Annotated in this window: 52 protein-coding genes, 1 tRNA gene and 1 other RNA gene; 44 read left to right on the forward strand and 10 right to left on the reverse strand. The window is 54.8% G+C overall.

Going from position 1 to position 56,501, the window contains the following annotated elements; genetic code table 11:
* Nucleotides 1-103: 103 nt before the first annotated feature.
* The 5 genes from AB1500_11140 to AB1500_11160 form a co-directional block, all read right to left on the reverse strand.
* Nucleotides 104-1,249, reverse strand: coding sequence for a hypothetical protein (locus tag AB1500_11140; protein MEW6183705.1), 1,146 nt, complete (start codon nt 1,247-1,249; stop codon nt 104-106).
* Entirely contained in the window at nt 1,216-1,548 is a 333-nt protein-coding gene (locus AB1500_11145; protein MEW6183706.1) for a hypothetical protein, read from the reverse strand. The genes AB1500_11140 and AB1500_11145 overlap by 34 nt, the downstream gene beginning before the upstream one ends.
* Nucleotides 1,549-1,624: 76 nt before the next feature.
* Entirely contained in the window at nt 1,625-1,801 is a 177-nt protein-coding gene (locus tag AB1500_11150; protein MEW6183707.1) for an excisionase family DNA-binding protein, read from the reverse strand.
* A 242-nt stretch (nt 1,802-2,043) separates the two neighbouring features.
* Nucleotides 2,044-2,958, reverse strand: coding sequence for a hypothetical protein (locus AB1500_11155; protein ID MEW6183708.1), 915 nt, complete (start codon nt 2,956-2,958; stop codon nt 2,044-2,046).
* A 141-nt stretch (nt 2,959-3,099) separates the two neighbouring features.
* The gene (locus AB1500_11160; GenBank protein MEW6183709.1) at nt 3,100-3,708 is read right to left on the reverse strand and encodes a DUF1492 domain-containing protein; all 609 of its coding nucleotides are present in this window, start codon (nt 3,706-3,708) and stop codon (nt 3,100-3,102) included.
* Nucleotides 3,709-3,787: 79 nt separating this feature from the next.
* Between AB1500_11160 and AB1500_11165 the strand changes: the two genes are divergently transcribed.
* The 6 genes from AB1500_11165 to AB1500_11190 all read left to right on the forward strand — a co-directional run bounded on the left by AB1500_11165 (nt 3,788) and on the right by AB1500_11190 (nt 7,502).
* Nucleotides 3,788-4,057 carry a hypothetical protein gene (locus tag AB1500_11165; protein ID MEW6183710.1) on the forward strand — a complete coding sequence of 90 codons (270 nt, stop codon included), beginning with the start codon at nt 3,788-3,790 and terminating at the stop codon, nt 4,055-4,057.
* A 118-nt stretch (nt 4,058-4,175) separates the two neighbouring features.
* Nucleotides 4,176-4,291 (forward strand) — tRNA-Cys (locus AB1500_11170).
* A 370-nt stretch (nt 4,292-4,661) separates the two neighbouring features.
* Nucleotides 4,662-5,279: a sigma-70 family RNA polymerase sigma factor gene (locus tag AB1500_11175; GenBank protein ID MEW6183711.1), complete on the forward strand. Its 618-nt coding sequence runs from the start codon at nt 4,662-4,664 to the stop codon at nt 5,277-5,279.
* Entirely contained in the window at nt 5,215-5,721 is a 507-nt protein-coding gene (locus AB1500_11180) for a zf-HC2 domain-containing protein (GenBank protein ID MEW6183712.1), read from the forward strand. Before AB1500_11175 ends, AB1500_11180 begins: the two co-directional genes overlap by 65 nt.
* A gap of 109 nt (nt 5,722-5,830) precedes the next feature.
* Entirely contained in the window at nt 5,831-6,457 is a 627-nt protein-coding gene (locus AB1500_11185; protein ID MEW6183713.1) for a B-box zinc finger protein, read from the forward strand.
* Nucleotides 6,435-7,502: a DUF5668 domain-containing protein gene (locus tag AB1500_11190; protein ID MEW6183714.1), complete on the forward strand. Its 1,068-nt coding sequence runs from the start codon at nt 6,435-6,437 to the stop codon at nt 7,500-7,502. Before AB1500_11185 ends, AB1500_11190 begins: the two co-directional genes overlap by 23 nt.
* Nucleotides 7,503-7,604: 102 nt before the next feature.
* On the opposite strand, the gene AB1500_11195 is transcribed toward AB1500_11190, so the two are convergent.
* Complete coding sequence (locus tag AB1500_11195; protein ID MEW6183715.1) at nt 7,605-9,170, reverse strand: DEAD/DEAH box helicase; 1,566 nt, start codon at nt 9,168-9,170, stop codon at nt 7,605-7,607.
* Between the two features lie 352 nt (nt 9,171-9,522).
* Between AB1500_11195 and AB1500_11200 the strand changes: the two genes are divergently transcribed.
* The 3 genes from AB1500_11200 (at nt 9,523) to AB1500_11210 (ending at nt 11,707) form a co-directional block, all read left to right on the forward strand.
* Nucleotides 9,523-10,299 (forward strand): BtrH N-terminal domain-containing protein, encoded by a 777-nt coding sequence (locus AB1500_11200; GenBank protein MEW6183716.1) that lies wholly within the window; start codon nt 9,523-9,525, stop codon nt 10,297-10,299.
* Nucleotides 10,260-10,643, forward strand: coding sequence for a hypothetical protein (locus AB1500_11205; protein MEW6183717.1), 384 nt, complete (start codon nt 10,260-10,262; stop codon nt 10,641-10,643). The genes AB1500_11200 and AB1500_11205 overlap by 40 nt, the downstream gene beginning before the upstream one ends.
* A gap of 350 nt (nt 10,644-10,993) precedes the next feature.
* On the forward strand, nt 10,994-11,707 hold the full coding sequence (locus tag AB1500_11210) for a LysM peptidoglycan-binding domain-containing protein (GenBank protein ID MEW6183718.1): 714 nt from the start codon (nt 10,994-10,996) through the stop codon (nt 11,705-11,707).
* A 451-nt stretch (nt 11,708-12,158) separates the two neighbouring features.
* Here AB1500_11210 and AB1500_11215 read toward each other — a convergent pair whose 3' ends face one another.
* The gene (locus AB1500_11215) at nt 12,159-12,410 is read right to left on the reverse strand and encodes a DUF3243 domain-containing protein (protein ID MEW6183719.1); all 252 of its coding nucleotides are present in this window, start codon (nt 12,408-12,410) and stop codon (nt 12,159-12,161) included.
* A gap of 460 nt (nt 12,411-12,870) precedes the next feature.
* Here AB1500_11215 and pyrR point away from each other — a divergent pair, with 460 nt between their 5' ends.
* From pyrR to pyrE, 9 genes are all read left to right on the forward strand, one after another.
* Nucleotides 12,871-13,419 (forward strand): bifunctional pyr operon transcriptional regulator/uracil phosphoribosyltransferase PyrR, encoded by a 549-nt coding sequence (gene pyrR / locus AB1500_11220; protein ID MEW6183720.1) that lies wholly within the window; start codon nt 12,871-12,873, stop codon nt 13,417-13,419.
* 280 nt (nt 13,420-13,699) lie between these two features.
* Complete coding sequence (locus AB1500_11225) at nt 13,700-14,641, forward strand: aspartate carbamoyltransferase catalytic subunit (protein ID MEW6183721.1); 942 nt, start codon at nt 13,700-13,702, stop codon at nt 14,639-14,641.
* Nucleotides 14,622-15,986 (forward strand): dihydroorotase, encoded by a 1,365-nt coding sequence (locus AB1500_11230; protein MEW6183722.1) that lies wholly within the window; start codon nt 14,622-14,624, stop codon nt 15,984-15,986. Before AB1500_11225 ends, AB1500_11230 begins: the two co-directional genes overlap by 20 nt.
* A 273-nt stretch (nt 15,987-16,259) precedes the next feature.
* A complete protein-coding gene (gene carA, locus AB1500_11235; GenBank protein ID MEW6183723.1) occupies nt 16,260-17,339 on the forward strand; it encodes a glutamine-hydrolyzing carbamoyl-phosphate synthase small subunit in 1,080 nt (359 codons plus the stop codon).
* A gap of 3 nt (nt 17,340-17,342) precedes the next feature.
* A complete protein-coding gene (gene carB, locus AB1500_11240; protein MEW6183724.1) occupies nt 17,343-20,573 on the forward strand; it encodes a carbamoyl-phosphate synthase large subunit in 3,231 nt (1,076 codons plus the stop codon).
* The gene (locus tag AB1500_11245; protein MEW6183725.1) at nt 20,570-21,349 is read left to right on the forward strand and encodes a dihydroorotate dehydrogenase electron transfer subunit; all 780 of its coding nucleotides are present in this window, start codon (nt 20,570-20,572) and stop codon (nt 21,347-21,349) included. The genes carB and AB1500_11245 overlap by 4 nt, the downstream gene beginning before the upstream one ends.
* Nucleotides 21,346-22,272, forward strand: coding sequence for a dihydroorotate dehydrogenase (locus AB1500_11250; protein ID MEW6183726.1), 927 nt, complete (start codon nt 21,346-21,348; stop codon nt 22,270-22,272). Before AB1500_11245 ends, AB1500_11250 begins: the two co-directional genes overlap by 4 nt.
* Nucleotides 22,273-22,302: 30 nt before the next feature.
* Nucleotides 22,303-23,019 carry an orotidine-5'-phosphate decarboxylase gene (gene pyrF / locus AB1500_11255; GenBank protein MEW6183727.1) on the forward strand — a complete coding sequence of 239 codons (717 nt, stop codon included), beginning with the start codon at nt 22,303-22,305 and terminating at the stop codon, nt 23,017-23,019.
* A gap of 14 nt (nt 23,020-23,033) precedes the next feature.
* Nucleotides 23,034-23,603, forward strand: coding sequence for an orotate phosphoribosyltransferase (pyrE, locus tag AB1500_11260; GenBank protein ID MEW6183728.1), 570 nt, complete (start codon nt 23,034-23,036; stop codon nt 23,601-23,603).
* Nucleotides 23,604-23,627: 24 nt separating this feature from the next.
* On the opposite strand, the gene AB1500_11265 is transcribed toward pyrE, so the two are convergent.
* Nucleotides 23,628-26,336, reverse strand: a complete 2,709-nt coding sequence (locus AB1500_11265) for a PAS domain S-box protein (GenBank protein MEW6183729.1) — start codon at nt 26,334-26,336, stop codon at nt 23,628-23,630.
* A 400-nt stretch (nt 26,337-26,736) separates the two neighbouring features.
* Between AB1500_11265 and AB1500_11270 the strand changes: the two genes are divergently transcribed.
* The 13 genes from AB1500_11270 to AB1500_11330 all read left to right on the forward strand — a co-directional run bounded on the left by AB1500_11270 (nt 26,737) and on the right by AB1500_11330 (nt 41,215).
* Nucleotides 26,737-27,336: a YkgJ family cysteine cluster protein gene (locus tag AB1500_11270; protein MEW6183730.1), complete on the forward strand. Its 600-nt coding sequence runs from the start codon at nt 26,737-26,739 to the stop codon at nt 27,334-27,336.
* A 198-nt stretch (nt 27,337-27,534) separates the two neighbouring features.
* On the forward strand, nt 27,535-27,813 hold the full coding sequence (locus AB1500_11275) for an acylphosphatase (GenBank protein MEW6183731.1): 279 nt from the start codon (nt 27,535-27,537) through the stop codon (nt 27,811-27,813).
* The gene (locus AB1500_11280; protein MEW6183732.1) at nt 27,810-28,283 is read left to right on the forward strand and encodes a putative toxin-antitoxin system toxin component, PIN family; all 474 of its coding nucleotides are present in this window, start codon (nt 27,810-27,812) and stop codon (nt 28,281-28,283) included. Before AB1500_11275 ends, AB1500_11280 begins: the two co-directional genes overlap by 4 nt.
* Nucleotides 28,284-28,496: 213 nt before the next feature.
* Nucleotides 28,497-29,408 carry a TIGR01212 family radical SAM protein gene (locus AB1500_11285; GenBank protein ID MEW6183733.1) on the forward strand — a complete coding sequence of 304 codons (912 nt, stop codon included), beginning with the start codon at nt 28,497-28,499 and terminating at the stop codon, nt 29,406-29,408.
* Nucleotides 29,409-29,439: 31 nt separating this feature from the next.
* Nucleotides 29,440-30,264 (forward strand): MBL fold metallo-hydrolase, encoded by an 825-nt coding sequence (locus AB1500_11290; protein MEW6183734.1) that lies wholly within the window; start codon nt 29,440-29,442, stop codon nt 30,262-30,264.
* Nucleotides 30,265-30,468: 204 nt separating this feature from the next.
* Entirely contained in the window at nt 30,469-32,199 is a 1,731-nt protein-coding gene (polX, locus tag AB1500_11295; protein MEW6183735.1) for a DNA polymerase/3'-5' exonuclease PolX, read from the forward strand.
* A 409-nt stretch (nt 32,200-32,608) separates the two neighbouring features.
* The gene (locus AB1500_11300) at nt 32,609-33,190 is read left to right on the forward strand and encodes a DUF6657 family protein (protein MEW6183736.1); all 582 of its coding nucleotides are present in this window, start codon (nt 32,609-32,611) and stop codon (nt 33,188-33,190) included.
* Nucleotides 33,191-33,203: 13 nt separating this feature from the next.
* Nucleotides 33,204-33,851: a DUF502 domain-containing protein gene (locus tag AB1500_11305; GenBank protein ID MEW6183737.1), complete on the forward strand. Its 648-nt coding sequence runs from the start codon at nt 33,204-33,206 to the stop codon at nt 33,849-33,851.
* Nucleotides 33,852-33,925: 74 nt separating this feature from the next.
* The gene (locus tag AB1500_11310) at nt 33,926-35,062 is read left to right on the forward strand and encodes an MFS transporter (protein ID MEW6183738.1); all 1,137 of its coding nucleotides are present in this window, start codon (nt 33,926-33,928) and stop codon (nt 35,060-35,062) included.
* 325 nt (nt 35,063-35,387) lie between these two features.
* Nucleotides 35,388-36,035, forward strand: a complete 648-nt coding sequence (gene ytaF / locus AB1500_11315) for a sporulation membrane protein YtaF (GenBank protein ID MEW6183739.1) — start codon at nt 35,388-35,390, stop codon at nt 36,033-36,035.
* A 479-nt stretch (nt 36,036-36,514) separates the two neighbouring features.
* Complete coding sequence (gene fdnG, locus AB1500_11320; protein MEW6183740.1) at nt 36,515-39,562, forward strand: formate dehydrogenase-N subunit alpha; 3,048 nt, start codon at nt 36,515-36,517, stop codon at nt 39,560-39,562.
* A gap of 63 nt (nt 39,563-39,625) precedes the next feature.
* Nucleotides 39,626-40,327, forward strand: a complete 702-nt coding sequence (locus AB1500_11325) for a 4Fe-4S dicluster domain-containing protein (GenBank protein ID MEW6183741.1) — start codon at nt 39,626-39,628, stop codon at nt 40,325-40,327.
* Nucleotides 40,328-40,360: 33 nt separating this feature from the next.
* The gene (locus tag AB1500_11330) at nt 40,361-41,215 is read left to right on the forward strand and encodes a formate dehydrogenase accessory protein FdhE (GenBank protein MEW6183742.1); all 855 of its coding nucleotides are present in this window, start codon (nt 40,361-40,363) and stop codon (nt 41,213-41,215) included.
* A gap of 206 nt (nt 41,216-41,421) precedes the next feature.
* Here AB1500_11330 and AB1500_11335 read toward each other — a convergent pair whose 3' ends face one another.
* Nucleotides 41,422-41,583, reverse strand: coding sequence for a hypothetical protein (locus tag AB1500_11335; protein ID MEW6183743.1), 162 nt, complete (start codon nt 41,581-41,583; stop codon nt 41,422-41,424).
* Between the two features lie 231 nt (nt 41,584-41,814).
* Between AB1500_11335 and AB1500_11340 the strand changes: the two genes are divergently transcribed.
* The 9 genes from AB1500_11340 (at nt 41,815) to AB1500_11380 (ending at nt 50,899) form a co-directional block, all read left to right on the forward strand.
* Nucleotides 41,815-42,387 carry a hypothetical protein gene (locus tag AB1500_11340; GenBank protein MEW6183744.1) on the forward strand — a complete coding sequence of 191 codons (573 nt, stop codon included), beginning with the start codon at nt 41,815-41,817 and terminating at the stop codon, nt 42,385-42,387.
* 108 nt (nt 42,388-42,495) lie between these two features.
* Nucleotides 42,496-43,506 (forward strand): spore photoproduct lyase, encoded by a 1,011-nt coding sequence (gene splB, locus AB1500_11345; protein MEW6183745.1) that lies wholly within the window; start codon nt 42,496-42,498, stop codon nt 43,504-43,506.
* A gap of 488 nt (nt 43,507-43,994) precedes the next feature.
* The gene (glp, locus tag AB1500_11350) at nt 43,995-45,221 is read left to right on the forward strand and encodes a gephyrin-like molybdotransferase Glp (GenBank protein MEW6183746.1); all 1,227 of its coding nucleotides are present in this window, start codon (nt 43,995-43,997) and stop codon (nt 45,219-45,221) included.
* 118 nt (nt 45,222-45,339) lie between these two features.
* On the forward strand, nt 45,340-47,277 hold the full coding sequence (locus AB1500_11355) for a molybdopterin biosynthesis protein (GenBank protein MEW6183747.1): 1,938 nt from the start codon (nt 45,340-45,342) through the stop codon (nt 47,275-47,277).
* 409 nt (nt 47,278-47,686) lie between these two features.
* Nucleotides 47,687-48,157: a cyclic pyranopterin monophosphate synthase MoaC gene (gene moaC, locus AB1500_11360; GenBank protein MEW6183748.1), complete on the forward strand. Its 471-nt coding sequence runs from the start codon at nt 47,687-47,689 to the stop codon at nt 48,155-48,157.
* A gap of 236 nt (nt 48,158-48,393) precedes the next feature.
* Nucleotides 48,394-48,882, forward strand: coding sequence for a MogA/MoaB family molybdenum cofactor biosynthesis protein (locus AB1500_11365; GenBank protein MEW6183749.1), 489 nt, complete (start codon nt 48,394-48,396; stop codon nt 48,880-48,882).
* Between the two features lie 134 nt (nt 48,883-49,016).
* Entirely contained in the window at nt 49,017-49,760 is a 744-nt protein-coding gene (lgt, locus tag AB1500_11370) for a prolipoprotein diacylglyceryl transferase (GenBank protein MEW6183750.1), read from the forward strand.
* 121 nt (nt 49,761-49,881) lie between these two features.
* Nucleotides 49,882-50,388 (forward strand): methyltransferase, encoded by a 507-nt coding sequence (locus AB1500_11375; GenBank protein ID MEW6183751.1) that lies wholly within the window; start codon nt 49,882-49,884, stop codon nt 50,386-50,388.
* Nucleotides 50,389-50,503: 115 nt separating this feature from the next.
* Nucleotides 50,504-50,899, forward strand: a complete 396-nt coding sequence (locus AB1500_11380; protein MEW6183752.1) for a DUF1284 domain-containing protein — start codon at nt 50,504-50,506, stop codon at nt 50,897-50,899.
* A 128-nt stretch (nt 50,900-51,027) separates the two neighbouring features.
* On the opposite strand, the gene AB1500_11385 is transcribed toward AB1500_11380, so the two are convergent.
* Nucleotides 51,028-51,714 (reverse strand): hypothetical protein, encoded by a 687-nt coding sequence (locus AB1500_11385; protein MEW6183753.1) that lies wholly within the window; start codon nt 51,712-51,714, stop codon nt 51,028-51,030.
* Between the two features lie 269 nt (nt 51,715-51,983).
* On the opposite strand from AB1500_11385, the gene AB1500_11390 reads away from it, so the two are divergent.
* From AB1500_11390 to AB1500_11405, 4 genes are all read left to right on the forward strand, one after another.
* Entirely contained in the window at nt 51,984-53,756 is a 1,773-nt protein-coding gene (locus AB1500_11390; GenBank protein ID MEW6183754.1) for an adenylyl-sulfate reductase subunit alpha, read from the forward strand.
* 266 nt (nt 53,757-54,022) lie between these two features.
* Nucleotides 54,023-54,367: a 4Fe-4S ferredoxin gene (locus AB1500_11395; protein ID MEW6183755.1), complete on the forward strand. Its 345-nt coding sequence runs from the start codon at nt 54,023-54,025 to the stop codon at nt 54,365-54,367.
* 175 nt (nt 54,368-54,542) lie between these two features.
* A non-coding RNA gene (gene ssrS, locus AB1500_11400) (6S RNA) lies at nt 54,543-54,729 on the forward strand.
* Nucleotides 54,730-55,077: 348 nt separating this feature from the next.
* A complete protein-coding gene (locus AB1500_11405; GenBank protein MEW6183756.1) occupies nt 55,078-56,247 on the forward strand; it encodes a cysteine desulfurase family protein in 1,170 nt (389 codons plus the stop codon).
* Nucleotides 56,248-56,501 lie beyond the last annotated feature (254 nt).

The raw sequence follows: 56,501 nt of genomic DNA on the forward strand, positions 1-56,501 counted from the left end.
TTCTTCTCTCCCATGACTAAGCTCATGAGAAAGAGGTTCAGGTTGACCCAATTCGTTTCCCTCCTTTTTTTGGAGGGGGTCAATTTTCAACCGCCGTATGGGGTCAGTTTATCACCGCCGATGACAAGGGGGAAAGGGTTTTAAAAACGCCCTCAATGAGCGAAAGTTTTGCCCTTACCGCAGTTGCCATGTCGGTTTCAAAACCCAACCGCAAAGCCAGACGGCAAAGCCACCGCGACGAGTACACCGGCCTAAGTTTTTTCACCTCGCCGGTTACGACTGCCCGGTATACTTCCCCTAATGTAAACCACTCGTCGCCGTCCCTTTGGTGGAAATCGTGATACATAATTCGTCCGTCTCCGGTTTTATAAAACGCTGCCGAAGGTTTTGTCTCCTCGTGACCTGGCAGAATGCATTTAAACACACGTCCGATATGATTTACCCTCCGTCCCGCCAGCCATGCAAGTCCTAATGCAATTTCCGGTATAGCGGCGAGGTTGGTGCCGTCAGGGATAAGCATATTCTCAATAGGTGACAGGGGAGGGAATGGTATCAATCCTTTTAATTCGTCCAAGGGTTGTTGCATAACGTCAGGGCTTTCCTGAGGGCTTACGGTGGTTTCCTTTAAGAAAAGTTCTATTGCTTCGCAGGGAGTTCGCCAAACACCACTTTCCAAGCCTTCGAGAACCACATCGGTATCATATCCGGTGGAAAGATCGTCAACGTGAACAAAGGTTTCTTTCACACCAGTTTCCGGATGGACTCTGCCCGGCCATTTTAGGGCCTTGCTTCTTTCACCCGAAGGGAAAACTTCACAATCGATGCGTGCTTTCTGCATTACCGCATTTCCAAAATTGCAGGCCGTTTGAACCCCTAACGGACGGTCTGGGAAAAGCCAGCAATGGTATCCCTTCTTGCCGCTAACTGAAACTAAAGGTATACAGTTTTTAGGTAATGCGTCCAACAGTTTTTTAACATCCTCGCCCGGTCCGTCAATATCCCATCCGATGAAATGACAATCACCTTCAACGCCGATAGGGGAAACCCCAATGCTTAACGTGTTTAAGTGTTTTGTGTTATACTGGTTGTGGTTTAGTGTCTTCCAATTACCGTTCAGGTAGGCTGCTATACGGATTGGTGTCCACCATAGTCCGTAAATAGGGAGGCCCCGGTTGTGGGCCGGGGCCTCAAAGGCTTTTCTTTTTAGCGTATTCATCATACAACCTGTTCCTTCTGACGTTTTTCCCAATAACGCAGCGGTAAATATTTGCGAAAGCCGAAACTGCCGATTTTACGGGAAACAGCTTTTTCCAAAAAGGTTTCGAAATCAACGTAGAACTTCGTTTCAGTGTCACGTTCTCTGAGCAGAATCCCTTTGCAGCCTAATGCTTGTAATTCTCGGACATTGGATTCGTCTAAACCGTAAGCGTCCATCACATATAATTTGTGTCTTAATGCAACGGATTTATGGAATACGCGGTCCGTGTCCATAATTCCGGAAACAACATTTCTACCATTGAACCTGACATAAAGCCGAACGCTTTTCACTTGAGAAACACTCCTTCCAATAAAAAAGGCCGGGTGTGATATCCCGGCCTTTTCGTTTTAAGTTTTTGGTGCTAAATTACAGATTGGTTCCAAGAATACGTTCTACCGCTTCTTTTAACACAAGTTGTTTCCGTAATCCTAGATTACGGTTGATCGTTGGCAGTTTTCCGTCAGCTATTAGTCTTCTTACCGTGCCGAGACTGAGCCCTAAGGTTACAGACGTTTCCCGAACCGATAGCGTTTGCTTCTGCATAATCTCTCCTCCTTTCCACTAAAAGTCCTACAACCGCCAAAACAAAAAAGCCACCCGAAATGGATGGCTCTTCGTTTTTTCAATTCTTGTTATTTTTCAGATCCCGTAAAATAAAAAAACGCCCCTTAACCATTAGGGACAATACACCCAATTTAATTTTAGCAGGGTGTAAACGGATAAGTAAAGGACATTTTTCGGACATTTTCCGAACATCGGCGACCGGATATAGCTGATGGTATTAACTATTCTTTTCTTAAGGTTATAGTCTTATAAAGTGGCATTCCCAATTTCCTTTTAACATCTTGTAATAGGGCTTCGTCTTGTTTTGAGTACCACTCGGGTAGAATTCCGGAGTTTTTACGTCTGATAGACTGTCTTTGGTTATGAATCGACCTAATAAGCGGCAGTAACTTTTGAACGCAGTCTTCAATGTAAGCCATAAGTATCGATAATATTTCCCATTGAGGGCCGAGTTCAGCCCGAAGCTCGATTTCCCGTTCCGCATCACGTTGTTTGTGATTACGAACAATTTTCAAAACCACATTTTCTCCTGGGAGAACCAAACCGGCCGGTGAACCAACTATCACCGGGTGCAGTTTGACCTTAATCCTATTTCGTAGTAATTCCATTAGAGCAACTATTTCGTGAACATTAGTGAGGCTTTCCGGCTCTGATTCTATTCGATCTTTTAATACCTCGCTGGCTTCTTTATAGTCATGGAGGCATACAGGATAATCCTGTCTTTCTAAAGTCAATAAGGCCATTTCAAGTATCGAGGTCTTTCGTAAAAGGCTTCTTCGTTTTTCATATTGAGTTTGGCAGGAGGGACAACGCTGGCGTATGAACGGGTTTTGCGTTGGTATCAATAATCCGCAGTCCCAGCACAGGGATGGACCCAGTTTGGCAAAATGCTTTTTTACACGGGCCGAAGCTGCACGCTTTGTGAAGGTTTCTAAACGAATGCAATGAAGTTCATTAAAAACTGATTGAAGTTTATTATAATTTAACGGAAGTTCGTCAGAATTTAATTCCCAAAAAGAAAGGCAAGGTGTTGCTTCGTTAGCTAGAATCAAAATGCATGCATGTCTTACAGTGACAAAACCTATATCTTGGCATGCAAAATTTTGAACTTTAACAAGTTTCTTAGCTTGTATCATTGACGATACTCCCTGAAAAATATAAACCGTCCGGGGACGGCTATTTTTAAAGAATAAAATACCACTTTACTGAATAATATCACAAACCTTTGCATTTTGCAAGGAATTAGTCTCATCTTCTGTGGATAACTTTTCTACTTCTCAGAGTTGGCTCTTGGCGGCCAAATCCTCAAGTTTATCCGTGAACTTTTTCTTCCAACGAAAGAATGTGGCACGGGATATGTTAAGTTTCTTCATGATCCACTTCGTATCTTTATGGTCCAAATACTTATACTTAATTAGCTGCTGCTCTTCTGGAGAAAATTGCTCAACTACGCTCTTAAAAGTCAGTAACATTTGTCTCACCTTTAAGATAATGCTAATTCTATTTTCAGCACTTTCAAGAATTCCCGCTTCGTCCTCTGATAACTCTCTGCCTGCAGTTTTTAGCCCCCGTAACCTAGCAAGTAACTTATGGCTAATACCTAAAAAAGGAATTCCCCAATGATCTTCCCGGCGATCAAGTGTCCAAAAGGCAAACTCCAAGTCTTGTAGCCAATCACTTATTTGTTTTCTGGTATAGTGTCGGTTCCTAATTAATGGTTTTGAAATAGGGCAATTGCTTATACATAAGTTCGTAAATTCTTCACAGAAAGCACAGCAAATAGTCTTGGTGTTTTTGCTACACATGCGGCTTTCCCTACAGTTATTATCTTTTCTGAAAGGGCAATATTTTGCCACCTGCACTAAAAGAGGTTTAAGGTTAATCATTGTTTATACTTTCATATTTTTTTACTTTATAATACCATTTATCATAAAGGAAACCAAATTACAGTACGGAGGTATAAAAATGCCTGCTTACAACGGGACTATCAAAAAGGATTATCAGAGTCTTATCGAGGATATACATCTTTGGCTTGAAGAAGTTAAAGATTCTAGATCAGGGCTCAGAAATTGGTATGGTTCATTTTCTATACCACATGAAAAGAATATTGAACCCGGAGGTCTTTATAGACTTACACTTGAAGACGGAAGATCGGGAGATATTATCATTAGCAATGTACAAATAGACGAAAACGAGGTTTTTATACGATTTATGGGTACTGGGCCTTTAAAATAGTAATATTAGCTGTTAGGTTTCAAGTAATTGCTATTAACAAATTAAGGCCGAAGTAAAGAAAAAACTATTGCTAATTCTAATTAAGTTGGTTTAAATTAAAACATATAAGACCGTTGTCGGTGACGGGGTAGGCTAACAGGCAAATGCAGTAGCGACGCGGGTTTGCAGGTTCGAAAGTAAGGCGACGGTCTGCAAAACCGTTATTCGGCAGTTCGACTCTGCCTGTCGCCTCCAAAATATGTTGAAGCGGCAAGGGTTTCCGGGACGGAGATTCTTGCCGTTCTTTATTAATAAGTGTATCTTGGGGGACAAACCTGAGATATGCAGCGCCGGATGAGACTTGGGTGAAGGACGTTGACGTCGCGCTTGTTATGAACCTCATAGGTATCTGCCCTCCGGAATAATTTATAAACTTTGAAAGAAATCCGGCTTACCATCGTCTAAACTATTAGATGACTGTAATACCCGGCTTGAAAGAAACGACGTCGTTCTTAGGGTGGGACCGTTTCGGACGGTTACCGGAGGCCGGAGGAAGAATCGGGTAAACTAAAGGTTAAAAGTCCGGATTCAGCGCGGTTTCAAAAAGCGAAAAGGGGCATCTCATTTGGTTTCGGACGAAATTCTGGTGAAAAGGACCTTGAACGGTGATCTGGGGGCTTACGGGGAACTGGTGCAGAGGTACCAGGATAAAATCTTCGGGTACGCCGTCAGGATGCTTGCGCCCGAAGACGCACGCGATGCCGCGCAGGAAGTTTTCATAAGGGTTTTTCAGGCTTTACCGCGGTTCGACTTCAGGGCGGGTTTTGACACGTGGCTTTACAGGGTCGCGACTAACCTGTGCATCGACCTTTCGCGCCGGCACGCAAGGGAGCGAAGCCGAAAACTGCCGCTGGAGGCGTGCGGTGTTACGGAATCGTTGAAGAACGTCCGTGCCGGACCGGAAGAGGCCCTCCTTCAGAAGGAAAGGCTGGAGAACCTGAGACGGGCGGTATACGCCCTGCCCGAAGGTTACAAGGCGGCCCTTGTGCTGCATCACTACCAGGGGCTCAGTTATAGAGACGTGGCGGAAGTCACGGGCCTATCGGAGAAAACGGTCGCCACCAGGATACACAGGGCTAAACTGATGTTGAAAAACGAATTGTTGGGGGGTGACGGCGGTGCGCTGCCGGAAGGTAAAAGAACTGCTCGGCAGATATCAGGCAGGGGAATGCCGGTCGTCTGAGGCCGGGGAAATATCCGAACACCTTGCCGGCTGCGGGGAGTGCTCCAAGGAGCTGGAGGATCTACGGCAAATCGACTACCTGCTCGACCTCTGGCAACCGGATCCGGCGCCCCGGGACCTGCTGAACGCCGTCATGGAAAACGTGGCGCTAAGCAGCCGCCGCGCGGGTCACACCCTTCCAACAATGCCGGAGCCCCAAAAGGCCGGTTTCCCGGTGACCATGAGGAAACCGTACACCGTGTTCTTTGACGTTGTAACGGCTGCCGCGGTTTGTCTGGCGCTGGCGTGGGGGTTAGGCCCCCGGCTGGACGGCGTGGAAATGACCGATACCGGGAAGGGTGTCAACGCGGTGGTATCCTCATACGTCAGGACGACCGATAACGTTGTGACACGCGCCACTGTAATGGCCGATGAATACAGCCAGAGGATATTCACGAAATAGTGCGCCATGCACCCGAAGCCGCTCTGTTAAAAGAATGAAAATGGGGCATGGCAGCTCACGAACGAACCGTAATTCGGAGCGCCCATTTTTATGAAGGAGTGAGTTTGAATTGAAATGCGTTAACCATCCGGATGCAGAGGCCGAAGTGCTATGTGTTTTGTGCAAGACGCCGGTTTGTCCGGAATGCCGGGTGACGTTGCGGGGAGCGGATTACTGCCGCCCCTGCCTCGAAGGGAAGGTGGCGGCAACCGGCGGTACGGTGAGCGGGGAAAAGAGCGTGTTTCTTGCTTTCCTGTTGTCCCTCATTCCGGGCGTGGGCTACATGTACCTTGAAATGATGGATAGGGGTCTGCAGACGCTGATCATCTTTTTCGGCACGATATTTGTGGCGGCGATGACCGGATTGGGTCCTCTTACGGCGCTGGTCATACCGGTGCTGATGTTTTACAGCATATTCGACACGCTGCAGCTCGCGAGGAAGATGCGGGAAGGTGTTCCGGTAGAAGACAGGCCGCTGGTCGACCTCGGCAAACACAATAAGTGGCGCGATTACCTGGGATACGCGCTGATCGTGTTAGGCGCGGTGGCTCTTCTCAACAATTATCTGCCGTACGTGTTCAGATATGGGACCGTGCACAGGTTGATTTCCCCTCTGTTGATAATCGGTGTCGGGGTATTGATCCTGTATCAAAACTTGAAGGGGAGGAAGGACGATGGCGGCGAAGGGAACGGTTAAAGCCGGGCCCATTACTCTGGCCTTCGGGCTGATACTGGGCGGCTTGTTGATACTGCTTTATAACTTTCACGTGATCACCCGGCCGGAAGTGCTCTGGAAACTGTGGCCGCTGCTGTTGATCGGTCTGGGGGCGGAATATTTCCTGAAAAGGGCTCTCAACCGCGAGGAAGAGGTGCAGATCCACGCGGCCAGCGTGATACTGATAGTAATGATCATCCTGGCGGGCGGCGCCCTGTACGCGGCCACGTTCGCCGGCAGGAACCTTGACCGGATAATAAGCGGAATCCCGTGGCACCAGGCGGAGCTCACCCATACGACGACCTGGACGGCGAACGCCATCGACGTAAAGCCTGGGCAGAAACTGAGCATCGAAAACCGGCGGGGTAAGATCGAGCTGCTGCCGGCTGCCGGCGGGAAGCTGGAGGTTAAGGCGTTGATCCACTCGCCGGAAAGCGGTCCGGCGAGGGATCTGGCCGGGACGCTCAAACCGGAAATCAGCTCCGGCGACGCGATTTTCATCCGCGTTCCGGAAAACACCGGTTTCAACCATCGCATTTATACCGACCTCGAGGTGCGGGTTCCCGAGGGAATGGACATAGATGTGGAGAATACCGCCGGGCGGGTGGTTGCGGAAGACGTCTATGCCGACCTGAAGGTCAGCGGCACCGCGGGGGCGATCGAGCTGACGCGGATCGGCGGCGATATTGAGGCAAGGAACAACGCCGGCGGGATTTTCGTGAAGGACCCGGGCGGCGACGTGACCGCCGGGACCAACGCGGGCTCAATCACCCTTTCTTCGGCGCGCCCTTTGGCGAAGAATTACGAACTGAGAAGCGACACCGGACGGGTCGTGTTCCAACTGCCAAGGGAGTCAGATTTGTCTATAAACGCCGAATCAAGCATAGGTCCGGTCCTGGTCAGCGGCCTGCCGGGCGCTGCAAAAACCCCGGGTCCGGGAAGCTCTTTCAACTACAAGCTGGGAGAAGGGAAGGGCAGCGCCGTGTTGCGCGTCGCGACGGGGGCGATAAACATCTCGGTCAGATAGAAACCGGGCCCAAACTCGTGCGAAAGTCAAAAAGGACCGGTCCGTTCTGCGGGGCCGGTCCTTTTTCCCCTGGTTACGAAAGCCATGTGTCTATAGTCTGTCTTAGAAGCTCTTTAAGGGTCTCCGGCGTACCGGTGCTTTGTCGGCGCGGCCCCGGCGGCCGCCGCGCGGGGTCTTGAACAAACCTGCGGCCTGGTCGGCAAACTCGGCCGGCAGCTGGACATAGGTGAATTCGTTGTGAATTTTAATATTGCCGATATCCCTGCGGGAGATCCCCGCGGATTCAAATCTCGTAAGCAGGTCCCTTACCTGAACGCCCTGCACCCGGCCGACCGGCACCCGGACGTTGACAAACTCCGGGTCTGCTTCGAGGAGGTCAGCCCGTTCCAGTTCGCGGCCTTCCTGGTCCAATAACTGCAGCATGGTTGACACCAGGTCGGTGGAGTCGTGTTCTTCAAGGAGCTGCGCCGCAAGGGAACGATACTCACCCGAGGGCTCTTCGATCGCGTCGACCACGCGCCTTGCAAGCATCTGCTGCCGCCGTTCCATCGCTTCGACAAGAGTAGGGAGCGCGCAGCGTTTAATGCGCTTGTTGATGTTGTGTTCGAGGAAACGCAGCTGACGCACTTCACGCGGGGTGACCAGCGTGATTGCCACTCCCTCGCGTCCCGCCCGGCCCGTTCGGCCGACACGGTTGACGTAACTGTCGGGGTCCTGGGGAATATCGAAGTTAATCACGTGAGTCACGTGGCTGATATCCAGCCCTCGGGCGGCGACGTCGCTGGCCACCAGCAACTCGACCTGTCCGGCGCGGAAGCGCGCCATGACGCTGTCCCGCTCGCGTTGGGAGAGATCCCCGTGAATTACCTCGGCGGCGTAACCACGGACGCGCAGGTTGTCCGCCAGTTCGTCCGCACCGCGCTTGGTGCGGCAGAAGACCAGGGCGCTGGACGGGTTTTCCACGTCCAGGATCCTGCAGAGGGTCTCAGCCTTCTGTTTGGGGTTCACCTCGTAATAACGTTGCTCGATAAGAGGCGCGGTGATTTCAAAACCTCGTATCGCCGCTTCTTCGGGGTTGTCAAGAAAACTGCGCGCCAACTCCGCGATCGGGGGGGCCATAGTGGCGGAGAACAGCATGGTCTGGCGCTCGGCGGGGCACTGGGACAGTATCGCTACGATGTCCTCCCTGAAACCCATATCGAGCATTTCATCGGCTTCGTCCAGAACCACGTACCGGAGTGAAGCTAAAGAAAGAGTGCCCCGGTGCAGGTGGTCAAGAAGACGTCCGGGGGTCCCGACGACGGCCTCAGGCCGATTACGCAGAGACCGGATCTGGTGTTCGATCGACTGGCCTCCGTAAACGGGCAGTGCCTTTACGTGTAAATGACGGCCGAAATTAGTCAGATCCATCGCCACCTGAACGGCCAGTTCCCGCGTCGGGCACAGGACAAGCGCCTGCAGGCCGCGTCCGGGGAATATCCCGTTTAAGATCGGCAGCCCGAAAGCGGCCGTTTTACCTGTCCCTGTCTGAGCCTGTCCCAGGATGTCCCGCCCGCCTAACACAAGCGGGATGGCTTTCTCCTGGATTGGCGTGGGGCGTTCGAACCCAAGATCGGTCACCGCCCTTACCAGCTCGGGTTTAAGCCCGAGTTCATCAAATGTGCTCACTGTCACGTACTCCTTTTACACTTAAAATCTTGTTGTTTTACAATACTATAGTTTAACACAAGTTGAGGATGTTTTTCCAGGCATATGTTCAGCAAACTTAAGCGCATAGGGGTCGCAGGACATTAACGTTTTCTTTATGAATTCCACCGGGAATGAAGGCATATTCAGACGCCGAAATGTCACCCGATGGGATGAGAGAGCATTTCGGGTGCAGCGCCACCCGGTGGCGAAAGGATAAAGGCAGGAAGTTCAGCAAGAACTGCAAAGCGGTGAGCAAGAACGGAAAAGACACGGCCTGTTATTCGGGTTATCCTTATGCTGTCGGGGGCGGGACGGCGAAGGGGGGGTCAAGGTGGAAGTGAAGGGAATGCCCTCCTTGAGCGTGGCCTATGTAAGAAGTCTGAAGGTTACAGGGGTGACTTTGCGGATGCCTTCGACAGCGGGGTTTATCTACTGGCATAACAAAAACATGTCTTCACCCTTCATCGGGGTAAGAAACGGGAAAGTCGCGGAAATCCTGGTTACTGCCGGTCGGCGTATCGGGGTCGTCGTGACCGTTCTGGAAACAAACAGCCTGAGGAAGGGACACGAGCGATTGATAGGAATGCTCAAGACAGGTGAGCCGGCCGTTTGTTACGGGGATTTGGCTTATCTTCCGTATTTCCCTGTTCCCGAAACGACTCATTTCGGCGGGCATGCTTTCGTGGTATTCGGTCTGGATGAGGAAGAAGACAGGGTTTGCGTTTCCGACCGCGCTCAGAAACCGGTTACCGTCAAAGTGGCGGAACTGCAACAAGTGCGCGGCTCTCCGTTCAAACCTTTCCCCCCGAAAAACAGATTGCTTTCCCTCGCTTATCCGGCGAAGATCAAAGATCTGGAAGACGGGATAAGGGAGGCTGTCAGAGACTGTTGCGCCGGCATGCTGACACCTCCCATATCCAATATCGGTCTTTCCGGTATTAAAAAATGGGCCGGCTTCGTACTGAAATGGCCTGAACATTTCAGTGTGCGCGAGTTGCTGACGTGTCTTATAAATACTTATATTTACACCGGGAAATCGGGGGAACGGGGGGTAGCGCCTTTAGAACAATGTATGCCGGTTTTCTTGAGGAGGCGGGTCTTGTATTAAACGAACCTTCCTTGAAAGAGGCGGCCGAAATGATGAGGGAAGCGGGAAGCATCTGGACAGGCATCGGAGAGGCAGCCCTTGCTGAGAACCGGCCTGCATTGAGTGCATTACGCAGGTTGCTTACGCGGCAGTACCATGTGTTCAGGGAGCAGGGGTCTGAAGCGGCGCGGGAAGTTGAAGATATCGGCGCGAGAATGAAAGATCAGATGGAAAGCGCGGAAACGGAGCTTCAAAATAACGGCGCGGCCCTTTTGCTTCAAGGTTTAAGACAAAAAATACTTGAATGCTATGCAGTCGAGGAAAAAGCCTTCAGGCTTCTGGAACGTGTTATCCGTAATAATTGACAGGAGTTTGAATAGATTTTCACAAACCCGGAATCGTTGACTGAGCCTGCGATAATCCAGGAGAGTGTTGCAAAACAGGTTTATGCCTCTGTATCGGCTAAGGTGTTTTGTAACACTCTCTTCGTCTTTTGGTTGATATTTTTGGTGCCGGGCGGTTTACGTTTTCGTGATTCTACATAAATTAATTCGTCCGCCGGAGATAAACCTTTAACGCACCGGAGGCGCTTTAGACCGGTGCTCCGAGTAATCTGCCGGGATCGCGCAGTCGGGGGACAAACGATAAGCCAGGGGCAGAATCCGGTTATTTACGTACAATGTAGCATCCTATAACTAATAAGGAAGTGGTTATAATGCTTGGCAACCCTTCAGTCTCTCAGGTGCCTGCCTGTCCGGGAGGGACGCTGTACGTCATAGGTCCCGGAGATACCTATTTCAGTCTTGCCCGGCGGTTCGGCACCACAGTGGACGCTCTAATGGCCGCCAATCCCGGCGTGAGTCCCTCGAATTTAGTGATCGGCCAGACAATCTGTATTCCGGTGCCGGCGGCGCCCGGCCCGTGCCCGGGCGGGTTCCTCTACGAAATCAGGCCGGGTGACACTTACTACAGCCTTGCCCGGCGCTTTGGAATCACCGTGGAGGCGCTGACCGCCGCCAACCCGGGCATCGACCCAAACCGCCTTAGAGTCGGACAGCAAATCTGCATTCCAGCGCCGTTTCCCGGACCCCCGTGTCCAGGCGGGACTTACGTCATACAGCCCGGAGACACATTTTTCAGTCTGGCCCGCCGTTTCGGCACCACCGTGGATGCTTTGATAGCCGTCAATCCCGGTGTCGATCCAAACCGCCTTCAGGTCGGTCAGACAATATGCCTGCCGACCGGCATACCCGGACCCATACCTTGTCCGCAAGGCAGCGTTTACCTGGTACAGCCGGGAGACACCCTGTACGGAATCGGCCGCCGTTTTGGTGTCTCATTACAGGAGTTGATTGCGGCAAACCCGCAGCTTGTCGACCCGAATCAGCTTCAGGTGGGTCAGCCCATCTGCGTCCCCGGCAGAATCTAACAAGCTCAGTTTAATAAACCACATATGTGTTTTGACGGGGCGCGGTTAGAGGCAAGCGCGGCGCGAAGGATGACGCCGGACGAACGGAGCGTACGGTATTAGAAGTTGGATGCCGGAGGTCGGAAGTCAGAGAATAGAAGGAATTCGTGAACGAATTCCGACAAGAATTCTAACCTCTAACTTCCTGCCTCTCACCTCCGAATTAGTCAGGCGCAGTTTTGCAGCGGCCTCCAAGGAGTTCAGTGAATACTGACGCAGAAAGAAATCATCACCCGGTGTCACACCGGGTGATAAATTCTTTTCAAACGGGTTTGATACGACAGGTAATATAACCGGTCGAACAAGGTACTCAACGCTTGGTCAGTCTTTCTCTCCGGCTGTAGAAAACCGCACCGATAGGCCCCGGTCCCCGTTCAACGAAACCGTTAACGGTTCCCAGTCAGGAAACAGTCTAATGTTTGTGCTTTTCGCATAGTTTGATCAGGGTATTCGCAATAGCCTCTTTCTCGTCAGAATCCGCCACTTCCCACATAGCCTTCAGCGCGCGGTTCTCAGGAGCGTCGGGGTCTACGTGGGAATAGAGGAAATCGCCCATTTCAACGGCCGACTTCTTGATCAAGTTGTCGGACATCCCTACAGTCCTAGCTTTATCGAGGGCGTCTGAAAGGACATCAACCCATTCATCGAAAGTCGTAATCTCCATGAAGTACACCTCCCTTTTCCCTTAGTTTCTTCCTCGGAGACCGCAATTAAACAAAAAAATAGAGACGCCCGAAGGGATAGAAGGCGATATAAAAAAATACTTCTTGACGCCGGGAAGATAGTCTTGTAACATTATTTTGAAAAACCACCTTTAAACCGGTCCGGCGAGGCCGGGAAGGGAGATAGCCTAATCCTGTACTCAATCCGGAATGACATAATGACGGACGCAATTGCGATTAGTAAGGGCGTTCTGTTTTTTAAACGAGCGTTGAGTACGGCGGTATACGGTGCCTGCTTGCCCGGGTGGTAAGGAGGCATTTTTATTTCTCAAGATCTTGACAAAAAAAACTAACCACAGAGACACTCATTTTATGATTTAATCTTGATTTCAGTTCTCTGCGAACTCTGTGCCTCTCTGGTGAAACATTATAGTTCCGGCTTGTCCGGAATAGGAGAATGCTATGAAACTGAAAGAAAAAGCGCAAATACTTGACGCGGAGGGTATCCGCCGGTCTCTCACGCGGATGGCCCACGAGATTATTGAAAAAAACAAGGGCGTCGAGAATCTGGCTCTTATCGGCATCCGCCGGCGCGGTGTACCTATAGCGACGCGCCTGGCGCAACTGATCCGCGAGATTGAGGGGCGCGACCTTCCGGTCGGGTCGCTTGATATAACCTTGTACCGCGACGACCTTACTCAGCTCAGCTACCAGCCGCTGGTGTACCGGACGGAGGTCGATTATCAGGTTACAGGCAAACGGGTGATACTGGTTGACGATGTGATATACACCGGTAGGACCGTCCGCGCGGCGCTTGACGCGCTTATGGATCTCGGGCGGCCCGTCGTCATTGAACTGGCTGTGCTGGTGGACAGGGGCCACCGGGAGCTGCCTATCAGGGCGGACTATATTGGCAAGAATGTGCCGACCTCCAGCAAGGAAGTGATCTCTGTGCTCATTAGGGAGATCGACGGTGAGGACCGGGTCGTGATTAACGAAAGGGTAGAGTGAGGGATGAGGGATGAAGGGTGAAGGGTGAAGGGTGAAGGGTGAAGGGTGAAGGGGAAATAGTCCTCAGTCGAAAGTCCTGAGTCCGGGAAAAAAGTCGCGAGTCGCGGGTCTCGGGTCACGAGTCAGCGATGGAAAAGAAAAAGAGTTCCGGGTTCGCGAGTTGGAGTTTTAGATTCTGAATTCTATCTTCTACATTCTAGCTTCCATATTCTGACTACTGGCTGCTAAATTCCAACCTTGAACCTTGAACGTTGAACCTTGAACGGTTAAGGGAGGGGAACTGGTGCTTGAACGAAAGGATCTCCTTGGCATGGAGGAACTCACCGTCGGGGAAATAGAGACCGTTCTTGATACCGCCGTTGCCATGCGCGAGATCATGGACCGGGAGATCAAGAAGGTGCCGACGCTCCGGGGGCGGGTCGTGTTGCTCCTTTTCTACGAGCCCAGTACGCGTACCCGCGTTTCTTTCGAGCTTGCGGCAAAGTACTTGAGCGCGGACGCGGTCAGCGTAACGGCGGGTTCGTCGAGCGTGGTGAAGGGAGAAGGGCTGATGGATACCGCCCGGACGATCGCCGCTCTCGGCGCCGATGTGGTGGTGCTGCGACACCCGGCGGCGGGCGCAGCCGCCTTTTTGAGCCGCTATACAGGGGCTTCGGTTATCAACGCCGGTGACGGGATGCACGAACACCCGACCCAGGCGCTTCTCGACCTCTATACGATACGGGAGCGAAAGGGCGGGATCAAGGGCCTGACGGTCGCGATAGTCGGTGACATCGCACACAGCCGTGTCGCCCGGTCGAACATCTGGGGACTGACCAAGTTGGGGGCAAGAGTAAGGGTCTGCGGTCCCGCGACGCTTATTCCTCCCGGGATGGAAAGACTGGGGGCTGAGGTTTTAACCGGGGTTGAAGAGGCGCTGAACGGGGCGGATGTGGTTTATGTGCTGCGATTGCAGCGGGAACGCTTCGTCCAGGGGCTGCTCCCCGGTGTGGAAGAATACACACAGCTTTACGGCATTAATCGGGAGAGGTTTAACCTGGCGAATCCGGAAGCCATCGTTATGCACCCGGGACCGCTTAACCGGGGTGTGGAAATCAGTGCGGCGGTAGCGGACGGGCCGGGGGCGGTAATAACGGACCAGGTCGCCAACGGTGTGGCGATCAGGATGGCATGTCTTTACCTTCTGAGACGGAGGGACAAGAATGACCAGGCTTATCATTAAAGGCGGAACGGTTGTCGACCCTATAAACGACCGGGTCTATCCTGCGGATATTTCGGTTGTGGACGGTAGGATTGCGGCGATCGATTCCGGATTTTCCAAACGTAAGGGGACTATGTTCATTGACGCCAGGGGGTGCCTGGTGGTCCCCGGATTAATCGATATGCACGTTCATCTCAGGGAACCCGGATTCGAGTATAAGGAGACGATTGCTTCAGGGGCGGCGGCAGCGGCGCGGGGAGGATTCACCGCGTTATGCGCTATGCCCAACACCCGCCCGGTGTGCGACAGTGCGGCGGCGGTGCATTTTGTGAAAAAACGTGCCTTCGAAGCGGGGTACGCACGGGTATACCCGATCGGGGCTATCACCAGGGAAAGCGCGGGGAAGGAACTCGCGCCGTTTGGAGAGATGAAAGCCGCCGGCGCCGTGGCCTTTTCCGATGACGGCAGCTGGGTGGCGGACGGCAACCTGATGCGGCGGGCGATGGAATACGCCGGGATGCTGGGAGTACCGGTTATTTCGCACTGTGAGGACCCGTCTTTAGCGGCGGGCGGGGTTATGAATGAAGGATATACGGCGACGGTTATGGGCCTGCGGGGTATGCCAGCGGCCGCGGAAGAGGCGGCGGTTGCGAGGGATATCATTCTAGCGGAACTCACCGGATGCCGCCTCCATATAGCCCACGTCAGTACGGCGGGAACGGTGCGGCTTATCCGGGAGGCGAAGGCCAGAGGGGTTAAAGTGACGGCGGAGGTAACGCCGCACCACTTTACGCTGACTGATGAAGCGGTAGGAGGGTATGACACCAACGCCAAGGTGAACCCGCCTCTCAGGACGACGGCGGATGTGGCGGCTGTAATAGGGGGACTGGCCGACGGGACCATCGACGTCATTGCCACCGATCATGCCCCACACAGTCTGGAAGAGAAAGAAAGAGAATTCGACGCTGCGCCCTTCGGGATTGTGGGATTAGAGACCGCCGTAGGACTGGTTTTTAGTCAACTCATAAATCCGGGGGTTTTAACTCTTACGCAGGCTGTTAAAAAACTGACGGTAAACCCTGCTTCCATCCTTGGGCTTCCGCCGGGGGCCGTCGTTGAGGGGTCGGTTGCCGACCTGACAATAATTGATCCCGGGCGGGAAATCCGGGTGGACCCGGCAGATTTTATTTCGCGGGGAAAGAATACCCCTTTCACCGGGAGGATGCTAAAAGGGATTCCGGTCGGGACCGTTTCAGGAGGTCGCTGGATTACCACGGATGCTTCCATAGATAGGATCCACGAAAAATGGCAAAAAGAATTAACCACAGAGGCACAGAGCACACAGAGGGGGAGAACGGAATTATAGGTATTCATTTTTGTTATTTAGTCTTGACATTTCTGGACTCTGTGAACTCTGTGTCGCTGTGGTAAAAAAGTTTAGTTCAGGTTTATCTGGTTAGGAATGACGGAATCACTGCGGGTTTGAAGGAGTAGCGCATGCAGGCCTTTGGCCGGTATAAACGGAAGAATAAAAATCTACGTGTAAATAGTGATTTAACTGTTGTCACATATTCATTTTCTTGATACATGGCGTTCTTGGCGTATTGGCGGTTGATTTATTTACAGGGGAGGGCGATTGATGCGAGGGGCTCTTGCGCTCGAAGACGGGACCGTGTATGAAGGACTCGCTTTCGGTGCCGACGGCGAAAACTGGGGCGAGGTGGTTTTCAACACCGGGATGACCGGTTATCAGGAGGTGCTGACGGACCCATCTTACTGCGGGCAGATCGTAACGATGACCTATCCCCTCATCGGGAATTACGGGATTAACGAAGAGGACTTTGAATCCCTGCGTTCTTTTGTACGTGGTTTTATTGTACGGGAGGCGTGTGGAACTCCTTCCAACTGGCGGTGCCGGCTCAGCATTGACGCTTACCTTGCCGGGCAGGGGGTAATCGGGCTCGCCGGAATTGATACGCGTTCACTTACCAGGCGGTTAAGACATTACGGTACGATGCGCGGGGTTCTCAGCACGGTTGATTTTGACTCGGAAAGCCTGGTGCAGAAGGCCCGTGATTGTCCGGTTTTAACCGGTCAGGCACTGGTGCCGGAGGTTTCGACGCAGCAGCCGTTCGTCGTTCCGGGCGGCAACCGTTACCGGGTGGTGCTGTTTGATTTCGGGGCGAAAAGAAACATCATCAGGTGCCTCAATAACCGGGGTTGCGACGTCGTAGTGGTTCCGCCGCACACGACGGCGGCGGAGGTTTTAAGTTATGATCCGGACGGCGTTATGCTTTCCAACGGCCCGGGGGACCCGACGGATGTAATTTACGCCGCGGGCACGGTACGGGAGTTATTCGGCAGGCTGCCGGTTTTCGGCATCTGCCTCGGCCACCAGGTGCTGGGACTGGCTTTCGGCGGGCGGACTTACAAGCTTAAGTTCGGCCACCGGGGCGTCAACCACCCGGTAAAAGACCTGGTTAGCGGAAGAGTTTACATAACATCGCATAACCACGGCTTTTCGGTAGACGCCGATTCCCTCCCGGAGGAGGTTCTGGTTTCCCACGTGAATATTAATGACGGAACGGTTGAAGGCTTGCGGCATCGGCACCTGCCGGTTTTTTCGGTGCAGTATCATCCGGAAGCGGCGCCGGGTACGAACGATGCTGAATACTTATTCGACGAATTTATTGAGGTTATGGGTCGCGAAGGGAGATAAAGAATGCCACGGCGGAACGACCTGAGAAAGGTAATGGTTATCGGCTCGGGCCCGATAATCATCGGTCAGGCGGCGGAGTTTGACTATGCGGGAACACAGGCCTGCCGCTCCTTGAAAGAGGAGGGGCTTGAAGTCGTATTGATTAATTCCAATCCGGCAACCATCATGACTGACGCTAACATGGCGGATAAGGTTTATATAGAGCCGCTTACCCCGGAGTTCGTAGCCAAGGTCCTGCGTCGGGAACGACCGGACGGTTTACTGCCGACCCTCGGGGGACAGGTAGGGCTTAACCTGGCGCTTGAACTCAGTGACGCCGGGATAATCGATGAAGTAGGCGTAGAACTGCTGGGAACGCCCCTTGCGACCATTAAAAAGGCCGAGGACCGGGAGCTTTTCAAGGCGATGCTTCAGGAAATCGGTGAACCGGTGCCGCAAAGCGGCATTGTGTCGAACCTTAAAGACGCGGCAGCCCTTTCCGCGGAAATCGGTTTTCCGGTGGTGGTACGCCCGGCCTACACCCTTGGCGGCACAGGAGGCGGTGTGGCCAGGGATGGGACCGAACTCGCGGACATTGCGACCAGGGGTCTTAAACACAGCATCATCCACCAGATATTAATCGAACAGTGCGTTGCGGGGTGGAAGGAAGTCGAGTATGAGGTGATGCGTGACGGGGCGGATAACTGCATTACAGTCTGCAACATGGAAAACTTCGACCCCATGGGCGTACATACCGGCGACAGCATCGTAGTGGCCCCGTCACAGACGCTGAGTGATAAAGAATACCAGTTGCTGCGGACCGCCTCCTTGAAGATCATACGTGCCCTAGGGGTCGAAGGCGGCTGCAACATCCAGTTCGCTTTGGATACCGCCAGTTATCAGTACTATGTCATTGAGGTCAATCCACGGGTTTCCCGGTCTTCGGCGCTGGCCTCCAAGGCCACGGGATACCCGATCGCCAAAGTCGCAGCCAAGATCGCGGTCGGCCTGAGGCTGGACGAGATAAGGAACGCGGTAACCGGAAAGACTTACGCCTGTTTTGAGCCGGCGCTTGACTACCTGGTGGTTAAATTCCCGCGCTGGCCGTTTGACAAATTCGCGCTTGCGAACAGGGCGCTGGGCACGCAGATGAAGTCCACGGGTGAGGTCATGGCGATCGGCCGGACGTTCGAGCAGGCGCTTATGAAAGCCGTGCGTTCACTCGAAATCGGCCTGTTCAGCCTCGTTTTACCCGAAGCCGGCAGGCTGGAGGATGAGGAAATAGAGCGAAAACTGGCCGGTGCGCATGACGAGAGGATTTTCATTGCGGCCGAGGCCCTGAGACGCGGCTTCACCGTGGAGCGGATCGCTGCTCTTTCGAGAGTCGATGTCTGGTTCCTTGAAAAGATTAAAAATATCGTTAGCGCCGAAGAAGGCTTGCGGCGGATTGGACCGGAGGGGCTCGGTATTCCGGGACTCGAAAACGCCAAGCGAATCGGCCTGCCCGACTCAAGAATTGCGGAACTTACCGGCTTGAGTGAGCGGGATGTTCGCCGGAAACGGGAAGAAAACGGGACGAGTCCGGTATATAAAATGGTGGACACCTGCGCCGCGGAATTCGAAGCCGAAACCCCTTACTATTACTCCGCCTACGAAGCGGAGGACGAGGCACCCCCGGAGTCGGGCAGACGGGTGGTGGTTTTGGGCTCCGGGCCGATCCGGATCGGACAGGGGATCGAATTCGACTATTGCTCCGTTCACTGCGTCTGGGCTCTGCGCCAGGAAGGCGTAAAAGCGATAATCATCAATAACAACCCGGAAACGGTAAGTACTGATTTCGACACGGCCGACAGGCTTTACTTCGAACCCCTGGTGCCGGAAGACGTGATAAACATCCTGCGCAAGGAGCAGCCGGAGGGCGTGGTGGTTCAGTTTGGAGGCCAAACGGCGATAAATCTGGCCAAGACCGTTGCGGCGTCAGGTTTTAGAATTCTGGGGACCTCGGTTGACGACATCGATGCGGCGGAAGACAGGGAGAGGTTCGACAGCCTGGTGGAGGAACTGGGTATACCCCGTCCCGCTGGCGGCGCGGCCTATTCGGTAGGTGAGGCGGCGGCGGTGGCGCGTCGGGTCGGATTTCCGGTGCTGGTGCGTCCTTCGTACGTTTTGGGCGGGCGGGCGATGGAGATCGTCTACAGCCAGGATGACCTGGTTGAGTACATGCGGTCCGCGGTCCGGGTCAGTCCTGAGCACCCGGTGCTGGTTGACAAGTATATTTTCGGCAAGGAGGTCGAGGTGGACGGCATCAGCGACGGCACGGACGTGCTGATACCGGGAATAATGGAGCACGTGGAAAGAGCCGGCGTCCATTCCGGTGACAGCATCGCCGTCTACCCTTCACAGACCCTGAACCCGCAGATCGAAGAGAGGATAGCGGATTATACGACGCGTCTGGCCCGGGCGCTCAGGGTTCAGGGGCTGTTAAACATTCAGTACGTCATAGGCCCGAATAATCAGCCTTATGTCCTGGAGGTGAACCCGCGGGCCAGTAGGACGGTGCCTTATCTCAGCAAAATCACCGGTGTTCCCATGATCACCCTTGCAACTCGGGCGATTATGGGCCATCGGATAAAGGATTTCGGATATTCGCCCGGACTATACCGAAAGATGCCGTACATCGGGGTCAAGGTACCGGTTTTCTCTTTCGCAAAGCTGCTCGATGTCGACGTTTCTCTCGGGCCGGAAATGAAGTCTACGGGCGAGGTCATGGGAGTGGACAGGGATTATGCGGCGGCACTTTACAAAGGCTGTCTGTCTGCCGGGTACACCTTCCCGCAGGGGGGCACGCTCCTGGTAACGGTTTCGGACCGGGACAAAGAGGAAACGGTCGCCATCGTTCGCGAACTTGCCGATTTGGGCTTCCGGATTCTATCCACGGTCGGAACATCAAAGGCGCTCCGATCTCACGGTATACGTGTACAGACGGTTAAGAAACTGCATGAAGGGTCGCCGAACATCGTGGACCTTTTGCGCTCGGGGAGTATCAATCTGGTGCTGAACACGCTTACCCGGGGGAAGATGCCGGCACGCGAAGGATTCCGCATCAGGCGGACGGCTGTGGAACTGGGTGTCCCCTGCATCACGTCGCTCGATACGATGCGGGCCATTGTCGAAGTAATGAAAGCCAAAATGCGCGGCGAATTCATCCCGGTGGTGCCCCTTCAAGAATACCATTTCGGGGAGGCAAAGGCGTGATTTACGAGGTGGAGGTTGTAACCCAGCGGAAGGTAGCCACGGACTGCTACCGGCTCGAGATATATGCTCCGGAAGTCGCCGCGGCGGCACAACCCGGACAGTTCCTGATGGTCAAGACCGGTTTCACGCTCGACCCGCTTTTACGACGACCGCTGAGCGTCAACACCGTTGATCGTACGCGCGGGCTTGTAAAAATACTTTACCGGGTGGTAGGGCGGGGCACGTCGCTTATGGCCGGTAAGAAACTGGGCCGGCGTATGAATATTCTGGGCCCCCTGGGAAATGGCTTCACGATTCCTTCTAAGGGAAGCTTCGTCGTTGTTGCCGGAGGGCTGGGGATCGCTCCGCTGCTATTTCTGGTACAGCGTTTGAGGGCACTGGGCAACGAGGTTACGGTCTTTTACGGCGCTCAGAATAAATATCAGCTACTGCTTATGGATGAGTTAAGCGGTCTGCGGGTAAACCTGGTTACGGCGACCAACAACGGTTCGAGCGGTTATAAAGGGACGGTGGTCGACCTTCTCCGGGCGCAAGGCATACCGCCTGCCGAGATCGTTTACGCCGCGGGGCCGCCGCCTATGCTGAAGGCGCTTTCAGGGTTGTTAGGGGAAGCGGGCGTGCTGTGGGCGGAGGTGACGCTCGAGGAGCGAATGGGCTGCGGCGTCGGTGCATGCCGGGGGTGCGCCGTCAAAATTGCGGGTGAGGAAGGCCCTACATACAAAAGGGTTTGCCACGACGGTCCGGTTTTCCGGGCGGAAGAGGTGATCTGGGAATGAGGCCTGCTCTTGACGTTGAGATTGCGGGTTTAAAGCTGAAGAATCCGATCGTGACCGCTTCAGGCACCTTCGGGTTCGGGCTCGAATACGAGCCCTATGTCAACCTGGCCGCGCTGGGCGGTGTTGTGTTGAAAAGTGTAACCACCAACCCCCGCCAGGGCAATCCGCCGCCCCGGGTTACCGAAACACCGGCGGGGATGCTTAACAGTATCGGTCTCCAAAACCCGGGGGTAACCGAGGTTATCGACCACTACCTGCCCGAACTGAGACGTCGAAGGGTTAAGGTTATCGCAAGTGTCGCGGGGGAAACAGCCGAAGAGTACGAACTGGTGGCAGGACGATTGGCCCATGCCGGGGTCGATGCCATTGAGATTAATCTTTCCTGTCCGAACGTAAGCCGCGGGGGAATGGCCTTCGGTGCGGATATGGAGGTCGTGAAGTCTGTTACCGGCCGGGTTAGGGCGGTCTCCGGTGATCTGCCGGTATTCGCCAAGCTTGGAGTTTTAGGCAAGGACGTGGTGGAGGCGGCGAGGACCGCGGCGCTTGCCGGGGCGAGCGGTGTTTCGTTGATCAACACCCTTCCGGGGTTGGCCGTAGACATAAAGAAAAGGCGGCCTGTTCTGGGTAACATTACCGGAGGTCTCTCCGGACCGGCCATAAAACCGGTGGCCCTTTGGGCGGTATGGCGGGTATACAAAGAACTTGGGCTACCGATTATAGGGATGGGCGGGGTAACAACCATTCAGGACGTCCTTGAATTCATTATGTGCGGTGCGACCGTGGTGGCGGTGGGAACAGGCAACTTCGTTAACCCGCGGCTCACAATGGAACTCGCTGCAGGGCTGGATCAGGCCCTGGCGTTGGAAGGCATTCAGGATATCAAAGAACTTATCGGCGCCGCTCATTTGGGAAGTGAGAGGTGAGAGGTCGGAGGTTGGAGGTGAGATGGGGGAATGAAACAGAATAAAGACCGGCTGATAGTGGCCCTGGACGTTGACGGCTGGGAAAGGGCACGCGACCTGGTCGGACTGCTTTCCGGGCAGGTCGGCGGTTTTAAGGTGGGGATGCGGCTTTTTTACCGGGTAGGACCGGAGGCGGTTTCTTACCTCCGGGGGAAGGCCCCGGTCGTTTTCACGGACCTTAAACTCCACGACATACCTTCCACGGTGGCGGGCGGCGTACGGGTGTTGACCTCCCTGGGCGCAACGCTGATCAACGTTCACGCCTCGGGCGGGAAGGCGATGATGCAGGCTGCGCGCGAGGCGGCTTCGACGGAAGCGCTGCGTCTCGGCATAGCGACGCCGAAAATCATAGCGGTAACGGTATTGACAAGTCTTGACGAAAAGGCGTTGCAGGACGAGGTCGGAATCTCCGGAACGGTCGCAGAACAAGTAGTAGTGTGGGCGCGTTTGGCGCGGGAATGCCGTCTCGACGGGGTGGTCGCCTCGCCACAGGAGGCTGCCTCGGTCCGTGAAGCATGCGGCCCCGATTTTTTAATCGTCACGCCGGGAGTTCGTCCTGACGGTTCGCCGTTAAGAGACCAGCGGCGGGTTATGACCCCTGCGGCGGCCGTAAAGGCGGGCGCGGATTACATCGTGGTGGGCAGGCCGGTACTTGAGGCGCCGGACCCGCTGCGGGCGGCGCAAGAGATAGTTGATTCTTTGGAGTAAAGTGAGTGATTCGTTTGAACCAAGCTGAAATTCGTGCGTTTTTTGAAAAGACAAGAGCCATCCTTTCGGGGCATTTTATCCTTACTTCAGGACGGCACAGTGATACTTACATCCAGTGCGCGCTGGTGCTCCAGTTTCCGGAATGTGCGGCACGCCTCGGGTCAGCGCTTGCCGCGCGATTCAAAGGAGCTGAAATGGAATGCGTTGTCGGGCCGGCGTTGGGCGGTATCATCGTGGCGCATGAGGTGGCGCGAGCGCTCGGGGTGCGGGCGGTTTTCACCGAAAGAGTGGACGGGGCGATGCGTTTGAGGCGCGGTTTTTACGTGGCCCCGGGTGAGAAAGTTCTGGTGGTTGAGGACGTCGTTACAACCGGCGGGTCGGTGAAGGAAGCGGCAAAAGCCGTTGAGGATCTCGGAGCGAGGATTACAGGTTTTGGCGCCCTGATTGACCGCAGCGGCGGAAAGGTAAGTTTTCCGGCACACTTCAACACCCTGTTCGAGGTCGACGCTCAGGCATGGGACCCGGCGGACTGTCCGCTTTGCGGTAAAGGTATTCCGGCGATAAAACCCGGAAGCCGGAAGTAGTTCTGCGATTCTTAAGATACTCTCCTAATCCAGAACGAAGCCTCTATGCGAAAAGAGTCTCATACAGGCGTCTGAAACCTCCGGATCGTAGAGAATTCCCCTGTTTTTTTCAATTTCCGCCAACGCCTTCGCTATTCCCAGCGCCGGACGGTAGGGCCGGTGCGAAGCCATGGCTTCAACCACATCGGCAACGGCGAGGATGCGTGCTTCGGGAAGGATATTTTCACCCTGCAAGCCAAGAGGATATCCGGAACCATTCAGCCTTTCGTGGTGCTGCAGTATAACCTGGGCGATCGGCCAAGGAAATTCAATTGTCTTTAATATGTTATAGCCGACCTCGGGATGGATTCTAATCAGGTTGAATTCCAGTTCGCTCAGCACCGCAGGCTTGTTGAGGATTTCGACCGGCACGCCTATCTTTCCGATATCGTGGACAATGGCTGCCATGTGTATCTCTTTCACCTTCGCGTCGTCACAGCCCATCTCTCTGGCTATCGCGCCGGCAAGGTCGGCCACTCGCCGCTGGTGTCCGGCGGTGTAAGCGTCTCTCATTTCGACGACCCTTGCCATTGCCCGGATTGTTTCTTCAATGGTTTTCTGAAGCCTTCGGAAACTCCGTTGCAGTTCTTCTTCGGACAGCTTGCGCCTGGTGATATCGTGGAGGTATTCGATTACCCCTTTGATCTCTCCCGTTGCCCGGTCTGTGCAGGGAAAGCAGTAAACGTCCAGCCACCCGACCGGCTTTTTTCCGGGACCCAATTTGGGCAGCACGCCGTAAGCCGGCTTGCCGGTTTTAAGTGTTTCCGCCGTGGGGCAGGACCTACAGCGTTCCTTTCGTCCCGAATACGCCTCCCAGCATTTTCTGCCGACGAGCGGCGTGGTGTGCACGTACCAGCGTTCCATCGTGGGGTTGACCCTGACCAGATTGAACTCCGTGTCCAGAATGCTTATCCCGTCTTGTATGCTTTCAAAAACGTTTGAAAGAAAATGTTCGTTATCTTTAAGCGCCTGTTGCGCACGTTTCAGGTCTGATATGTTACGCACCGAGCAGAGAACCCCTATCGATTTGCCCGCATCATCGATTACCGGAGTTTTAGCCACGTGCAGCCACTGTTTTCCGGTCGCTCCCGTTGTTTCTTCCTCCTGCAACCTGGTTTCTTTCATGTTCATGACCGCCAGGTCTTCCTGACGGTACTTTTGGGCCTCATCCGGCGGGAAAAGGTCATAATCCGTCCTGCCGATAATCTCTTGAGCCGGTTTTCCGAGGAAATTGCAAAACGCTTGATTTGCGGCAAGGTAGGTCAGATTCTGGTCTTTTAAGGCGAACTGATCGGGCGTCACCTCAAGGATGGTCTGAACCAGTTTTTGCTGCTTGCGCAGCGCCTTTTCCGCCCGTTTGATACTGGTGATGTCCGATAGCGACGCCAGGCTTTGTTTCGTTCCCGGGATCATCGAGATAGTGATAAACGTATCTTTTACGTTTCCGTTCCTGTCGAGGGTCCGGAATTCGTAGTTCCGCGGGGCCGTCTCGGGATCGATTCTTCGGCTTCTGTGGTAACCCTGCATCCGGGCTATGTCGTCTTCCAGGACAAACTCGGTCCAGCTCCTTTTTCCCTCTATTTCCTCCTTGGTGCAACCGACCAATTTCGCATATTGGGTGTTTGCCATGGAAACCGTTGTATCCTCTTCGATTATGGCTATGGCGGTGCCTGAGTTCTCAAAGATGGTGCGGTACTTGTTTTCGGAAGTTCGCAGGGCCTCCTCCGTCCGCCTGCGTTCGGAGATGTCCCGGACGATGTTGGTGAAGAAATACTCTCCCCCGGCCTGCCAGGTCGAAAACGATACCTCAGCCGGGAACTCGCTTGAGTCTTTCCTCAGCCCGACCATCTCGATCGTTCTACCGGTCAAGCCGGATTTCTCGGTTCTGATAAGTTCATTAACCTCCTTCATATATGCAGGCCGGAAACGTTTCGGTATTATCTTCGAAAACCGCTTTCCGACAATCTCCGAAGCTTCATAACCGAACATGTTTTGGGCGGCGTGGTTCCAGATAACGATCTTACCGTAGCGGTTGAAGCAGATTATCGCGTCGCTTGCGGATTGCGCGACCGAGCGGAAGCGTTCTTCGCTGTTTATAAGCAGTTCCAGGGTTCGGTTGTTGTGAAGGGAAACCGCGGCCATGTTGCTGAAGGCGGATATGATCCTGGCGTCCTTTTCCGAAAATCCGCCCTGTTTGTTGGCAAGAGTGAGCAGGCCGACGGTATTATCCTTTATTTGAAGAGGCGCGATCAACACGTTGTCAAGTCTTACATGCCCCGCCGGAAGCATGTGATCCCACTTGCTGTCGCGGAAGGAGTTCCTGCAGATGACCTCACCCTTGCGGCAGGCTTCTGCAAACAAGCCGCGGAAGGTGATTGGAACAGACGGGTCCACCGAACAGACAAGCGATCCGGTCTCAAGAAAAAGCGCTTCATACCGGGTCCTTTCTTCATTTAACAGGCCTATAAAACCAAGGTCGGCTCCTATCAGATTCTTGCAGGAGTCAAAGATCGCCCGTGATGTTTCCTTAAAATCCTTACATTCGAGCAGTACCTTTGCGCTTTTAAAAAGTTCATCGCAAACGGGGCAAAAATCATCCGCCCGCTGCGATGTTTCAGGCACAGCGGTTTGCCGGTCGGGTGTTGCGCCCTTAAATTCGTCGAGGCGCTTTTGCAAGGCATCGATCTCCGCCATTAATTGAGCCGGTGTTTTTTCTTTGTTGTGCATAGTTATTTATTAATCGGCAGAAAACCAGTGAAGATTAAGTTTTTATGCCTGTATATTTTTATAAGGGAGGAGTTAAAAACGTCTATCCGGCAAAAGCGCCGTCCTGGAAAATTGACGGTTTGCGGGTGGGGGGATTCCAGGGGCGGCAGTTGCTGCGGAGCGCCGCGCTCGAACGTGTCCTGTGTAAAACTGCCGGTATTGTGCCTGCAGCGATGGCGAAAAGCTTATCTCTTTTGTATACTAAGAGTTGAACAGCGATGGAAGGAGCAGCCTTTTGCCCGTAAGTTGTAATGCGAAAGGGTGAATAGTTACGTCGGTAAGAATCCTCCCGCGGCGTTTTGGTGAGTCTTCGGGATACGACGTGGTCGTGAATAAAAAAACAGCCACCGTACAGGACTACCTTGACGCAGTTAATGCGGCTTTTCAAAGCCTGAAGCTGTCGAGGCAGCGGAATCCGGGGCCGTCGGAGTGTTTCGGATGCGACCGGTGTTGCGCCGAACGGGCCCCGTTGACCATTATCGATTGCTTTGTCCTCTCGGCGGTGATGGAAGTAAAAACTTTGGGGGGGTTTATCTCGCGTTATACAACGGTAAGCGTAAGGGGGCCGGTCGTCGACATCACCCTGCGTCTGCTTGAGGATGGTCGCTGTATCTTTCTGGACCGCAGGAACCGAACCTGCCGGGTATACCCGGTCCGCCCGTTTGTCTGTCAGACCTTCATCTGCGCCCCGGCGCCGGAGCGGGTCATGGCGTTGCGGGAAGCGGTAACAAACAGGGGTGAAGACGAACTGGTGCGCCAGTGGTTAAGAACAAGACGTGTCGTACATTACGCCGAAAGTCCGGGGGTTGACGAACGAGACTGGCCGCAGACGCCTTTTTGCGGAAAATGGCGGTATGATCTAGTGCCGTTGCGCGAGGTGGTTCCCAAGAGACTTTGGCGGGAATTGCTCGCCAAGGGTAAAAGATGAAGGAAAGAAAGTCCTCAGTCCTAAGTTTTTAGTCCTAAAGTCCGGAAAAAGAAGAGATACGGGTTATGGGTTGCGAGTCTCGGGTTGCGAGTCTCGGGTTACGAGTTTCGGGTTGCGAGTTCGGGGGTTGGGGTTCTGAAATCTAGCCTCGAACCTTGAACTTAGAACTTTGAACTGCTTTCAGGAGGGGGCGTAAGATTGCCGAAGATCCGGATGCGTGTTATTATAACCGGACGGGTACAAGGGGTTTACTTTCGCGGTCACACCCGGGAAAAGGCACTGGAAGAAGGTGTAGCCGGCTGGATCAGGAACCTGGCTGACGGCTCGGTGGAAGCGGTTTTGGAGGGGGAGGAGAACGCTGTGGAAGCGGTTGTGGATTGGTGCCGCAAGGGACCGCCTTCCGCGCGCGTAAAAAGGGTTGAGGACATACGGGAGAGTTGGTCCGGTGAATTTAAAGGTTTCAACATCCGCTGGTGAAGTACCGGCGACTTTTGAAAAACGGGATGCGGGATGTCGGAAGCGAGAAACCTCGCATTGTTGTAGACACCAACGTGGTCATGGGCGGTTTGATAAACCCCGTTAAGGCATCCGGACGCGTCGTTGGTCTGTGGCTTGCGGGGGAAGTCATCGTCCTTATCAGTCCGGCGTTGAGGGCGGAATACCTTCATACCTTTTCGCGGATGCGTTTTGGTCCCATGGAGGCGGTGGAGCGCCGGGAAAGACTCCTGGGGGATCTGCTGCGCAATGAAAACCTGATTTGGACCGAGCCGGGTATTAGAGTCGCCGTGATCAGGGACGACCCTTCAGACAACCGGTTGCTGGAATGCGCGGCGGCGGGCCGGGCGGATTACATCGTATCGCAGGACAGGCACCTCCTGCAGGTAGGGGAATATGAAGGCGTTGTTATTCTCAGGGCGAGTGACTTTCTTGAACGTGAAAACCTATAAGAGTGTTACAAAACACCTTAGACGGTAGAAAGAAGATCTGCCGACTTTCGGTGGTTAATGCTTGAAAAGAACCCGGAGGCCGTGAAAACAAACATGGCGATGTCGGAAGTTGGATGCAAGAGGTCAGAATTCTAACCTCTAACATCTTGCCTCTCACCTCCAAACCAGGCAGGCGCCGTTTTGCAACAGCCTCCTATAACGAGAGGCCGTAAATTGGAAAAGCGCTATAACACCTTCCGGACGTTTCTGCGCGCGCACTTTTCATCACCGGTTAGCAAGATACCGCTGGATGCCGGTTTCGGCTGCCCCAACCGGGACGGTGCCGCGGGCAGGGGCGGGTGCGCGTTTTGTGTCAATCGGGCTTTCAGTCCTTTCGCGGGGCAGGAACTTTCGGTAAGGGAACAGATCCGGCGGTTTAAGGACGCACGACGCCGCGACGGACGGTATCTGGCCTACTTTCAGGCGTATACCAACACGTACGCGCCGGTGGAGCGTTTGCATCGGCTTTATGAAGAGGCGCTGTCGGACCCGGAGGTCGTCGGGCTGTGTGTCGCCACACGTCCGGACTGTGTGCCAAACCCGGTGCTTGATCTGTTGCAAAGCTATGCCTCCCGGTGGATGGTATGGGTGGAGTACGGGCTGCAGTCCTGTCATGATAAAACCTTGAAACGTATAAACCGCGGTCACGATTTCGCGGCGTTCGTCGATGCCGTGAAGCGTACCGGGGACCGGGGGTTATACATCGGCGCGCATGTGATTATCGGACTGCCGGGGGAATCCCGCGATGAAATGATCCAAACGGCGCGTTCCTTGAGCGCCGTCGGTGTCGAAGGGGTTAAGATGCACCACCTGCAGGTTTTTAGAGGCGCGTCCCTTGCAGGGGAATGGGAACAGGGCGGAATAAAAACCCTAGATGCGACCGAGTACGTCGTCCTGGCCTGCGATTTTATCGAGCACCTGTCTCCTTCAATGGTAGTCCTGCGCCTTGTGAGCGAAGCGACCGATGAAGCCTTACTGTTGGCGCCCCGCTGGGGGATAAGTAAAACCCGGGTGATAGAAGCGGTCGACAGGGAACTCCGGCGACGCGGTACGCGGCAGGGAAGCGCCCTGAGAGACGAGCGGTGATATTCATGGACTATTTTTGGGGAGGGATAAAATGCGAATAACCGTGTTGGTTGAAAACTCCGTCGGACGGACGCTTCCGATTGGCGGGGAACACGGTCTCAGCCTGTGGGTCGAGTATAATGGCCGTAAGCTGCTTTTTGATACCGGGCAGCGCGGGGCGGTGGTGCCCAACGCAGCCTTGCTGGGGATTGATTTGCGGGAGGCCGAAGCCATCATACTCAGCCACGGGCACTCCGACCATACCGGCGGGTTAAGGGACGCACTGGAGCATATCGGCAGGCGGGTACCGGTTTACGCCCACCCGGATGTCTTCAGCGCGCATCGGGTTTCGTCGCCTTCGGACAGGTATATCGGCATTCCGTATGTCAAAGAGGCTCTTGAGACCGCGGGCGCCGATTTTATCCTGACAGCGGAACCACTCGAGCTCTTCCCGGGACTGTGGCTCAGCGGGGAGGTGCTCCGGGAGTCGTGTCTCGATGCGGCTGATACCCGCATGTACGTTTACCGGGGCGATGAACGCGTGCCTGACCCGCTGGCGGACGATTTGAGCATTTACGCCGTCACATCCGTCGGGTTGGTGGTGCTGCTCGGCTGCGCCCACGCCGGGGTAATCAATATCATAGAACACGCCCGGGCGGTGACCGGCGTGGACAAGGTGGCGGCGGTAGTGGGCGGGACGCACCTCGGTCCGGCGGAAAACGTGCAATTAGAAGCCACCGTCTCCTTCCTCAAGGAACTCGATCTAAGCGTGCTGGCGGCCAACCACTGCACCGGCCTACCCGTGGCGGCACGCCTTGCGGCTGTCTTCGGGGAGCGTTTTGTTTTTGCGGCTTCCGGCGAGACCCTCGAGTTTTAGAAATATCTCTCTGGTTAGATTTTTATCGCAAGGACGCCAAGAAAATAATTTCTTACTATTTGGATTAAGGTTTTAGGTACGTATGCAGAAATTAGTAGTCATAATCCACAATTCATAATAGAATCGGGTTTAATCAATATAACTATTCAGGCAAGGATTCAGTTGAAAGCGTTTATTCTTCCACATTACCCGAGGGTGACTGACATGAAAAATGCCGATGTCTGCGACATCTTTAAGGGAATGGCCGAGGTTATGGAGATCCTTGGTGAGGACGCTTTCCGGGTTCGCGCCTATCGAAGAGCGGCACAAAACGTCGAAAACCTCTCCGAAGATATAAAAAACGTCGCCGCAAGAGGTGAGTTGACGGCGATTCCGGGAATAGGGAAGGAACTTGCGCGCAAAATCGAAGAGATCCTTGCCACGGGGACGCTTCAGAAATACGAGGCGTTGAAGAAACAGGTCCCGAAAGGCCTGTTGGAAATTATCGTGGTTCCCGGAGTGGGGCCGAAGACCGCCCGGCTGCTTTCCCTGGAAGCGGGTATCGAAAGCGTGGACGCGCTTGAACGAATGGCGCTTGAAGGCCGGTTGAAGGAGATCCCCGGCATTAAGGCAAAGACCGAGCAAAAAATCCTGCACGGTATCGCGCTGCTGCGCTCCGCCAGGGACCGCCGGCCGCTGGGGCTTATTCTTCCCTTTGCCCGAATGCTGGTGGCGGTCCTTGAGGACCGGGTTCCGGTGAAGCAGGCCGCCATTGCCGGAAGCCTTAGGCGCGGTTCGGAAACCGTCGGCGACATCGATATCCTGGTTTCATCCGGCCATCCGGATAAGGTGATGGAACTGTTTCTGGGATTGCCGCTGGTTGCGGAAGTGGCTGCCAGAGGGCCGACCAAAACAAGCGTGCGTACAAGAGACGGGCTGCAGATCGACCTGCGGGTGGTGCCGGATAAGAGCTTCGGCGCGGCGCTGTGTTACCTTACAGGTTCTAAAGCCCACAACATCAGGATCAGGGAACTGGGCGTCCGGCTGGGGCTGAAGATAAACGAATACGGGGTTTTCCGCGGACGGAAAAGGATTGCCGGGGCCACGGAAGAAGAGGTTTTTGCGGCTGTCGGCCTGCCTTTTATCCCTCCGGAGCTGCGGGAGGATCGGGGAGAGATCGAAGCGGGTTTGGCAGGAAGTCTCCCGCGGATTGTGGAACCATGGGAGATAAAGGGAGACCTTCACGTACACTCAAAGTACAGCGACGGTTCGGCTTCCCTCGGGGAGATAGCGGAAAAGGCGAGGCGGATGGGGCACCAGTGGGTGGCGGTTTGCGATCACTCCCAGTCCCTGAAGGTGGCCGGAGGGCTTGACCTGCAGGCGCTCGAAAGGAAACGGGCGGCCGTTGAGGCGTTCAACGCGCAAAGCGGCGATTTCAGACTCCTTTGCGGCGCTGAAGTGGAAATCGGTATGGACGGTCGGCTTGATTACCCCGACGAGGTGCTTGCGTCGCTCGATGTTGTCGTGGCCGCAATCCACACCGGTTTCCGCCAGGGGGAGGAGGTTCAAACACGACGGTTGTTAACCGCCATGAAAAACCCTTATGTTCATGTAATCGCGCATCCTACGGGAAGGCTTATCGGAGAACGGGGGGGCTATGGGGTCGATTTGGCGGCGGTGTTTAATACGGCGGCGGAAACGGCAACCGTCCTGGAAATCAACGCATATTATAAAAGGTTGGATTTGAACGACCATCTGTGCCGCACAGCAGCAGCGAAAGGCGTAAGGTTTTCCATCGGAAGCGACGCCCACCTGTTAAGCCATATGGACTTCATCTCGCTCGGGGTCGGCGTGGCGCGCCGGGGATGGCTCGGCCCGAAGCAGGTCGTAAACACATTGAGCCACCGCGAGTTGCTTGAATCTCTGAATGAAAAGAAACGTTTGTTCCAAGGATAGTTTGGCAAGAATAGGCTATGTGGAGAGCACTGAAGGAGCCGCCCATGCCGCGTTACGCACAAATGAAAAATGAAAAATTGCGACCCGTAAGCCGGTTACTTAGATCCCGAAGAGCAACATGAACGGAACGCGGCTCTACGAAAGAACGCTTATTTTAAAGGGAGTTACCCCGCGCGGAGCACACCGTGATGAATGAAAATGAGGACCCCTAAGTTGGTTACTTAGAAGCAGTAACGTAACAAAGGTGGAACGCGGCGAGAAACGATGCAGTGCAAGAAAGACCGGTGGAGACGAACCGGGAAATCGGGAAATGAGAAGTGGGAAGTTGGAAGTTGGCGGCAATGCGTTACTTATCGCCGCGCCTGCCGAAAGAAGAAAGTATTTTTAGAGGCTGTATGGAGGGGTATATATGGGTGAAATCAAGACCGCCTACGAAAAGGCTATGGAACGCGTGGAAAAAATGAATATCGCCGGTGTGGATCTGACGGACCTTGAGTATGTCCCCAAGGGTCACACCGCTGCGGCGATGTTTTTAGATGTAAAAGATTTTAACGTTGCCGCCGAGCTCGGAAAATACGAAGAAGACAATCGTGTATTCGTAAAACGAGGGATGGAAGAGACCTTTTTAAGGAACATCCAACTTCCGCGGGCCGATTTGACTCAGGAAAACAACAAGCGGGCCATGGAGGGTCTGATGGCGATAAAGCAGGACCGGTCTGCCCTGCAGCAGATCTTCAGCGAGCTGGAATACCTTTTTCATTACTATGAACAGTCTTTGGAGCACGCTTACGCCAACCTTAAAGAGAGTTATTCCGCCAGGCTGGAGCAGGCGCAGGACGCCCTTGAACGTCAGACGGGGACAAGGGTGAAGTACGATGTGGAGCGTCACCCGGGTTTCCAGGAGGAGTGGCTGAGGACCCAGGGCCAGCTTGACAGTCAATATGAAGCGGTATTGGCCGAACAAAAAACGAAGATAGGAAAAATCAATTGAGTGACAATTGCACATGAGTAAAACAGAAAAAGCGAGGCGAAAATCGATCAAACGCAACTTGCGCAACTACTTTCTCACCGGAATGGCGGTTATTCTTCCGGCCGCGGTTACCGTTTATATTTTATGGAAGATTTTTGGCTTTGTCGACGGGCTTATCGGAGGGTTGGTAGTCCGTTTCTTACCTTTTGGGATTCCCGGTCTCGGGCTCGTGATCACCGTGGTGTTGATCCTTTCCGTGGGCGTATTGGTCACCAACGTTGTCGGCAGGCGTCTCCTTTTTTACTGGGAGTCCGTGGTCTACCGGATACCTCTTGCTAATACCCTTTACCGTACCGCAAAAGAGATAGTCGATACCTTCAGCCAGGAGAAGAAACAGGTATTCCGGGAAGTCGTAATGGTCCGGTTCCCCCACCCGGAAAGCTGGGCGGTGGGCTTTCTCGTCGGTGAGGTCGGCGGGATAATCAGAAACGCCGTGGGCCAGGAACTGGTTAAGGTACTGGTGCCGCACGTTCCGGTGCCGATGTCCGGCTTCTTGATTTTTGTACCGAGGGAGGACATTGTATTTCTCAATATTCCGGTTGAAGACGGGCTGCGGATGATCGTATCCACCGGTATTATTGAGCCGAACAACGCCAGGAATGTTATTAAATCCGAGATCTGACGAATCAATAACCGGAAGCATATTGCAGTCTCGGTCCTAAACAAGCGGGGCGGAGTTTAGACAGGGGTTGTTGAGTGCCGTACGGGGAGGCAAGAAGGGGAGAGACGAGTCAGTTGATTGAATGGTTCCGGCAGCGGTTTGTCACCCCGTTTTGGATAGGGTTCCTTTTAAACCTGTCTTTTGAATCCTCCCGGTTGTTTATCCCCCTTCTGACCCGGGATCTCGGCGGAACGGTTATGGATGTCGGTCTCGTCGGCGCGGCTAACGGGCTGGCCTATTTCGCCGCCGCTTTTGTTTTCGGACGCCAGGCTGACCTTTTCGGCAGACTCCGCTTCATCAGAATCGGGCTCGCGTTGAGCGCCCTTGCTTTCCTCGGTCAGTTGCTTGCCCTGGACGTAGGCACCTTGCTGGCGGTGCGGACGGTCGTGGGATTTGCCCTGGGGATTACCACCGGGGCGCTGGTGGTCTTCGCCTACGAGAACCACGGCGGGGTGGGAAAGTTCAGTTCATTCGGCGCCCTGGGCCTGATTGCGGGATCCTTGGCTTCCGCAGTGTTAAAGGAGTATAATCTTCTCTTCGTCCTGAGTTTCTTCAGCTGTGCGGTGGCCTTCTTCCTCAGTCTGCATCTGGAAGAGTACAACAAGCTGCAAATCCCTCCTCCGCCGAGGTTCCTCACGGTCATCTGGCGCAACCGCGCCGTATACTGGCCTTTTTTCCTGAGACAGTTAGGGGCGTCCGCGGTCTGGATTATTTTCCCGCTGTTCCTTCGGGAGTTGGGCGCCGATAAATTCTGGATAGCGATGGTGGTCACCACAAACTATGCCGGTCAGGCGGTATTGATGGCCCTGATTGAACGCTTCACTGGAAGGGGAATGTTCCGGCTGGGGCTGTTTCTTTCCGGGATCGTCTTCTTACTCTACACCGCCGCCGCCTTTTATTTTCAGGTCATCCCGATGCAGGCGCTCCTTTCTCTGGCGTGGTCGATGCTTTACATCGAGGCCTTGGTTCTGCTCTTACGGTCGGGTGAGGAAAAAGGCACGGCCACGGGGATTATGGTCGCGACCACAAATCTATGCATGGCGGCGGGTCCGTTTATTGGCGGTTTTTTGTCGTCCGTCTGGGGTTACAGCGCGCCGATGTATGCCGCAGCCGCCTTGAGCTTTGCCGGCCTCTTGTGGGCCCCAAAAAACGTCCGACGCAAGAGAGCTTAGACGGATAGAACTTGGGGGTCCGTTCAAGGTTCAAGGTTCAAGGTTCAAGGTTAGAATCCGGTAGTAGTAGGTAGAATGTAGAATGTAGAATCAGGAACTCTGTACCTGTATTTTTCATCCTTCCTCCTCTCGCCCTTATCCTTCATCTTTTTTGTTTCCTAGTTCCCGGACTTGAATCATGACTCACGAATCCTGACCCGCGACTTTGCCTCCCGGACTCAGGAATGTCGACTTTAGACTCGGGACTTAATGCTTATCGCGACAGTAACCGTGTCCCCGCCTCCATCATAACCTGGGGTTGTTAGGTTTATTTTGGGGGTAGGGTATGGACCTGATCGGCGCGTTACTTCTGGTGCTTGCGGTGAACATTGACAGCCTTGGGGTGGGGATTTCCCTGGGGGCTAAGAAAATCCGCGTCCCTCTTATTTCTAACGTACTGATCGCTTCCATAACAAGCTTCGGTACGCTGGCGGCGCTTTTGGCGGGACAGTGGCTTTCAGGCCGGTTCTCATCGGTGTTGGGTAAATACATCGGCTGTATGGTGATATCGGGCATGGGGATCTGGGTCATATACGACGAGGTGCGCAGACGAAAGGCTTCGGGAGTATTACGCAAGAAGGAACCAGTACCGGAAGACTCAAGAGACGGTGATACCGACTCCCAGAAGCTGACGGACCTTTTGTTGACACCTCCGCTTGCCGACTCTGATTATTCAGGCCATATCGATATAAGGGAGGCCTGCCTGCTGGGCGGGGCCTTAACCCTGAACAACTTTGCCGGCGGGTTCGGCGCCGGCTTTCTGGGATTGCGCCCGGTATTCACCTCCTTTGCCGTAGCCTTTATCAGTCTGTTGTTATTGTGGTGCGGGTTGAAGGTAGGCGAGAACTACATCTCACGCTGGCTCGGCGGTAAGGCCGGAACAGCCGCCGGCGTCTTACTCATACTCATCGGCGGATACCAGTTGTTTATTTAAAATATGAGTAAGTTCATTGGTCTTTATAGAAAAAGAGGTCCGTCTCATTAGTATTTTGCAGATCGTATGGCCTCCTTGGGCGATAAAAATCCGCAAGGAAAGTGCGCGGTAGTCGCAGAATTTAAATAATTTGTTGAAATTTGTTGACCGTGGCAAAAGAATGTTTTAGACTGATAATAAGAGTGAATTATTTCACCACTTAACCAAAGAACACTCCCCGGTTTCAGGATCGACGCTTTTGACGAGCCTATCTTAAAGCGGAAGAGCTTCTAACCAAAAATTTATCGCGAGAAAGATCTTTCCCTGGTTACACGTGGGCCAGAAGGAAGGGTGTTTTTTTAATTTCCAGGCATGTTGGGATTCTTCTTCCCTAAGAAATCGACAGGATTAGACGAATTGGTTCTTTAAGGGGGGATCGCCGGAATAAGTACAAGCATTGAAAGAGTGTGTCCAAATAATTTCAAAGAGAGGGGAGACGTATGGGAGGATTCAGTCGTCGGGATTTCTTAAAACTTCTCGGCCTCGGAACGGCGGGCGTTCTCGGATATCCGATGGCCGGTTCCGCAGCAGAACTGCCCGCTGTGTCATTCGGCTACCACAAGCTGGTAACAGCCAGGGAGACGAGATCGGTTTGCGCTTATTGCGGCTGCGGCTGCGGCTTACTGGTTTACAGTAAAGGTAATAAGGTTGTTTCCATAGAAGGCGATCCGGACCACCCGATTAACGAGGGGGCTCTTTGCCCCAAAGGCACTTCAATCTCCGATGTTAACACCATCGTCGACGAAGGCAGGAACAGAACCGCAAACTCGCGCCGGGTGACCCAGGTGCTATACCGCGCTCGCGGCGGAACGGACTGGCAGGTCAAGGACTGGGACTGGGCGATTGAGGAGATCGCCAAACGCGTCAAGGCGACACGCGACGCCAACTTCGAAGAAAAGGACGCTAAAGGCGTCACCGTTAACCGTACCCAGGCGATCGCCCACCTGGGAAGCGCGTCCCTGGACAATGAGGAAAACTACGCCATCCATAAGTTCCTCCGCGGCCTCGGGGTCATTAACATCGACCACCACGCCCGTCTCTGACACTCCTCAACCGTGGCCGGTCTGGCCAACACATTTGGTAGAGGAGTAATGACCAACCACTTTATCGATTACAAGAACGCCGATGCCGTTCTGATGATCGGTTCCAATTCCGCGGAATGCCATCCCATGTCGATGCGCTGGATTTTAAAGGGTAGGGAAACGCGCGGCACAAAGCTGATTGTGGTGGATCCGAGGTTCACCAAGAGCGCCGCTTTAGCTGATATTTACGCTCCCATCCGGCCCGGTACGGATATCGCTTTCCTTCTCGGAATTATGAACTACGCGATTGAAAACAACCTTTATCACAAAGAATATATCGTGAATTACACGAATGCCGCCTATCTGGTAAGCCCGGACTACAAACTCGATAACGGCCTGTTCTCGGGCGCGACCGTAAAGGACGGGAAGGTAACGTATGACACCAAGTCCTGGGGTTATCAAAAAGACGGCGAAACAATCAAAAAAGACCCCACCCTGACCGACCCGAACTGCGTGTTCCAGGTTTTGAAAAGACACGTCGCCCGTTACGACATCAAGACCGTCTCCAGTATTACCGGGACGCCGGAGGACGTTTACAAGAAGGTGTGTGAAACCTACTGCGCAACGGGTACCCCGGGTAAGGCCGGCAATCTGATCTATGCCATGGGGATCACCCAGCATACGTACGGAAGCCAGAATGTGCGGGCTACGGCGATGCTCCAGCTTCTGTTGGGTAATATCGGCATCCCGGGCGGCGGTGTGAACGCGCAGCGGGGTGAGTCCAACGTGCAGGGCTCAACCGATATGGCGATGCTCTTTCACCTGCTGCCGGGGTATCTTGGCATGGTAGACGCCACAAAGCACACCAAGCTGCAGGACTACATCGATAAAGAAACCCCGAAGACCAGCTACTGGTCCAACACGCCTAAGTTTTTTATCAGTCAACTGAAGGCCTGGTTCGGCGATAAGGCGACTAAGAAAAACGACTTTTGCTTCGACTGGCTGCCTAAAACGGACGGGGCCGACCACTCCCACGTGGCCATCTTCCAGGACATAGCGTCGTACAAGGTTAAAGGTTTGTTCGCCTGGGGGCAAAACCCGCTGGTCGGCGGTCCAACTGCTGAAGCGGAGCGGAAGGCGGTGGAAAACCTGAACTGGATGGTTGCGGTGGATGTTTTTGAGACCGAAACGGCGGCTTTCTGGAAGCGCCCCGGCGCCAACCCCAAACAGATCAATACCGAGGTCTTTTTACTGCCGGCAGCCTTTTCTTACGAAAAGGAAGGCACGGTTACCAACAGCGGCCGCTGGGCTCAGTTCCGCTGGAAGGCGGTAGATCCGCCGGGCGACGCCAAATCCGACCTCTGGATCGCGGACAGGCTGTATAAGGCCGTACGGAAGCTTTATCAGGAGGGCGGAAAGTTCCCCGATCCGATTTTGAACATGGTATGGAATTACGATGCAACCGGTGTGGACGAGCCCGACGTGGCAAAGGTGGCTCTTGAGGTCAACGGCTATACGGTTGCGGACGGAAGCGCCCTGGCGACTTTCGCCAAGCTTACGGACGACGGCTCGACTGCATGCGGCTGCTGGATTTACGCCGGTTACTGGGCGGTGGATGCCGACGAGAAGGTAGTGGCTGCGAAACGGCGCAACCGGACCGATAAAAGCGGTTTGGGTCTCTATCCCAAATGGTCTTTCGCCTGGCCGGTCAACCGCCGTATCGTTTACAACCGCTGCGCAACAGACCCCGCCGGGAAACCCTGGGATCCCACGAGGGCGCTTATGTCCTGGGACGGCGCGAAGTGGGTCAACAACGATGTTGCGGACTATAACGCCACGGTGTCCCCCGACAAAACCGCGGCGGGTCCTTTCATTATGATCCCGGAGGGCATAGGGCGGCTGTTCGGGGCGCAGTACGGAATCAGGGCCGCGGGCTTGAAGGAAGGGCCGCTGCCCGAGCATTACGAACCGGTGGAAAGCCCTGTGTCTAATGCGATGTCCAAGCAGCAGAACAACCCGATGATCCTGAGGCGCAAGGGCGCCTTCGACAAGGTGGCGGCCACGGCAAGCCCCGATTTCCCATATGTCCTTACGACGTACCGGATGATCGAGCACTACCAGAGCGGCGCGGTGACCAGGAACTGTCCGTTGCTGGTGGAGCTTAATCCGGAGGTGTTCGTTGCTATATCGTCAAAACTGGCAGCGAAGCTGAAAATAAAAGCGGGAGATACCGTATCGGTATCCACAGCACGGGGCCAGATCAAATGCAAGGCATCCGTTCTGCCCGAGATCAACCCGCTCAAGGTGGGCGGGAGAGAGATCGAGATCGTCGGCGTACCCTGGCACTGGGGGTATCAGGGCCTCGGAAAGGGAGAATCGGCGAACGTGCTCACCGTTTCTCTCGGTGATGCGAACACCCAGATTCCGGAGTACAAGGCTTGTCTCTGCAATATCCGGAAGGCATAGATGAGTGTTGCAAGAAACAAGATGCCAGGGGCTATACAATCTCAAAGAAAGGATGGTTAGGAGATGGCTAAAGGCGTACTCGTAGATCTCGCGCAGTGTATAGGCTGTCGGAGTTGCCAGGTGGCCTGCAAGCAGTGGAATGATCTCCCGGCGGCGAAGACTTCATTCAGCGCCACTCGTGATAACCCTTTAAAGTTGTCAAAGACGACCTGGACGAAAGTTGAGCATAAATTCCTGAACACAAAAGAGGGACTGCAGTGGAAGTTTGTTAAAAGACAGTGCATGCACTGTTTGGAACCGGCTTGTGCGGCGGCGTGTTTCATGGGCGTCCTTAAGAAAACGCCCGAAGGCCCGGTCATCGTGGTTAACAACAAGTGCATCGGGTGTTACTACTGCAACGTCGCCTGTCCCTTCGAGGTGCCCAATTACGAATGGATCAAGGGAGTGCCGCGGGTTCAGAAATGCCGTCTTTGTTACGATCCGGGCGGGGAGTATGACCGGCTTGGACAAAACCGGAAGCCCGCTTGCGTGACGGCGTGCACCACGGGGGCTTTGAAGTTCGGGGACCGGGAAGAACTGCTTGCGGAAGCCAAGAGCCGCATCAGCGGCAACGCTAAGTATGTCGATTATGTTTACGGTGAAAAAGACGAAGGCGGTACGTCCTGGCTTTACATATCGAGCGTTCCTTTTGTGGAACTTGGTTTCCCGGACAAATCCAAGGGCGCCAGGTTGTGGCACACGATGCACAGCGCCAAGACCGGTTAAAAGCCTTACACATTATCGACGCGGAGGCAGTAAATGGAAGTTGAGCAGAAGTTTTCCCTCGATGACGTTATGTCGGTGTGGAGGGAACTCCTGGGTTTGAAGGATATGGTCAAGCCTTACATCACCAGGGCTCCGGGCCAAAACGACACCGATCGGTGGATCGCCGGAATGCCGTGGTTGATGATAGTTCCGCCCCGCATAGAAGAAGAACTCTTTTTCGGGGTAATTGATCGGATTTCCGGTGTTTTGAGGGACATGTATCCTCAACTGACGGAAGAAGTGGCAAACGGACTCGACGTCCTTCCCGAAGGACATTCGGAACGGCAGGCTTTCCTGGAGGGAATCCTGAAAAGGATCGAGTGTAAGGATGGCCGGGAAGACCCCTTTACATCTGTACCTTCCACGGAAATGGCCGGTTTTTTCGTAGGAGCTGCGGCGAAACTGTTTATGCGCGGTTATGCCGGTACGGTTTCCGCATGGGTTGAGGATGAGAAATGGCAGCGGGGCATCTGCCCGGTATGCGGCAGTCACCCGAGTTTTTCCGAAATAGAAGGGGAGCGCCGGGTGCGGTATTTGTACTGCGACCTTTGCGGCACAAGGTGGAGATACAACAGGATCGGGTGCCCTTTCTGCGAAAAGAGCGATGAGGAGCAGAAACTGTTGGTGCTTGAAGGGAGCCAACAATACCGTGTCTATTTATGTGAGAACTGCCGGAGCTATCTCAAGGCTGTTGACGCAAGGCACAGCCGGCCGGAAGATCTCCTGCTTGAAAACATCAAAACCATGTTTATAGATCTTCTTCTTGCCCGTGAAGGGTATGGTAATGCTGCCTGCAACGGTGAATCGACAGATGCGACCAGGGGAGGTAAATCCCTTTCAGGCCCATAGCGGGAGGGCTGCCGCAGCCGGAAGCCCTTCTTCCCGACGGAAGCCGGGGGATCCTCCAAAATCACGGTGAAAGGAGTTAAACGGATGAAAAGACTCTTATTCGGCCTTGCGCTGGCGGTAGCCGGATTGATTGTGGTCGGACTCACTAACCAGGGCTCGGACCCCGTGAACGCGACCCCTTCGATGGGAAGCAATTGCGCTGCTTGTCACGGGTCGAATATTCCCGGGACAACAACAAAACCGACTACGACAACCACAAAACCGACCACGACAACCACAAAACCGACCACGACAACCACAAAACCGGCGACAACGACTACGACTTGCGCGAAGTGCCATCCCACGGTTAAGAGCCCCTCGTCCGGCATGTCTTGCGAGACCTGTCACAGTGGCGGCGCGGCGCACATGAAGGCGCCGACGAAAGTCAAGGTAAAAGCGACTTTACAGGGGGCACAGGCCTGCGCATCCTGTCACAAGGGCGCGAATAGATAAGTAGAAATAATAGCCTTACGAACACCAGGGGGAAACTTTAAACGGTTTCTCCCTTCTTATTTTAAAAGACTGATTGTGGGTAATTCTAAAAGAGGAGGTGGTACACATTGCGTCCTTTATCGCAAATTTTCCTGACCGTATTATTAATCCTGTTTATCGCCAATGCGGCGCGGGCTGATCAGTACCGTGCCGAGCCGCAGGAATGCAGGGTCGTGTGCTACGGCACATATCTTGCCGTTCCTTTTGATGATTTCGCCATCCTTACGGGGAACGGGGCCGGTGTTCTGCGGTTTTACAGCCCGTTCTTTCCACGGCATTCGCGGGAGGTTTCGATACAAAGCCGTCTATCGTCAGGCCAGCCATTTAAGGAAGAACTGGTCAGAAGATGGACTTCCGAAGCCGAGTCCTTCATCCGGAAAACCGGGGCGCAGGCGGAACCGATGAAATGCTGGGGGGCTCCCAATTGGAAGATACTGCTACCTGAAAACGGCGGACCAAGGGTTACGACAAAAGAATTCAGTGACCGAGACCGGGCGAGGATGTATCGGTGGTGGAACGCAGAGCTTGTCGACTTCAGGGCCGCGCCCAGGAGGGGGTGGGACCTTCTGTCCAACCCCGTTTCCGGAAGAGCGGTATACACGCTCCGTTTGTATTCTTCGGGTTATCACCTGGGAGAGTAATGCAAAACAAACTAATCCGGTAGAAAGACAACCCAACGTCTTGCAACAGTCTCCTGCCGGAAGAGCAAGGGGCCGGGCGAACCGGTCTAACGAAAGGACGTGTCACCGGTGCCTTCTTTCGTCCCAGAGGTATTGATGGTACATAAAACCGCACTCGACTACCCACTAGGCAGGGATGTGAAAAAGCGGCTGGAGGACCGGGGCGTACATACGATTGTTTACGACGGGAAAATACCTGCACTGGTCCGGAAATCGTTCAGAGAAGGTTTTCTGTGCAGTAAGAGGATGATGGTTCTCTCCGTCTGGAAGGATCGCGGCTTTCAGACCTGCAGGCCGTCGGCCGATTACCAGTTGCCGCTGGTTTCCGGATGCCCGGGATTGTGCGAGTACTGCTATCTCAATACGAACCTCGGGCGCAGGCCGTATATAAAGATAAACGTTAATGTCGGGGACGTCCTGCGCCGGGCAGGAGAATACGTGAGGGAGCGCCTGCCGGAAGCCACGGTCTTCGAAGGCGCGGCAACGTCGGACCCCGTTGCGGTTGAGGGTTGGACGGGGTCGCTCCGCAGGGCGGTGGAATTCATCGCATCACTCGACGGCGCCGGGTTTCGTTTTGTTACGAAATACACCGACGTTGAGGGACTTACGGGAATCACACACGGCGGCAAGACGGAAATAAGGTTCAGTATTAACTGCGATCCGGTGATCGCGAAGTATGAAACGGGTGTGCCGCGTCTGACTTCGAGGCTCAAAGCCGCCGGGGTTTGCGCCCGCGCCGGGTATCCGGTCGGTTTTTTGGTCGCGCCCATATTCTACTTCGAGGGATGGCGCGGGGAATACAAAAGGATGTTAAGAGCAGCAGCGGAACAACTTGGGAATAACATATCCACCTTTGAACTCATTACCCATCGTTTTACCGTCCGGTCCAGGGATATAATCCGGCAGGCGTACCCGGAAACGCAGGTTCCCCTGGACGAAACGGAGCGCGTTTTCAAGTTCGGACAGTTCGGTTACGGGAAATACGTCTACCCCCCGGAGTTGTACGCTGAAATAAAGGAGTTTTTCACCGCAATAATAGCCGAATTATTTCCACGCGCCAGGATGCTCTATTTCGTCTGACCCTACAAAAAGCCGTAATGGGGTAAACCCGTCAAGGGAAGGCTCCCCCCCGAAGAACGGCGGTTATTTTTACGAAAAAACTTTTGTTCAGCCTTTGATGGGTTGTGGCGCGTCCCGGCACGTGGTACCATGGTTCAAGAAAATATTAGTTGTAAGTCGCGGGTCAAGTCCTCAGTCGGAAGTCCTAAGTCCAGGAAGGAGTCACGAAACGGAGATTGAGTCACCAGTCTTCAGTCGAAATTCCTGAGTCCGAAGAACAGTCACGAGTTGCGGGTCTGGAAGTAAAAGAGATACGGATTATAGTTGCGGGTTCCTGGTTCCGGATTCCTGGTTCCGATTCTTATTCGATATTCTATGTTCTATGTTCTAACTGCTAACTACCGGCTATGAATTCTAACCTTGAACGAATCCATAAGGCTTGCGCTCAAGCTAATAGCGTAAAAAACAGAAAAGCAACCTATCGTAAAGTCTTAAGGCGGGGGATAAGATTGCTGTTTACCACTCTGACGGTTGAAGAGGCGCGGAATAAGGTCAAGGAATGCATAAAACCGTTGCCCGTCGAACGGGTGACGCTCGGTGCGGCATCGGGCAGGGTGGTGGCGGAGGAGATTCATGCGCCGGAAGACGTGCCCGGTTTTGACCGTGCGACCATGGACGGATTTGCGGTGCGGGCGCAGGATACCTTTGGCGCTACGGAGGGACTCCCCGCATACCTGAGGGTGACGGGTGAGGTCTTGATGGGCCGTGCCCCTGAAGGGGCGGTGCATCCCGGCGAGGCCTGGCGGATACCCACCGGCGGGATGTTGCCGGAAGCGGCTGACGCGGTGGTAATGGTCGAATACACCGAAGAGGCGGGTCCCAGCAATCAGGGCTCTGAGTGCTGGGTTGCGGTTTTGCGGCCGGTGGCGCCGGGGGAGAACCTGGTACGCAGAGGTGAGGACGCGCGGTCCGGCGAGAAACTGATCGCGGCGGGGATGCGGCTACGGGCTCAGGACATCGGGCTTCTCGCCGCCTGCGGCGTAGGAATGGTGCCGGTGCGGCGTCGGCCCGTGGCGGCGATAATCGGTACCGGCGACGAGGTTGTGGGTACGGAAGTCGCGCTTAAACCCGGACAGGTGCGCGACGTTAATACGGTGGCGCTTGCGGCGGCGGTGGAGGCCGCGGGCGGGCGCCCCGAGGTGTACGGCGTGGTGCCGGACGAACTCCCGGCGCTGCAAGCCGCGTTGCAGCGGGCGGTAGCGGGCAGCGATATGGTTCTCCTGTCGGGAGGCAGTTCGGTTGGGACGCGCGACCTGACGCTTTCAGCAATCTCTTCGCTGGCCCAGGCAGAAGTCTTGTTCCACGGCCTCGCCGTGCGTCCCGGAAAGCCAACCGTCGGGGCGGTGGTAGGCGGCAAGATGGTTTTCGGCCTGCCGGGTCACCCGGTATCGGCGCTTGTGGTCTTTGAGGTGTTGGTGAAGCCTTTTATCGAACAGGAAGGCTGCCGTCGCTTACCCCTGAAGGCGGTGCTAAAGCGTTCCCTGCATTCGGCGCCCGGCCGTGAGGACTATGTAAGGGTACGGTTGACTTTGGAAAACGGCGGGTTGGCGGCCGAACCGGTCCTGGGCAAATCTGGCCTGATCGCCACGTTGAGCCGCGCCGACGCCCTCGTGCGCCTGCCGCTTGACGCCGAAGGGGCGCAGGCGGGCGAAATGGTGGATGTTTTTCTGACATAATCACGAGTCCGCAAGAGGAAGTATTCTATATTCTGACTTCTATATTCTGTCTACTGTCTACCAAATACTGACTACTGAATTCTAACTTTGAACGTTGAACTTTGAACTTTTTCGGAGGTTGGAATTGAAGCGGGAAATATATCTCGAAGAAAAACCGCTCGAAGAGGCGAAGGAAGGTTATCTGGGGTTTTTAAAAGATCTTGGGGCGCTTGACTTCGGTTCGGCGGAGGAACTGCCGGTGAAGGAATCTTGCGGGAGGGTTACCGCCGCGCCGGTGTTCGCCGCCATCTCACACCCTCATTTCCATGCCGCGGCGATGGACGGTTTTGCGGTGAGCGCCCGGAAGACCTTCGGGGCCGCCGAGCAGAACCCCATGTTGCTGCGGGAAGGGGAGGAGGCGCTGCCCGTGGACACGGGCGACGTGCTTCCCGGGGGATGCGACGCCGTGATTATGATCGAAGACACACACGAAATAAAACCCGGCGTCATCGAGATCACGGCGGCGGTTTTTCCATACCAGAACGTCAGGGTCATGGGGGAAGACGTGGTGGCCACCGAGATGCTCCTGCCCGCGAACCACCTTATCCGCCCGGTGGACGTGGGGGCGATGCTCGCCGGGGGTGCGGGTACCGTTGCCGTTCACCCGCAGCCGCGGGTGGCGGTGATCCCCACCGGCACCGAAGTGGTGGAGCCGGGAACTTCACTCAAGCCGGGAGACATCGTGGAGTTTAATTCGGCGATGCTGGGGGAGATGGTGCGCGAGTGGGGCGGCGTTCCGGTGCGCTACGGGATTGTGCCTGACGATTTTGCGGCGTTGAAGGAAGCGGTGGCCAGGGCGGCTGCCGAGTGCGACGTGATTGTTTTAAACGCCGGTGCTTCGGCCGGCAGAGAGGACTTTTCGGCTTCCGTGGTCCGGGAGTTGGGAAGTCTGTATGCACACGGCGTGGCCATTAAACCGGGCAAACCGGTGGTGCTGGGGGCGGTAGGGAAGAAACCTTACCTGGGGATTCCGGGTTATCCCGTTTCTGCGGTGTTGAATGCCGAGCTTTTCGCCGGCCCGGTGATTATGACAAAACAGGGGCGCGTTCCCGCGGAGCGGGAGAAGATAAGGGCGGTGCTTTCGCGCCGGGTCGTGTCGCCCGCCGGTGTTGAAGAGTTCGTCAGGGTAAAGCTCGGCAGGATCGGCTCTGCTGTCGTTGCTACGCCTCTCGGCCGCGGCGCCGGGCGCCTGCTCACGCTCGTACGCGCCGACGGCATCCTGAGGGTACCGCGATTTTCCGAGGGCTACGACGCCGGGAGCGAGCAGGTAATAGAGCTTTTAAGGAACCGGCGGGAGATCGAGGACACGGTGGTGGTTATCGGCAGTCACGACCTTGCCCTCGACATCATCGCCAACTTCCTGCGTTTGAAATATCCGGAGGCTTCGCTTTCCTCCGCCCACGTCGGCAGCCTGGGCGGGCTGCTCGCCCTTAGACGGGGAGAGGCCCACGTTGCGGGGACACACCTGCTCGACGAGACGACCGGGGATTACAATATCCCATACGTTCAACGGTATCTGGAGGACGTTCCTGTGGCACTGGTCAACCTTTCCTACCGGGAGCAGGGTTTTATCGTTGTTCCCGGGAACCCGAAGGGAGTGCGGGACTTCGCGGACCTGGTCAGGGAAGGCGTGCGCTTTGTCAACCGTCAGCGGGGGGCCGGTACCCGGGTGCTGCTGGACTTCAATCTTCAGCGTACGGGAATAGATGTCCGGCGGATTGAAGGGTACGCAAGGGAGGAATACACCCACCTGGCGGTGGCGGCGGCGGTTGCGGGCGGCACAGCGGATACCGGGCTCGGGATCAGGGCGGCCGCGGTGGCGCTGGGTCTCGATTTTGTCCCTGTTGCCGAGGAGCGGTACGATCTTTGCGTCCTGCGCGAGTACTGGGATGGTAAGATAGGTGAACAACTGCGGGAGGTCCTGTTAGACCCTGAGTTTCAGGCGGCGGTACTCGCCCGCGGGGGATACGACCTGCGTGACTGCGGGAAGGTTCTATACACACAGGGGCGGAATTAAGTCCCTGTGTCATAGTCAAGTCCTCGGTCCGGGAAAAAAGTCACGAGTCGCGGGTTAGATTCCGGATTCCAGGTTCCGCATTCTACCTTCTACATTCTATATTCTGTCTTTGTACTTTGTCCCCTAACCTTGAACCTTGAACGGTGAACCTTAAAGAAGTTCACCATGCGGTTAGGAGCCGCTCCATCAGAAGAATATAAATTAGAAGACCCGTAAGCTTAAAACTTAGAAGTATTATTGTAACTTGTACGGAGCGCAACGAGAAGTAATGCAGGGCAATGAAGACCGGGGAGACGAACCGGAGCGTACTGATTGCGTACGTGAGGATTCGGCTCACCGGGCTGACGCAGCAATGCGTTGCTTATCGTTGTGCCCCTCGAAAGAAGCACTATTTTTAAGGAGGACGGTTATGGAACTCACACATATAGACGCCGAAGGGAAGGCGCGGATGGTCGGGGTCGACGAAAAACCGGAAACCTTGCGGGAAGCGGTTGCGTGCGGCGCCTTACGTGTGGAACCCGAAACGCTCCGTCTGATCTCCGCCGGGGAGATTCCCAAAGGAGATGTTATAGCCGTGGCGCGGGTCGCCGGGATTATGGCGTCCAAGGAGACGCCGCGTCTCATCCCTCTCTGCCATCCGGTCAGGGTCAGCGGGGTGGAAATCAATTTCCTTTTAAATAAGGATAAAAGCAGGGTGGAGATAAAGGCCAGGGTAAAAGCCGTGGACAGGACCGGGGTGGAAATGGAGGCCATGACGGCGGTGGCGGGGTCTGCGCTCGCCCTCTACGACATGGTGAAAGCGGTGGACAGAAAAGCTTCCATCGAGGAGATCTGTCTGGTCTATAAAAGCGGCGGAAAAAGCGGCGTTTTTGAAAGGTGAACAAGTAAGTCACAGGTCACGAGTTAAGTCCTCAGTCCTCAGTCGAAAGTCCTGAGTCCAGGGCAGGGAAAGGATGAGGGATGAAGGCGGAAGGATGAAAGGGAGAAGTTGCGGGTCACGAGTCGCGAGTCACGAGTCACGAGTTACGGGTTTCGGAGTTCGAATTCCATCTTCTATCTTCTATATTCTATCTAATAACCTTGAACCTTGAACTTTTTAACCGGGAGGTGTAGTTCATGTACCGGGTAGCCGTGGTTACCGTTAGCGACAAGGGCGCGCGGGGCGAGCGTGAGGACACAAGCGGGCAAATGATCAAGGATATGCTGGCGTCCGAAGGACTGAAGGTGGAAGAGACGCGCACCGTCAGCGACGATCCCGGGCAAATAACAAACGTCTTGCTTGAACTGACAGGCGCGGGGATTGAACTGATCCTGACCACGGGCGGAACCGGGCTCGGTCCCCGGGACAACACCCCCGAGGCCACCCTGGCGGTGATCGAGCGTGAGGTGCCCGGGCTGACGGAGGCAATGCGGCTGGAAACCCGCAAATTTTCGGCGCGCGCAATCCTAAGTCGCGCAGTGGCCGGCATAAGGGGCAAAACCCTCATCGTTAACCTTCCCGGCAGCCAGAGGGGCGTGCGGGAATGCCTTCCGGTGATTCTCCCGGTTTTGGGACACGGTCTGGCGATCCTGACCGGCCGGACGGGCGAATGCGGCAAACCATAAGGCGGAGCCGATATTAACCACTGATAGACACGGATGGACACGGATTAAGATTAAATTATATCATCCTTATTTGTGGTAATCTGTGTTAATCCGTGGTTCAAATTATTTACTTTTAAGGAGTCAAAGAGTAAAAAGTGTGGCCCATTTTATTCCATATAGGCGGATACCCGATTCACAGTTACGGCGTTATGCTCGCCGTCGCCGTCCTGGTGGGGTTGACGGTGATGGAGCGCGAGGCCGCGCGACGGGGACTCGACCCCGACCATATCTTTAACCTCGCGCTGATCCTGGTCGTCGGCGGGGTTGTCAGCAGCCGCCTCGCGTACGTGATAATCGAGTGGCACAATTACGCCCCGGACCCCTTGTCCGTATTTAGAATCTGGGACGGCGGGCTTTCGTATTACGGCGCGCTGATCGCCGAACTTCCGGTTGTGGTATTGTACAGCCGCTTGAAGGCCATGCGGTTCGGCGAGGTGGCCGACATCGTCGCCCTCGGTCTGGCGGTGGGCTATCCCTTCGCACGCATCGGGTGCTTTCTCAACGGCTGCTGTTACGGCAAGCCCACCGATGTACCCTGGGCGATGGTTTTTACGGCCGACGGGATTGCAAGGCACCCAACGCAGCTTTATTCAGTTTTTATCGGCGCGCTCATCTTTCTTACGCTGTGGCTCATGCGCGGACGGAAGCGTTTTCCCGGCCAACTGGCCCTGCTTTATCTGGTGCTTTACGGAGTTTACCGGTTCGGGATCGATTTTCTGCGCGTCTCGCCGCCGGCAGGCGTTTACCTGACCCTCGGCCAGGCGGTAAGCCTTCTGGTGGCGGGCGGCGCTTTGGTCATTTTACTGATCAGGTTGGGGAAACTGCGGGACCGTTCCTGAAGTTTCGGAAAGGCAGGGCCTTAGGGCAACGGTTGTCTGGCAGGTGCTGGGCGCAGGGGCATTCCTGGTTGCTGCCGTCATTATGGGCCGGTTAATGAGAAAAAACCCTTCGAGGCGGTCTGTGCTCAAGGCATGTGGAATAATGCATTTTCTCGGGGTAACGGGGATAGTAATGCCGATGGGCTTCGGTTTCTTATACCCAGGTCTGACCGGATTTGATAGGGTACTGGGGATAGAACCGCTTCCATTTCGGTGGCTTCTAGCCATGCTGGGTGTCTTACTGATACTGCCGGGGTTATACTTAATCATTCATTCGGTGACGGCTCTCGGTGCGCAGGGTAAGGGGGCGCCCGCAATCATCCATTCCCAGGCGGTGGTTAAAAGCGACGTTTACGAATTGGTCCGGCACCCGATGTCATTAGGCATGTACCTGGCGGCACTCGGAGCAGGTCTAATGGCGGGGTCGACGTACCTGACGGCGGCTACGGCGCTGTATTTCATTCCGGTGCACGTCTTTTACCTTAAATATTTTGAAGAGTTAGAACTCGAACTCCGGCACGGTCAGTCATATAACGAATACAAACAAAGAACGCCTTTTCTCATTCCGAGGACGCTCAAGCGCATATAGCGTGTTTTACGGTGTAATGTTTGCGTTGAATGCCGCTGCTGCAGTATTTATATTCTGGATTCACGATGTTCTTGGCGTCTTGGCGGTGAGATTTATTTTTGGAGGAGTGATTTGAATGGTCAGACTGCGGGGACACCACCTTGTTTGCCTGAACTTTTTCCGCGGTGGGGGTTACAACCGTGAATTCAGAGAAAACCTTGCGGAAGTTATCGCCAAAGCCGAAAAGGGCGACAAGATAGAAGTGATACAGGGGGCGGATGATGTATGCCGGTCCTGTCCCGACCTCAAGGACGGAAAATGCGCCCATACTCCGGATTCGGACGCGGGAATCAGGCAGCTTGACGCAAAGGCGGCAGCTCGCCTCGGCGTTTCCCCCGGAGATACGGTGCTCTGGCGGGAGATGAAAGCCCGTGTCGCCGCAACCCCGAAGGAGTGGTTCCTATCCTTCTGCGACGCCTGCGAGTGGGAAAAGACCTGTGTGGAGAGAAAGAAAAACCTCGGGGTGTTGTAAAGATAACGTATCCAGACGTAGTTTTGCAACGGCCTTCTAAGGGAAGTCTGTAAGAAAGCTCATATAAAGATGGCCGAAAAGCGTCCCGGGGGAAAGAACTGATGTAAAACTTAAAAACGCGGTGTTTGCTACAGCACCATCTTCGGTTCTTCCGCCAGGATATAGACGTGTTCGTGTTCCTCGATCAGCGCCGCGATGGCGTCGAAGAAGCGGATTATGTGAGAGGCGCTTGATACGAGCCCGTTGAGGAAGTTCGTCAGGAACGAGTCTTCCACGTCTGTATCGATCATCAGGCTGAGGACGCCGTCGTCGTCGGCGTCCGGCGTCGGTCCGCCGTGCGGCTGGTAGAAGGCGGAAAGCCACTGGTATATCTCCCAGAATGACTTCCCTCCGGCATCCTCGCCGCGGCTGGTCATCCAGGCGTCCAAGACGCACACGAGGTCATTGGCGCTTGTTCGTGAAAGTTTTCCGATGATGTCATCCTGTCTTTCCCGCCGGCCTTCATAGTGGCGGAGCAGTTCCTGGTGCAGATAAAACATGGAGCCCGTGGCTTCCATTTGCGCCTTGGCGGCAAGGGCGGCGCAGATAGGGTTGCCGGAATTAAGCACGGTGAAGAAACCCCAGAGAAGGTTCGTCGATCTTATCAGCAGCAGGGAGGCGGCGAAACCTATGCTGTAGCCTTCCGGCATCCCCTCGGGACTGCACTCTAAATCAACCACTCTACTGACGCGTTCCACGTGGTTTTCATACCCGGCCCGGACGCTCTCCAACATCTCGTGAGACTGCGGGTATTCGTCCCACTCCCAGGACAACATTATAAGATCACCCCATGAAGTAGAAATAGGTTTGTTTTCGGCAAATCATTGAACGAACTCATTCTCTATACTATAAAGCGTATTCGTCACATTTTCCTTAAAACATTAGAACGGTTTAAAATGTTGCCTTCGACCGGTGATAACTTTTGAGTGTTTAAATGGCGCCGTTAGGAGGAGGATTTTGTTCCTTGGAGTGGAATTTGTTGCTGTCGGGTTTATTATTGGGTTAGTTTTAAACCGTAGGTTATTTAGAGCGGGGGTGCCCCATAGTGAGGGATAGGGTCAATATCGATACCGATATTTTAATCATCGGCGGCGGGACCGCCGGGTGCCTGGCGGCCTGGGAGGCGCGGCAGGTGGGAGGCCCGGATCTTAAAATCACGATCCTGGAGCGGGCGAACATCCGGCACAGCGGTTCCCTGGCAGCGGGGCAGAATGCGTTGAACGCTTATATTAACAACGGGACGCCGGAAGACTGGGTGGCGTATGTCCGCTACGACCTCTGCGGAGCGCCGGTGCGGGAGGACATCCTGCTAAGCGTCGGCCGGGAGTTGAACGAGACGGTGGCCATTATTGAAAAAGAGGGCCTGCCGATAAAGAAGGACGTGGACGGACGTTACCTGGCTAGAGGGAAGTGGAACATCGAGGTAAACGGGCGTTTTCTGAAACCTATCACCGCCGGAATGGCTGAGAAGGCGGGCGCCCGGATCATAAACTGGGTCTTCGTGACCGAATTATTGAAAAAAGACGGCCGTTGTGTCGGCGCCGTAGGGTTCGGCAGCCGGGACGGGCGGTTTTATGTTGTAAGGGCGAAGGCGGTGCTGATGGCCACCGGCGGCGCCGCCGGCATCTGGAGGCCGCGCTGCAGCGGGGACGCCCACCACCGTATCTGGTCGGTGCCCTTCAACACCGGCGCGGGGTATGCGATGATGAAGCGGGCCGGCGCCGAGATGACCGGTTTTGATACAAGGATGATACCGGTACGCGTCAAGGACACCTACGCCCCCGGCGGCACCATGGCCATAGGCGCGAATGCGCCGATGGTCAACGCCCTCGGAGAGGTTTTCATGCTGGAGAAGGAGGAGTACGTCCGGATGGGCGGTCATACCGCGCCGACACCGGTTCGGGTCTGGGCGTGCTACCGGGAGATAGCCGCCGGTCGGGGGCCTATTTTTATGGATACTACCAAGGGCGACCCGGAAAAAGTGGCAGGGCTGCGGGAGCAATACCTCGATATGTCGCCGACGACGGTCCTGTACTGGGGAGCGCATGACATCGACCCGGCCAAGGACCCGGTGGAAATCGAGGGGGACTCGCCTTTCCTTGTCGGGGCGCATGCGGCCTGCTGCGGCGCGTGGAGTATCAGCACCACCAGGATGACGACGGTGCCCGGACTTTTCGCCAGCGGCGAGGCTCTCGGGCAGGCGCCCTCCAGGTTTATCTCGGGGTCCTGGACCTGCGGACGCATCGCCGGCAGAAACATGGTCAAGTGGGTGGAGGAAAGCGGCAGCGGACTGCCGGAGATCGACGCAAAGGAAATCGACCGACTCGAAGAAGCGGCCTTCGCGCCGCTCGCACGCTGGGGCAAACAGGAGTTTTACACCAACGGGAAACCGGTGATGGGCATCCTTCCGAAGGACATGGAGGAGCACATGCAGAACGTGATGGAGGATTACTGCGGCGGGCGCGTAAGGCATTTTTCCGTCAGCGAGCCCTATCTCGGTATCGCCCGCAAGCGGATTAACCGGCTGCGGCGCGACCAGTTGCGTTACCTGGTTGCACGCGACCTTTACGAACTGCAGCAGGCATGGGACGTTATCGACCGTCTTGATTGCTGCCAGTTGACGATAGAACACATAAGCTTCCGGAAGGAGACCCGCTACCTCGGTTACGTGAACCGCACGGATTACCCGGAGCGGAACGATGCCGAGTACGATTGTTTCATCTGTTCGGCCTGGAACCCGGATACGGACGAGATGACTTTTAAGAAATACCCGTACGACCAGCTTGTCCGCGGCGACCGGAGCGAGGAGACGATATAAGTTTTTAAGTCCTGAGTCCGGAAAACAGTTACGGGTTACGGGTTACGAGTTGCGAGTTGCAGGTTTAAAGCCCTGAGTCCTCAGTCGAACGTCCTCAGTCAGGGAACGGGAAACAAAGGATGAAGGATGCCCTTGTTTCTGAGGCTTGAGTCCTATGTCTGAACGTAGAACATAGCACGTAGAACGTAGAACGTTGAACTTTGAACCTCGAACTTTGAACTTTAAACCTAGAACTTTGAACCTAGAACTTAAGTGGGGGGAGACGAATGCCGCCTAACGTTATACCGGATAAATGCGACGGCTGTCAAAAACTTGGAGATCCGCTGTGCATTTCGATTTGCCCGGGCAACCTTTATGTAATTGAAGAAGCGACGGGAAAGGCAGTCTGCCGTGATCCCGGCGAGTGTTGGGACTGCATGACGTGCGCCATTTTCTGCCCGCAGCAGGCGATCGTAAACCAGGTACAGTATCAACTCGCGCCGATCCCTGCGCGGTTGATTCCGAAGCTGGAACAGAACAGCATCACCTGGACGCTGACCGACTGCAAAGGCCAGGTTTTCCGGATGCGGAACATTACTTTGACCGGCGGAGAAGAAGACGAAGAAGAATAGGACCCTTAGACGGGCCTTTGTCTTTTACCGCTGCCCCGGAGCAGGGCGGCGGTTTATTTTTTTTGTATCGCCTGAAAAGGGCGCGCCGCAAGCACTGGCGCTATTTACCATAATTACCCTGACGGCACCGACTCTTGTAGATTTGCGTAGGTTGTGGTATTATAGGAACGAGAAAGATGCCCTGCGATGACCGTGAACATCTTGAAGTTTTGAGCCAACACTTATACCTTGGGAGCCCGGGCTCTGGCTGCAGCTTGCAGGCCTTGTACACAAGGAAGCGAAAATCAGTCAGGAGGGCACCCACCTGTCTGAGACGGGTTCAAGGGAAACTTTGAGACGATTACGGCATCTGCGGGGTTATTTTTTCCCGGCGAATGCGGTTGTTTGCGGGCAAACACGGATATTTATATTATGGCTTTTTAATGAGAGATGAATATGCGGAGCTTATATCGAAATAATACAACCCGGAAAAGCCGGGAACAATTCTTAACCGCAGAGACACAGAGCACACTAAGAAAATAAATCCTGCGTGGTGAATCTGTGATCAATCGTTCTCAATATTCTGCGTAGACTTCACCCACCTTTATTTCCTTTGTATCCCTGGTGTCTTGGCGGTTAAACTTTGCGATATAGACCTTCTTAAAACCATTGATTTATCGGCCTTGGAAGGCAAACGCCGTTATATTGACCGTCTGCGGCGGCGTGTGATAATGTTAAGGCGAAAAATGAGGATGAACAGACTGTATTTCGATCATGCCGCTACCACCCCTGTAGCCCCGGAGGTCCTGGAGGTTATTCTACCTTATTTGAATGAGCGTTTCGGAAACCCTTCCAGCGTTCATTCGTTCGGCGTGGAGGCGCGCGAGGCCGTGGAAAAAGCGCGGCGTGAGGTTTCAGACAGCCTGCAGGCCGAGCCGGGGGAGATCTACTTCACGAGCGGGGGGACGGAAGCGGACGTTATTGCGCTGCGCGGGGTTGCTTACGCCCGTCGCAAGAAGGGCGACCACATCATTACTTCCGCCGTCGAGCACCACGCGGTGCTTGAAACCTGTCTGGCGCTGGACACCGAGGGCTTCAGGGTGACGGTGCTTCCTGTGGACGAATACGGAAGGGTGCGCCTCGCGGCCCTGGAAGAGGCCATAAGTGACCGAACGATACTTGTATCAGTGATGCACGCCAACAACGAGGTGGGAACGGTTCAGCCGGTCAGGGAGATCTGCGATATCGCGCACCGCCGGGGGGTGACGGTACACACCGACGCGGTGCAGAGCTTCGGTAAAATTCCGGTGAGCGTCCGGGAGATCGGCGCCGATCTCCTCTCGATCTCCGGGCACAAGATATACGGCCCGAAGGGAATCGGCGCGCTTTATATCCGCGAGGGAACGCCTTATGAGCCGGTATTCCAGGCGGGCGGGCAGGAACGGGGGCGCCGCCCGGGGACGGAGAACGTACCCGGGATCGCCGGGATGGGGAAAGCGGCGGCGGTTGCCGCGAAGGGCATGAAAAGTGAGGCGGAACGTCTTAGCATGCTGCGTGTCCGCCTTGTGGACGGACTTAGGGCTTGTCTTGACGGCGTCGTCTTTAACGGGCATCCCACCGAGCACCTGCCGGGAACCGTTCATTTCAGCATCGCCGGGATCGAGGGCGGGACGCTGCTGAGCGAGCTGGACCGGCAGGGGATCGCGGTTTCCTGTGGCGCGGCATGCACCGCGGGCCATGCCTGTATTTCTCACGTGCTTTCGGCGATGGGCGTCTCCGCGGAAACGGCCGTAGGTTCGGTCCGGGTGAGCATGGGAAGGAGCAATACCGAAGCGCACATCGACCGTTTAATACAGGTGCTTGCGGAGACGGTTCAAAGCCTGCGCGCCGGAAGCGCTTAGGGCCTTTGATGCCAGATCTACGCAAAACGGCAAGAAGAAATAACCACAGAGGCACAGAACACACGGAGGGGAAAACACGAAAATGGTATTCCTTTTTATTGTTTCGTCTTGATATTTCTATTCTCTGTGAACTCTGTGTCTCCGTGGTAGCCCAGCACTCAACTTGCTGATCTTAAGACGTCGTTCTAAGTTACATTGCATACAACGTTGCAAAGTAGTTTGAACGTACCGTTGAGTGCTGGGTGGTTCCGGCT

It is taken from the genome of Bacillota bacterium (assembly GCA_040755295.1).
GTDB lineage: Bacteria > Bacillota > Desulfotomaculia > Desulfotomaculales > Ammonificaceae > SURF-55.

Coding starts and splice junctions, on each gene's coding strand:
- AB1500_11335 (MEW6183743.1), bottom strand. CDS start 41,583: ATGCCGGACGAGGGGCTCTTAACCGTGGGATGGCACTTCGCGCAAGTC.
- ytaF (MEW6183739.1), top strand. CDS start 35,388: ATGGACCTGATCGGCGCGTTACTTCTGGTGCTTGCGGTGAACATTGAC.
- moaC (MEW6183748.1), top strand. CDS start 47,687: ATGGAACTCACACATATAGACGCCGAAGGGAAGGCGCGGATGGTCGGG.
- AB1500_11395 (MEW6183755.1), top strand. CDS start 54,023: ATGCCGCCTAACGTTATACCGGATAAATGCGACGGCTGTCAAAAACTT.
- AB1500_11305 (MEW6183737.1), top strand. CDS start 33,204: ATGAGTAAAACAGAAAAAGCGAGGCGAAAATCGATCAAACGCAACTTG.
- polX (MEW6183735.1), top strand. CDS start 30,469: ATGAAAAATGCCGATGTCTGCGACATCTTTAAGGGAATGGCCGAGGTT.
- AB1500_11230 (MEW6183722.1), top strand. CDS start 14,622: ATGACCAGGCTTATCATTAAAGGCGGAACGGTTGTCGACCCTATAAAC.
- AB1500_11150 (MEW6183707.1), bottom strand. CDS start 1,801: ATGCAGAAGCAAACGCTATCGGTTCGGGAAACGTCTGTAACCTTAGGG.
- AB1500_11330 (MEW6183742.1), top strand. CDS start 40,361: ATGGAAGTTGAGCAGAAGTTTTCCCTCGATGACGTTATGTCGGTGTGG.
- AB1500_11155 (MEW6183708.1), bottom strand. CDS start 2,958: ATGATACAAGCTAAGAAACTTGTTAAAGTTCAAAATTTTGCATGCCAA.
- AB1500_11265 (MEW6183729.1), bottom strand. CDS start 26,336: ATGGCGGAGATCGATGCCTTGCAAAAGCGCCTCGACGAATTTAAGGGC.
- AB1500_11290 (MEW6183734.1), top strand. CDS start 29,440: ATGCGAATAACCGTGTTGGTTGAAAACTCCGTCGGACGGACGCTTCCG.
- AB1500_11210 (MEW6183718.1), top strand. CDS start 10,994: ATGCTTGGCAACCCTTCAGTCTCTCAGGTGCCTGCCTGTCCGGGAGGG.
- AB1500_11405 (MEW6183756.1), top strand. CDS start 55,078: ATGTTAAGGCGAAAAATGAGGATGAACAGACTGTATTTCGATCATGCC.
- carA (MEW6183723.1), top strand. CDS start 16,260: ATGCGAGGGGCTCTTGCGCTCGAAGACGGGACCGTGTATGAAGGACTC.
- AB1500_11215 (MEW6183719.1), bottom strand. CDS start 12,410: ATGGAGATTACGACTTTCGATGAATGGGTTGATGTCCTTTCAGACGCC.
- AB1500_11380 (MEW6183752.1), top strand. CDS start 50,504: ATGGTCAGACTGCGGGGACACCACCTTGTTTGCCTGAACTTTTTCCGC.
- AB1500_11205 (MEW6183717.1), top strand. CDS start 10,260: ATGTATGCCGGTTTTCTTGAGGAGGCGGGTCTTGTATTAAACGAACCT.
- pyrF (MEW6183727.1), top strand. CDS start 22,303: ATGAAACAGAATAAAGACCGGCTGATAGTGGCCCTGGACGTTGACGGC.
- pyrR (MEW6183720.1), top strand. CDS start 12,871: ATGAAACTGAAAGAAAAAGCGCAAATACTTGACGCGGAGGGTATCCGC.
- carB (MEW6183724.1), top strand. CDS start 17,343: ATGCCACGGCGGAACGACCTGAGAAAGGTAATGGTTATCGGCTCGGGC.
- AB1500_11190 (MEW6183714.1), top strand. CDS start 6,435: ATGGCGGCGAAGGGAACGGTTAAAGCCGGGCCCATTACTCTGGCCTTC.
- AB1500_11300 (MEW6183736.1), top strand. CDS start 32,609: ATGGGTGAAATCAAGACCGCCTACGAAAAGGCTATGGAACGCGTGGAA.
- AB1500_11365 (MEW6183749.1), top strand. CDS start 48,394: ATGTACCGGGTAGCCGTGGTTACCGTTAGCGACAAGGGCGCGCGGGGC.
- AB1500_11325 (MEW6183741.1), top strand. CDS start 39,626: ATGGCTAAAGGCGTACTCGTAGATCTCGCGCAGTGTATAGGCTGTCGG.
- AB1500_11385 (MEW6183753.1), bottom strand. CDS start 51,714: ATGTTGTCCTGGGAGTGGGACGAATACCCGCAGTCTCACGAGATGTTG.
- AB1500_11160 (MEW6183709.1), bottom strand. CDS start 3,708: ATGATTAACCTTAAACCTCTTTTAGTGCAGGTGGCAAAATATTGCCCT.
- AB1500_11165 (MEW6183710.1), top strand. CDS start 3,788: ATGCCTGCTTACAACGGGACTATCAAAAAGGATTATCAGAGTCTTATC.
- AB1500_11250 (MEW6183726.1), top strand. CDS start 21,346: ATGAGGCCTGCTCTTGACGTTGAGATTGCGGGTTTAAAGCTGAAGAAT.